Annotated in this window: 59 protein-coding genes (2 of these 59 cut by a window edge); 28 read left to right on the top strand and 31 right to left on the bottom strand. The window is 73.2% G+C overall.

The features are described from left to right. Together KDN32_RS15350 and KDN32_RS15345 are read right to left on the bottom strand one after the other, a co-directional pair. Positions 1-2,028: the 5' portion of a pyruvate carboxylase gene (locus tag KDN32_RS15350; RefSeq protein WP_211733098.1), read on the bottom strand. It extends 1,356 nt beyond the left edge of the window; only the first 2,028 of its 3,384 coding nucleotides appear in the window; its start codon is at positions 2,026-2,028; its stop codon lies off the left edge, out of view. A gap of 36 nt (positions 2,029-2,064) precedes the next feature. Then, a complete protein-coding gene (locus tag KDN32_RS15345; protein WP_211733097.1) occupies positions 2,065-2,997 on the bottom strand; it encodes an NAD-dependent epimerase/dehydratase family protein in 933 nt (310 codons plus the stop codon). Positions 2,998-3,125: 128 nt separating this feature from the next. Between KDN32_RS15345 and KDN32_RS15340 the strand changes: the two genes are divergently transcribed. Continuing rightward, the gene (locus KDN32_RS15340) at positions 3,126-3,821 is read left to right on the top strand and encodes a TetR/AcrR family transcriptional regulator (RefSeq protein WP_211733096.1); all 696 of its coding nucleotides are present in this window, start codon (positions 3,126-3,128) and stop codon (positions 3,819-3,821) included. Here KDN32_RS15340 and KDN32_RS15335 read toward each other — a convergent pair. Then, positions 3,818-4,792 carry an NAD(P)-dependent alcohol dehydrogenase gene (locus KDN32_RS15335; RefSeq protein ID WP_211733095.1) on the bottom strand — a complete coding sequence of 325 codons (975 nt, stop codon included), beginning with the start codon at positions 4,790-4,792 and terminating at the stop codon, positions 3,818-3,820. The two genes, KDN32_RS15340 and KDN32_RS15335, sit on opposite strands and share 4 nt — an antisense overlap. An 87-nt stretch (positions 4,793-4,879) precedes the next feature. On the opposite strand from KDN32_RS15335, the gene KDN32_RS15330 reads away from it, so the two are divergent. Then, positions 4,880-5,542, top strand: a complete 663-nt coding sequence (locus KDN32_RS15330) for a TetR/AcrR family transcriptional regulator C-terminal domain-containing protein (RefSeq protein WP_307854134.1) — start codon at positions 4,880-4,882, stop codon at positions 5,540-5,542. A 10-nt stretch (positions 5,543-5,552) separates the two neighbouring features. On the opposite strand, the gene KDN32_RS15325 is transcribed toward KDN32_RS15330, so the two are convergent. After that, on the bottom strand, positions 5,553-5,834 hold the full coding sequence (locus KDN32_RS15325; protein ID WP_211733094.1) for a hypothetical protein: 282 nt from the start codon (positions 5,832-5,834) through the stop codon (positions 5,553-5,555). Positions 5,835-5,980: 146 nt separating this feature from the next. Beyond that, positions 5,981-6,475, bottom strand: a complete 495-nt coding sequence (locus tag KDN32_RS15320) for an anthrone oxygenase family protein (RefSeq protein WP_211733093.1) — start codon at positions 6,473-6,475, stop codon at positions 5,981-5,983. An 80-nt stretch (positions 6,476-6,555) separates the two neighbouring features. On the opposite strand from KDN32_RS15320, the gene KDN32_RS23390 reads away from it, so the two are divergent. Further along, on the top strand, positions 6,556-7,515 hold the full coding sequence (locus KDN32_RS23390; protein ID WP_211733092.1) for an AraC family transcriptional regulator: 960 nt from the start codon (positions 6,556-6,558) through the stop codon (positions 7,513-7,515). Here the strand turns inward: KDN32_RS23390 and KDN32_RS15310 are convergent. Further along, complete coding sequence (locus tag KDN32_RS15310) at positions 7,503-9,005, bottom strand: hypothetical protein (protein ID WP_211733091.1); 1,503 nt, start codon at positions 9,003-9,005, stop codon at positions 7,503-7,505. The genes KDN32_RS23390 and KDN32_RS15310 overlap by 13 nt on opposite strands. A 180-nt stretch (positions 9,006-9,185) precedes the next feature. Between KDN32_RS15310 and KDN32_RS15305 the strand changes: the two genes are divergently transcribed. Beyond that, entirely contained in the window at positions 9,186-9,626 is a 441-nt protein-coding gene (locus tag KDN32_RS15305; RefSeq protein WP_211733090.1) for a hypothetical protein, read from the top strand. Between the two features lie 4 nt (positions 9,627-9,630). On the opposite strand, the gene KDN32_RS15300 is transcribed toward KDN32_RS15305, so the two are convergent. Next, the gene (locus tag KDN32_RS15300) at positions 9,631-9,843 is read right to left on the bottom strand and encodes a hypothetical protein (RefSeq protein WP_211733089.1); all 213 of its coding nucleotides are present in this window, start codon (positions 9,841-9,843) and stop codon (positions 9,631-9,633) included. An 86-nt stretch (positions 9,844-9,929) separates the two neighbouring features. On the opposite strand from KDN32_RS15300, the gene KDN32_RS15295 reads away from it, so the two are divergent. Next, positions 9,930-10,238: a hypothetical protein gene (locus tag KDN32_RS15295; RefSeq protein WP_211733088.1), complete on the top strand. Its 309-nt coding sequence runs from the start codon at positions 9,930-9,932 to the stop codon at positions 10,236-10,238. Between the two features lie 7 nt (positions 10,239-10,245). Here KDN32_RS15295 and KDN32_RS15290 read toward each other — a convergent pair whose 3' ends face one another. The 7 genes from KDN32_RS15290 to KDN32_RS15260 all read right to left on the bottom strand — a co-directional run bounded on the left by KDN32_RS15290 (position 10,246) and on the right by KDN32_RS15260 (position 20,724). Further along, complete coding sequence (locus KDN32_RS15290) at positions 10,246-11,934, bottom strand: FAD-binding dehydrogenase (protein ID WP_211733087.1); 1,689 nt, start codon at positions 11,932-11,934, stop codon at positions 10,246-10,248. Continuing rightward, the gene (locus KDN32_RS15285) at positions 11,931-12,557 is read right to left on the bottom strand and encodes a TetR/AcrR family transcriptional regulator (RefSeq protein WP_211733086.1); all 627 of its coding nucleotides are present in this window, start codon (positions 12,555-12,557) and stop codon (positions 11,931-11,933) included. Before KDN32_RS15285 ends, KDN32_RS15290 begins: the two co-directional genes overlap by 4 nt. A gap of 138 nt (positions 12,558-12,695) precedes the next feature. After that, positions 12,696-14,477, bottom strand: a complete 1,782-nt coding sequence (locus KDN32_RS15280) for an acetyl/propionyl/methylcrotonyl-CoA carboxylase subunit alpha (RefSeq protein ID WP_211733085.1) — start codon at positions 14,475-14,477, stop codon at positions 12,696-12,698. 67 nt (positions 14,478-14,544) lie between these two features. Continuing rightward, complete coding sequence (locus KDN32_RS15275; RefSeq protein WP_307854133.1) at positions 14,545-17,085, bottom strand: AMP-binding protein; 2,541 nt, start codon at positions 17,083-17,085, stop codon at positions 14,545-14,547. Continuing rightward, complete coding sequence (locus KDN32_RS15270; RefSeq protein ID WP_211733084.1) at positions 17,082-18,146, bottom strand: ABC transporter ATP-binding protein; 1,065 nt, start codon at positions 18,144-18,146, stop codon at positions 17,082-17,084. Before KDN32_RS15270 ends, KDN32_RS15275 begins: the two co-directional genes overlap by 4 nt. After that, a complete protein-coding gene (locus KDN32_RS15265; RefSeq protein ID WP_307854132.1) occupies positions 18,143-19,582 on the bottom strand; it encodes an ABC transporter permease in 1,440 nt (479 codons plus the stop codon). Before KDN32_RS15265 ends, KDN32_RS15270 begins: the two co-directional genes overlap by 4 nt. 98 nt (positions 19,583-19,680) lie before the next feature. Further along, entirely contained in the window at positions 19,681-20,724 is a 1,044-nt protein-coding gene (locus KDN32_RS15260; RefSeq protein ID WP_211733083.1) for an iron ABC transporter substrate-binding protein, read from the bottom strand. A 108-nt stretch (positions 20,725-20,832) separates the two neighbouring features. Between KDN32_RS15260 and KDN32_RS15255 the strand changes: the two genes are divergently transcribed. The 5 genes from KDN32_RS15255 (at position 20,833) to KDN32_RS15235 (ending at position 26,241) form a co-directional block, all read left to right on the top strand. Beyond that, a complete protein-coding gene (locus KDN32_RS15255) occupies positions 20,833-22,029 on the top strand; it encodes an acyl-CoA dehydrogenase family protein (RefSeq protein WP_211733082.1) in 1,197 nt (398 codons plus the stop codon). Positions 22,030-22,099: 70 nt separating this feature from the next. After that, a complete protein-coding gene (locus KDN32_RS15250) occupies positions 22,100-23,431 on the top strand; it encodes a sensor histidine kinase (RefSeq protein WP_211733081.1) in 1,332 nt (443 codons plus the stop codon). Further along, a complete protein-coding gene (locus KDN32_RS15245; RefSeq protein ID WP_211733080.1) occupies positions 23,428-24,096 on the top strand; it encodes a response regulator in 669 nt (222 codons plus the stop codon). The genes KDN32_RS15250 and KDN32_RS15245 overlap by 4 nt, the downstream gene beginning before the upstream one ends. 55 nt (positions 24,097-24,151) lie before the next feature. After that, positions 24,152-25,033: an ABC transporter ATP-binding protein gene (locus KDN32_RS15240; RefSeq protein WP_211733079.1), complete on the top strand. Its 882-nt coding sequence runs from the start codon at positions 24,152-24,154 to the stop codon at positions 25,031-25,033. Continuing rightward, complete coding sequence (locus tag KDN32_RS15235; RefSeq protein ID WP_211733078.1) at positions 25,030-26,241, top strand: ABC transporter permease; 1,212 nt, start codon at positions 25,030-25,032, stop codon at positions 26,239-26,241. Before KDN32_RS15240 ends, KDN32_RS15235 begins: the two co-directional genes overlap by 4 nt. 10 nt (positions 26,242-26,251) lie before the next feature. Here the strand turns inward: KDN32_RS15235 and KDN32_RS15230 are convergent, their stop codons facing one another. The 7 genes from KDN32_RS15230 to KDN32_RS15200 all read right to left on the bottom strand — a co-directional run bounded on the left by KDN32_RS15230 (position 26,252) and on the right by KDN32_RS15200 (position 32,650). Next, entirely contained in the window at positions 26,252-26,710 is a 459-nt protein-coding gene (locus tag KDN32_RS15230; protein ID WP_211733077.1) for a VTT domain-containing protein, read from the bottom strand. After that, complete coding sequence (locus KDN32_RS15225) at positions 26,710-27,351, bottom strand: CDP-alcohol phosphatidyltransferase family protein (RefSeq protein ID WP_307854131.1); 642 nt, start codon at positions 27,349-27,351, stop codon at positions 26,710-26,712. The genes KDN32_RS15230 and KDN32_RS15225 overlap by 1 nt, the downstream gene beginning before the upstream one ends. 10 nt (positions 27,352-27,361) lie before the next feature. Further along, entirely contained in the window at positions 27,362-27,988 is a 627-nt protein-coding gene (locus KDN32_RS15220) for a Maf family protein (RefSeq protein WP_307854130.1), read from the bottom strand. Continuing rightward, on the bottom strand, positions 27,985-29,676 hold the full coding sequence (locus KDN32_RS15215; protein WP_211733076.1) for a DUF885 domain-containing protein: 1,692 nt from the start codon (positions 29,674-29,676) through the stop codon (positions 27,985-27,987). The genes KDN32_RS15220 and KDN32_RS15215 overlap by 4 nt, the downstream gene beginning before the upstream one ends. Before the next feature lie 45 nt (positions 29,677-29,721). Beyond that, on the bottom strand, positions 29,722-30,726 hold the full coding sequence (locus KDN32_RS15210) for a type IV toxin-antitoxin system AbiEi family antitoxin domain-containing protein (protein WP_211733075.1): 1,005 nt from the start codon (positions 30,724-30,726) through the stop codon (positions 29,722-29,724). A 128-nt stretch (positions 30,727-30,854) separates the two neighbouring features. After that, a complete protein-coding gene (locus KDN32_RS15205) occupies positions 30,855-31,076 on the bottom strand; it encodes an acyl-CoA carboxylase subunit epsilon (protein WP_211733074.1) in 222 nt (73 codons plus the stop codon). Beyond that, the gene (locus tag KDN32_RS15200; protein ID WP_211733210.1) at positions 31,073-32,650 is read right to left on the bottom strand and encodes an acyl-CoA carboxylase subunit beta; all 1,578 of its coding nucleotides are present in this window, start codon (positions 32,648-32,650) and stop codon (positions 31,073-31,075) included. Before KDN32_RS15200 ends, KDN32_RS15205 begins: the two co-directional genes overlap by 4 nt. 102 nt (positions 32,651-32,752) lie before the next feature. On the opposite strand from KDN32_RS15200, the gene KDN32_RS15195 reads away from it, so the two are divergent. From KDN32_RS15195 to purE, 6 genes are all read left to right on the top strand, one after another. Continuing rightward, a complete protein-coding gene (locus KDN32_RS15195) occupies positions 32,753-33,535 on the top strand; it encodes a biotin--[acetyl-CoA-carboxylase] ligase (protein WP_211733073.1) in 783 nt (260 codons plus the stop codon). A gap of 15 nt (positions 33,536-33,550) precedes the next feature. Further along, complete coding sequence (locus KDN32_RS23385; RefSeq protein ID WP_211733072.1) at positions 33,551-34,054, top strand: PH domain-containing protein; 504 nt, start codon at positions 33,551-33,553, stop codon at positions 34,052-34,054. Then, positions 34,044-35,048 (top strand): adenylate/guanylate cyclase domain-containing protein, encoded by a 1,005-nt coding sequence (locus KDN32_RS15185; RefSeq protein ID WP_211733071.1) that lies wholly within the window; start codon positions 34,044-34,046, stop codon positions 35,046-35,048. The genes KDN32_RS23385 and KDN32_RS15185 overlap by 11 nt, the downstream gene beginning before the upstream one ends. A gap of 84 nt (positions 35,049-35,132) precedes the next feature. Continuing rightward, positions 35,133-35,450 (top strand): winged helix-turn-helix domain-containing protein, encoded by a 318-nt coding sequence (locus KDN32_RS15180; protein ID WP_211733070.1) that lies wholly within the window; start codon positions 35,133-35,135, stop codon positions 35,448-35,450. 16 nt (positions 35,451-35,466) lie between these two features. Continuing rightward, the gene (locus tag KDN32_RS15175) at positions 35,467-36,636 is read left to right on the top strand and encodes a 5-(carboxyamino)imidazole ribonucleotide synthase (protein ID WP_211733069.1); all 1,170 of its coding nucleotides are present in this window, start codon (positions 35,467-35,469) and stop codon (positions 36,634-36,636) included. 8 nt (positions 36,637-36,644) lie between these two features. Further along, positions 36,645-37,190 (top strand): 5-(carboxyamino)imidazole ribonucleotide mutase, encoded by a 546-nt coding sequence (purE, locus tag KDN32_RS15170; RefSeq protein ID WP_211733068.1) that lies wholly within the window; start codon positions 36,645-36,647, stop codon positions 37,188-37,190. Here purE and arfB read toward each other — a convergent pair. Next, entirely contained in the window at positions 37,187-37,615 is a 429-nt protein-coding gene (gene arfB, locus KDN32_RS15165; protein WP_211733067.1) for an alternative ribosome rescue aminoacyl-tRNA hydrolase ArfB, read from the bottom strand. The genes purE and arfB overlap by 4 nt on opposite strands. A 26-nt stretch (positions 37,616-37,641) precedes the next feature. On the opposite strand from arfB, the gene KDN32_RS15160 reads away from it, so the two are divergent. Then, positions 37,642-38,625, top strand: coding sequence for a Gfo/Idh/MocA family protein (locus tag KDN32_RS15160; protein ID WP_211733066.1), 984 nt, complete (start codon positions 37,642-37,644; stop codon positions 38,623-38,625). Here KDN32_RS15160 and KDN32_RS15155 read toward each other — a convergent pair. After that, positions 38,622-39,053, bottom strand: coding sequence for a CoA-binding protein (locus KDN32_RS15155; protein ID WP_211733065.1), 432 nt, complete (start codon positions 39,051-39,053; stop codon positions 38,622-38,624). The two genes, KDN32_RS15160 and KDN32_RS15155, sit on opposite strands and share 4 nt — an antisense overlap. A gap of 55 nt (positions 39,054-39,108) precedes the next feature. Between KDN32_RS15155 and KDN32_RS15150 the strand changes: the two genes are divergently transcribed. The 3 genes from KDN32_RS15150 (at position 39,109) to KDN32_RS15145 (ending at position 41,285) form a co-directional block, all read left to right on the top strand. Then, complete coding sequence (locus tag KDN32_RS15150; RefSeq protein ID WP_211733064.1) at positions 39,109-40,281, top strand: acyl-CoA dehydrogenase family protein; 1,173 nt, start codon at positions 39,109-39,111, stop codon at positions 40,279-40,281. Positions 40,282-40,375: 94 nt separating this feature from the next. Then, positions 40,376-40,510 carry a hypothetical protein gene (locus KDN32_RS22965; RefSeq protein WP_283093542.1) on the top strand — a complete coding sequence of 45 codons (135 nt, stop codon included), beginning with the start codon at positions 40,376-40,378 and terminating at the stop codon, positions 40,508-40,510. A 22-nt stretch (positions 40,511-40,532) separates the two neighbouring features. After that, positions 40,533-41,285 carry a dienelactone hydrolase family protein gene (locus tag KDN32_RS15145; protein WP_211733063.1) on the top strand — a complete coding sequence of 251 codons (753 nt, stop codon included), beginning with the start codon at positions 40,533-40,535 and terminating at the stop codon, positions 41,283-41,285. Between the two features lie 10 nt (positions 41,286-41,295). Here KDN32_RS15145 and KDN32_RS15140 read toward each other — a convergent pair whose 3' ends face one another. Next, positions 41,296-42,255: a calcium-binding protein gene (locus tag KDN32_RS15140; RefSeq protein WP_211733062.1), complete on the bottom strand. Its 960-nt coding sequence runs from the start codon at positions 42,253-42,255 to the stop codon at positions 41,296-41,298. A gap of 88 nt (positions 42,256-42,343) precedes the next feature. On the opposite strand from KDN32_RS15140, the gene KDN32_RS15135 reads away from it, so the two are divergent. Then, on the top strand, positions 42,344-43,186 hold the full coding sequence (locus KDN32_RS15135) for a DUF8832 domain-containing protein (RefSeq protein WP_211733061.1): 843 nt from the start codon (positions 42,344-42,346) through the stop codon (positions 43,184-43,186). On the opposite strand, the gene KDN32_RS15130 is transcribed toward KDN32_RS15135, so the two are convergent. The 7 genes from KDN32_RS15130 to KDN32_RS15100 all read right to left on the bottom strand — a co-directional run bounded on the left by KDN32_RS15130 (position 43,164) and on the right by KDN32_RS15100 (position 48,803). After that, a complete protein-coding gene (locus KDN32_RS15130) occupies positions 43,164-44,807 on the bottom strand; it encodes a copper resistance CopC/CopD family protein (RefSeq protein WP_211733060.1) in 1,644 nt (547 codons plus the stop codon). The genes KDN32_RS15135 and KDN32_RS15130 overlap by 23 nt on opposite strands. A 36-nt stretch (positions 44,808-44,843) precedes the next feature. Next, a complete protein-coding gene (locus tag KDN32_RS15125; RefSeq protein WP_211733059.1) occupies positions 44,844-45,008 on the bottom strand; it encodes a DUF8730 family Cys-rich protein in 165 nt (54 codons plus the stop codon). 50 nt (positions 45,009-45,058) lie between these two features. Further along, positions 45,059-45,874 (bottom strand): sulfite exporter TauE/SafE family protein, encoded by an 816-nt coding sequence (locus KDN32_RS15120; protein ID WP_211733058.1) that lies wholly within the window; start codon positions 45,872-45,874, stop codon positions 45,059-45,061. Then, positions 45,871-46,194: a rhodanese-like domain-containing protein gene (locus tag KDN32_RS15115; RefSeq protein WP_211733057.1), complete on the bottom strand. Its 324-nt coding sequence runs from the start codon at positions 46,192-46,194 to the stop codon at positions 45,871-45,873. Before KDN32_RS15115 ends, KDN32_RS15120 begins: the two co-directional genes overlap by 4 nt. Before the next feature lie 87 nt (positions 46,195-46,281). Beyond that, positions 46,282-46,686 carry a DUF1707 SHOCT-like domain-containing protein gene (locus KDN32_RS15110; protein ID WP_211733056.1) on the bottom strand — a complete coding sequence of 135 codons (405 nt, stop codon included), beginning with the start codon at positions 46,684-46,686 and terminating at the stop codon, positions 46,282-46,284. A 17-nt stretch (positions 46,687-46,703) separates the two neighbouring features. Beyond that, positions 46,704-47,378: a PadR family transcriptional regulator gene (locus KDN32_RS15105; RefSeq protein ID WP_211733055.1), complete on the bottom strand. Its 675-nt coding sequence runs from the start codon at positions 47,376-47,378 to the stop codon at positions 46,704-46,706. A gap of 198 nt (positions 47,379-47,576) precedes the next feature. After that, positions 47,577-48,803 carry an LCP family protein gene (locus KDN32_RS15100; protein ID WP_211733054.1) on the bottom strand — a complete coding sequence of 409 codons (1,227 nt, stop codon included), beginning with the start codon at positions 48,801-48,803 and terminating at the stop codon, positions 47,577-47,579. A gap of 25 nt (positions 48,804-48,828) precedes the next feature. Here KDN32_RS15100 and KDN32_RS15095 point away from each other — a divergent pair, with 25 nt between their 5' ends. The 7 genes from KDN32_RS15095 to KDN32_RS15065 all read left to right on the top strand — a co-directional run. After that, on the top strand, positions 48,829-49,326 hold the full coding sequence (locus KDN32_RS15095) for an acyl-CoA thioesterase (protein ID WP_307854129.1): 498 nt from the start codon (positions 48,829-48,831) through the stop codon (positions 49,324-49,326). After that, positions 49,323-49,934: a GNAT family N-acetyltransferase gene (locus KDN32_RS15090; RefSeq protein ID WP_211733052.1), complete on the top strand. Its 612-nt coding sequence runs from the start codon at positions 49,323-49,325 to the stop codon at positions 49,932-49,934. Before KDN32_RS15095 ends, KDN32_RS15090 begins: the two co-directional genes overlap by 4 nt. 100 nt (positions 49,935-50,034) lie before the next feature. Further along, positions 50,035-51,591 (top strand): LCP family protein, encoded by a 1,557-nt coding sequence (locus KDN32_RS15085; protein WP_211733051.1) that lies wholly within the window; start codon positions 50,035-50,037, stop codon positions 51,589-51,591. 31 nt (positions 51,592-51,622) lie between these two features. Then, positions 51,623-52,552, top strand: coding sequence for a glycosyltransferase family 2 protein (locus tag KDN32_RS15080; RefSeq protein ID WP_307854128.1), 930 nt, complete (start codon positions 51,623-51,625; stop codon positions 52,550-52,552). Further along, on the top strand, positions 52,549-53,460 hold the full coding sequence (locus KDN32_RS15075; protein ID WP_211733050.1) for a glycosyltransferase family 2 protein: 912 nt from the start codon (positions 52,549-52,551) through the stop codon (positions 53,458-53,460). The genes KDN32_RS15080 and KDN32_RS15075 overlap by 4 nt, the downstream gene beginning before the upstream one ends. A gap of 35 nt (positions 53,461-53,495) precedes the next feature. Next, the gene (gene glf, locus KDN32_RS15070) at positions 53,496-54,677 is read left to right on the top strand and encodes a UDP-galactopyranose mutase (RefSeq protein WP_211733049.1); all 1,182 of its coding nucleotides are present in this window, start codon (positions 53,496-53,498) and stop codon (positions 54,675-54,677) included. Beyond that, positions 54,674-55,555 carry the beginning of a glycosyltransferase gene (locus KDN32_RS15065; RefSeq protein WP_211733048.1) on the top strand. The gene runs 1,149 nt beyond the window's last position, so the window shows 882 of its 2,031 coding nt (coding positions 1-882); its start codon is at positions 54,674-54,676; its stop codon lies off the right edge, out of view. Before glf ends, KDN32_RS15065 begins: the two co-directional genes overlap by 4 nt.

Below are 55,555 nucleotides of genomic sequence, written 5' to 3'. Positions count from 1 at the left end.
CAGGTCACCGGTGTAGCAGAGCGCGACCTCGGCGACCGACGTGCCGGTCGCCCGGACGGCGTCGATGGCGGGCCGCATCTGCGACACGTCGTTGAGGGCGTCGAAGATCCGGAACACGTCGATCCCGGTCTCGGCGGCCTCCTCGACGAACGCCTCGGTGACCTCGGTCGGGTACGGCGTGTAGCCGACCGTGTTGCGCCCGCGCAGCAGCATCTGCAGGCCGATGTTGGGGATCGCCTCGCGCAGCGCGGCCAGCCGCTCCCACGGGTCCTCGTTGAGGAAGCGGAGCGCGACGTCGTAGGTCGCCCCGCCCCAGCACTCGACCGACCACAGCTGCGGCGTGGTGCGCGCGACGTGGTCGGCGACGGCGAGCAGGTCGCGGGTGCGGACGCGGGTCGCGAGCAGCGACTGGTGGGCGTCGCGGAAGGTGGTGTCGGTGACGGCGACGTCCTTCTGCGCGCGCAGCCGACGGGCGAACTCCTCAGGCCCGACCTCGCGCAGCAGCTGGCGGGTGCCGTCGGGGACGGGCTGCGACCGGTCGAGCCGCGCGAGCTTGGACTCCGGGGCGACGGTGACCGGCGCGGCACCGTGGGGCTGGTTGACCGTGACGTCGGCGAGGTACTCCAGGAGGCGCGTGGCGCGGTCGCCGCCGACCTGCGCCTTGAGCAGATGCGGGTGGTCCTCGATGAACGACGTGGTGACGCCGCCGGCGGCGAAGTCGGGGTCGGCGAGGACGGCCTGCAGGAAGCCGACGTTGGTGGAGACGCCGCGGATGCGGAACTCCAGCAGCGCCCGGCGCGCCTTCTGCACGGCGGCCTCGAAGGTCCGCCCGCGGCAGGTCAGCTTGGCGAGCATCGAGTCGAAGTGCGGGCTGACCTCGGCGCCGGTGTAGGTCGTGCCGCCGTCGAGGCGTACGCCCGGGCCGCCGGGGGAGCGGTACATCGTGATCCGGCCGGTGTCGGGACGGAACCCGTTGGCCGGGTCCTCAGTGGTGATCCGGCACTGCAGCGCGAACCCGCGGGGCGCGACCGAGTCCTGGGTGAGCTCGAGGTCGGCGAGGGTGGCGCCGGCGGCGATCCGCATCTGCGCCTGCACGAGGTCGACGCCGGTGACCTCCTCGGTCACCGTGTGCTCGACCTGGATGCGGGGGTTCATCTCGATGAAGACGTACTTCCCGGAGGGGTCGAGGAGGAACTCGACGGTACCGGCGTTCTTGTAGCCGATCTCGCGGGCGAAGCGCACCGCGTCGGCGCAGATCCGGTCCCGGAGGTCGGGGTCGAGGCTGGGGGCCGGGGCGATCTCGACGACCTTCTGGTGGCGCCGCTGCACCGAGCAGTCGCGCTCGTAGAGGTGGATCACGCCGTCGTCGGAGCCGGTCCCGTCGGAGAGGACCTGCACCTCGATGTGGCGCGGGTCGACGACGGCCTGCTCGATGAAGACGGTCGGGTCGCCGAAGGCGCCCTCGGCCTCGCGCATGCAGGTCTCGATCGCCTCGCGCAGGTCCGACCGGTCGTCCACCCGCCGCATGCCGCGACCGCCACCGCCGGCGACGGCCTTGACGAAGAGCGGCGCCTCGATCTGCTCCGCCGCCGCGAGGAGCTCCTCGACGTCGGTCGAGGGCGGGACGGACTCCAGCACCGGGACGCCGGCCGCCTTGGCGGCGGCGATCGCGCGGGCCTTGTTGCCGGTGAGGGTCAGCACCTCGGCGCTGGGGCCGATGAAGGTGATGCCGGCCGCGGCGCAGGCCTCGGCCAGCGCCGGGTTCTCCGAGAGGAAGCCGTAGCCGGGGTAGACCGCGTCGGCGCCGCAGTCCACCGCGACCTGCACGATCGCCTCGGGGTCGAGGTAGGCACGCACCGGGTGGCCGACCTCGCCGATCTGGTAGGCCTCCTCGGCCCGCATCCGGTGCTCGGAGCCCCGGTCCTCGTGGGGGAAGACGGCCACCGTGCGCGCACCGATCTCGCGCGCCGCACGGAAGGCCCGGACTGCGATCTCGCCACGGTTGGCGACGAGCACCTTGGAGAACATGGCCCGCAACCTACCGAGACACCGGTGTGAGGTGGGTTACTCGTCCGTACCGTGGCGCCACCAGGCGACCGTCGCCGCGAGCCCGTCCCCGAGGGGCGTCGGTGCGAGGCCGAGGCGCTCCTCGCTGCGGCTGGAGTCGAGCACGAACGGCGCGGAGAACATGTAGGACGTCTCCGCGAGCTCCCGCATGTCGCGCGAGACGAGGCCCATGGCGGAGAAGACCCCGGCCGGCACCGCGGACACCTTCGGGACGGGTACGCCGCCGGCGGCCGCGACCATCTCGACGAGCCGGCGCTGCGTGACGGCAGGAGCGGTGGGCGCGTGCAGGAAGGAGTTCCACAGGTCCTCGCGGGAGGCGGCGCGGACCATCGCCGCGGCGAGGTCGGGGACGTAGGTGAAGGAGTGCGGCTGGTCCAGGCTGCCGACCACGCGCATCGTGCGACCGGCGAGGACGGTGGGGACCATCCGCTCGCCGGCGTGGGCGTTGCGGACCAGGGGCCCGTAGAAGTCGGAGGCGGCCACGCTCACGGTCGGCGTCGCGGACGCCTCGCGCTGGGCGAGCAGCTCGGTGCGGACGCCGAGCTTGCCGGTCGACGCGGCGCGGGGGAGGTCCTCGGTCATCGGCCGGTCGACCGGACCGTAGGAGTAGAGGCTCTCCGGGAAGACGACCACGGCGCCGGCGCGCCCGGCCGCCTCGAGGACGACCCGCTCGGCGAGCGGGAGCTCGGCGCGCCAGGTGCGGGCGTCGTAGCGCGAGCCGTGGATGCAGTGGTGGACCGCGACCGCGCCGGCGAACGCCTCGTCGAGGTGGTCGGGACGGGAGACGTCGACCCGCCGGCGCTCGACGAGCGGGTGCTCCGGGCCGGAGCCCGATCGGGTCAGCAGGCGGACCTGCTCGCCGGTCCCGGCGAGCTGGAGGGCGACGGTGGAGCCGACCGGACCGGCTCCGGTGACGACGTGGACGGACATGGGTTCTCCTCGGGATCGAAAGCGAGAGCACTGCTCTCGGTTCGTCCATGGTGCACCGGTGCGCGACAGAAAACAAGAGCACTGCTCTCTTCAGATAACAGTGCTCGCACTCGTGGCACACTGGTCCCATGTCGGACACCTCGCCCCGCGCCCGGGCCCGCGAGCAGACGATGCGCGACATCGTCCGCATCGGACGTTCCCACCTCGCCACCGACGGCGCCGCCGCGCTCTCGCTGCGGGCGGTGGCGCGCGACCTCGGCGTGGTGTCGTCCGCGGTCTACCGCTACGTCGCGAGCCGCGACGACCTGCTCACCCTGCTCGTCGTCGACGGCTACGACGAGCTCGGCGACGCGGTCGACGCGGCGGAGGCGACGGTGTCCCGGGCCGACCATGCCGGACGGATGCGGGCGATCGGGCGCGCGGTCCGCGCGTGGGCGCTCGCCGAGCCCGCGACGTACGCCCTGCTCTTCGGCAGCCCGGTGCCCGGCTACGAGGCGCCGGCCGAGCGGACCACTGAGCCCGGCACGCGGGTGGTCCGACGGCTGGTCGAGGTGTGGGAGGACGCGTGGGTGGCCGGCGAGGCGTCCGTGCCGGAGGTCGGGGTCGCTCCGCGTCGGCTCGCGCGCGACCTCGCCCGGATCCGGAAGGACCTGTCCCTCACTGCGCCCGACGAGCTGGTCGCCCGGGGGATGCTCGCGTGGGCGGCGCTCTTCGGGTGCGTGAGCTTCGAGGTGTTCGGGCAGTACGGCGCGAACACGTTCACCGATCCCAAGGACGTCTTCGAGCACCACCTCGACGTGCTGGTGGCGACCGTCGGCCTCTAGGCGAGGGTCACGACCACCTTGCCCCTGGCGCGCCCAGCGCCGACGTGGTCGATCGCCTCGGCCGCGCGCTCGAGGGGGAAGGTCCGGTCGACCACCGGTCGGACGGTCGAGGTCGCCACCACCTCGTCGAGCGCGGCGAGGTCGGTCCCGAGCTCGCGGGACACGTGCATGACGAGGTGCTGGCGCACGAACGGGTCGAGCGCGGCCGCGAGCGCCGAGCGGTGGAACCCGGCGGTGAGCCGGCCGCCGGTCTCGGTGCCGACGCAGACGAGCGTGCCGCGCTCGGCCAGGACCCCGCGCAGCTCGCGGCGCGGCCGGTTGCTGGCGATGTCGAGGACCAGGTCGTGGGCCCGACCGCCCGCGTCGAGCGGGTCGTGACCGCGGACCAGCACGTGGTGGGCGCCGTTGTGGCGCGCGAAGTCCTCGGCGCCGGGCCCGCACACCGCCGTGACCTCGGCGCCCGCGGCCGCGGCGAGCTGGACGGCGAGGTGGCCCACGCCGCCGGACGACCCGACCACGAGGACCCGGGTCCCCTCCGCGACGTCGACGTGGCGCAGCGCCTGGAACGCGGTCAGGCCCGACACGGGGACGGCGGCCGCCTCCTCGGTGGAGAGCGCGCTCGGCGGACGAGCCACGCGCTCGGTGCTGGTGACGAGCAGCTCGGCGAGGCTGCCGTCGGCCGTGCCGTGGACGGGGTCGCCGACCGACCAGCCGGTCGTGCCGCTGCCGACCGCCTCGACCACCCCCGCGAAGTCCCGACCCGGGGTGCGCCACCGCGGCCGGGGCGCCCGGAGACCGAAGCCGGGGCGCGCGAGCAGCGGCGTACCGGTCATCACGTGCCAGGTCCCGCGGTCCACCGCGGCGGCGTGGACGCGCACCAGCAGCTCGCCCTCGCCGGGGGTCGGGGCGGGGGCGTCGACGAGCCGGAGGCGGTCGGTGCCGCCGTACCGGGCGTGGGTGATGGCCTTCACGGAGTCTCCCTTACGCTGTAAGTCTGATCGTCGGGAGGATAGCCTTACGGCGTAAGATCAGGCAACCGCTGACCGATCGGAGTCCTCGTGCCCGCCAGCTCGTCCGCCCGTCCCGCCCTCTCGCGCGACCGCGTGGTGGCCCTGGCGGTCGCGCTCGCCGACGCCGACGGCGTGGCGGCGCTGTCGATGCGCGCGCTGGCGCGCGGCCTCGGCGTCGAGGCGATGTCGCTCTACCACCACGTCGACGGCAAGGAGGGGCTGCTCGACGCGATGGTCGACGCGGTCTTCGCCGAGGTGCACGCCCCGCGCGTCGGGGGTGACTGGCGCACCGAGCTCCGGGCCCGCTCGCTGACCGGGCGCGAGGTGCTGCGGCGTCACCGGTGGGCGGTCGGGTTGATGGACTCGCGCCGCACGCCGGGGCCCGCGACGATCGCGCACCACGACGCGGTGCTGGGCTGCTTGATGGCCGACGGGTTCGACCTCGCGGCCACCGGGACCGCGGTCGCGCTCCTCGATGCGCACCTCTACGGGTTCGTGCTGCAGGAGATCGCGCTGCCGTTCGAGACCGAGGACGAGCTCGCCGCCGTCGGGGCCGAGATCCTCGGCGACGAGGTGCGCGAGGCCTTCCCGCACTTCACGGCGTTCGCCGAGGGGCAGGCCCTCCAACCCGGCTACTCCTTCGGGCGGGAGTTCGAGCCGACGCTCGACCTCACCCTCGACGCCGTGGCCCGCCTGCGCGGAGTCGTCTGACCACCCGGTCCTAGCGGGCGCGGACCACGAACTCGAGCCGCACGGGCAGCTCGCCGCGCACGTCGAGCTCGTGCTCGGCGAAGCGTCGCGCCGCGACGGGACCGAGGAACACCCGCGGGCCCTCGTCCGGGCCGACGACCACCTCGTCGGCCTCCGGGCGCGTGGCGCGTCGTACGCCGAAGCCGGGGCGGTCGCGGTGCTGGCGGATCTGGAGTCCGAGTCCGGCGGGCGTGTGGGGGAGGCGCTGCAGGTCGACGAGGGCGTCATGGGCCCTGCGGGTGAGGGTGAGCATGGGTGGCTCGCTCCTTCCGGTCGTGGACCTCCACCGTGTGCCGGACTGGCAGGAGGTGCAACCGGGGGTCACGCTCACGGCGTGACCAAGCGTTGTCGCTTCGTTGCGGGGCTGTGACCTGCGGCGCGCTGCCGCAACCGGTGCCGTCAGCCCGACGTCCGCAGGCCGGCCGCGGCGAGGCAGGCGACCGCGCCGGCCGAGGTGACGCAGCGAGCGATGTTGAGCAGGACCCATCGCGACTCGAAGTCGGCACGCACGGACGCCAGGTCGGGGATGGCGTCGACCGCGCCGGCGGCCGCGAGGGCGTCGTTGAGCGGGACGTTGCCCGCCGCGGTGATCGCCACCGTGCCGATCGCCAGAGCGGTGGCGGCGACGGCCCAGCCGCGGGCCGGGCTGCCTCCCACGACAGCCGTGGTGCCCGCGAGGAGCGGTGCGGCGACGAACGTCGTCAGGAAGACCGGGTTCACGATCGCGACGTTGACGTGCTGCATCGTGCTCACGAAGGTGCGGTCGTCGACCCGGGCGAGCCCGGGCATCACGCCCGTCGCCCAGGTGAAGTACGTGCCGGCCTGGAGGGCGGCGACAACGGCAGCCAGCACGAGCACGGGACCGCGGGCGGTGGAGGCCAGATCGGTCGTCATGGGCCCAGTCCATCGCCCACGCTCGAGATCTTCCATGGCTGAACCAGCCCGATACATGCGCGAGCGTCTAGGATGGGGGCGTGGACGGCCTCTCGGCACTGCTCGACGGTCCTCGCGCGCGCCGGGCGTTCCTCCTCCGGATCCTGCTGGGCCCGCCCTGGTCGGTGCGGCTCGAGGACGAGGCGCCGCTGTCGGTGACCGCGGTGGTGCGCGGCCACCTCTGGGTCCGCCCCGACGGCGAGGAGCCGGTCCGGCTGGAGGCGGGCGACGTCGTGGTGTGGGTGGGCGGTGAGCACTGGACGATGGCCGACGAGCCGGACACGCCCGACCAGGTCGTGATCCACCCCGGTCAGGTGTGCACCACGGTCGACGGCCACGTCGTGGTCGAGGAGATGGGCCGCGGCGTGCGCAGCTGGGGCAACAGCAAGGTGGGCGAGACCGTGCTCCTGACCGGGGTCTACCAGCTCGAGGGGGAGGTCACCCGCCGTCTGGTCCGCGCGCTTCCCCGGACGCTCGTGCTCCGCGCCGACGACCTCGACACGCCGCTGGTATCCCTCCTCGGCGAGGAGGTGGTCCGCGACGAGCCGGGCCAGGAGGCGGTCCTCGACCGGCTCCTCGACCTGCTGCTCATCACCCTGCTGCGGACCTGGTTCGGTCGCTCCGACTCCGGGAGGCCCGGGTGGTACGCCGCGCAGGCGGACGCCGTCGTCGGCAGCGCGCTGCGACTGATGCAGCACCATCCCGAGCACCCGTGGACGGTGGCCGAGCTCGCTGCCAGGACCGGGGTCTCCCGTGCGTCCTTCGCCCGGAGGTTCACCGACCTGGTCGGTGAGCCGCCGATGACGTTCCTGACGGACTGGCGGATCTCCCTGGCCGCCGACCTGCTCCTTGAGCCCGACGCGACGCTCGCCTCGGTCGCGCGGCGGGTCGGCTACGCCACCCCGTTCGCGCTCAGCGCGGCCTTCAAGCGCGAGCGCGGCACCAGTCCGCGGGACCACCGGCGGGCGGGCGACCGGCCGCGCATGACTCAGGTCCAGTAGAGCTCGACGCCGTCGTCGATGGCGTCGGCCATGGCTTGGGCTTGTGCGGTGGTGAGGGGGGTGGTGCCGCGGTGGTCGACGAGGAGGGCCTGGCCGTGGGGGGTGTGCCAGAGGTGGCGGCCGGGTCCGACGAGGCGGGTGGTGATGCCGGAGTGGGTCTTGGTGCGGTGGTGGCTGCGGCGTAGGGGGCCGCAGTTGTGGGTGCCGGTCTGGCCGGGCGGTCCGGTGTCGTCGTATGGCTGTGCGTGGTCGTAGTCGACGCCGTCGCGAGTGGCTGAGCGGGGGGAGTAGGGGTAGCAGTCGCCGCCGGTCTGGGTCCAGGCGTGGTCCTTGATGTCCTCGGGGTGCTCGTAGGCGTCGACTCGGCGTCGCATCTGGAGGTCGAGGACGGGGGTGATGGTGAGGTCGGTGGTGCCGAGGACCTCGGCGAGCTGGCGGGCGTCGAGGGGGCCGATGCCCTCGACGCGGGCGACGCCGGTGCCCGTGCGGGTCAGCAGCTTCCGCAGCGTGTCATCGGTGATGTGGACGAACAGGCGGGCCTTGGGGCGCAGGGAGGCGAGCTGGCGGGTCGACATGCCGGCGAGGTGGCCGAGCAGGGTGTGGAGGTGGTCGGGTGCCCAGGCGGGACGTGAGTCCTCGGGGTCCTCGGACTCGTCCTCGACCGGCTCGGTGTCGTCGGCTGGCTCGGTGTGGGCGAGCAGGAGCTGGAGGAGGTCGGCGGGGCGGGCGAGCCAGCCGAGGGCCAGGGAGCGGAGCTCGTCGTGGTTGTGGTCTGCGCCCATCGCGTGGTCGGGGCTGGTGGCGAGGATGTCGGCGACGCGGTCGAGCATGGCGTCGATGGTCGCGGCGTCGCCGAGGGTGATGCGGGCGATGAGGTGGCGGTAGCCGTGCTCGTCGGAGCGCGAGAGCCGGACGTAGCGTTCGTGGCGGATGCGGTCCTGTTCGGCGTGGTGGGTGTCGGGGTCGGCCTCGATGGTCTTGGCGCGGGCGATCTCCAGGACGGTCGACGGGGCGTGGCCGGCGATGGCCTTGGCTACGGCGGAGTCGACGACGCCGACCTGCTCGGACAGCAGGGCACGGCACAGGACGGCGACCTTGCGTGCGACCCAGGGTTCGCAGTCACCGGCCTCGACGACCGCCCAGGTGAGCGGGAGGCGATGGTGCAGGTCGAGCCCGTCGGCGATCAGTGCGCGGGTGGTGGCGGGGTGGGTCTGGCGGGCGAACGCGAGCTCGGCGATGGCGTGCTCGCGCACGGGAGGGGTGCCGTCTCCGCCGGGGGTGACCATCGGATCCCGCCGAGGGTCGCGCTCTCCGTCCTCAGCGGGACGCGGTTCGCCGTGGACGACCGCCCACTGGACCGCGACCCGGATCTCCTCGACCTCGCCCAGGCGCCGGGTGCGCAGCGCGGTCGATGCCAGCCCCAACAGCTGCTGCTCGGTCGCCTCGTCGGCCGCTGACGGCGGCTGAGGAGTCGAAGGGGGCTGGGCCATACCGCAGTCTATCGAACAGGTGTTCGATCAACAAGGCCCGTCCCCCATCTTGTGGAAGCGTCGTCCGCTCCCTGTCGTGAGCGCGGGGGGTTGGGTCATGCTCGGCCCGTGCGCACACGACTACTGGACGCCCCGTGGTGGGTCCTGGCCCTCACCACAGGCGTCCCCTTCGGCACGTTCATGGCCGTCTTCAACATCGTGGTCGACGACGATCCGCTCCAGCGGGGGATCTTCGCTGCCGCGGTCGGGGGCGCCTTCTTCGGGACCTTCATGGGGTTGTTCCTGATGCGGGTCAACCGACGGACCCGGGTGGCGGTGGGCGACGTGGCGCCAGATCGACGAGTGGCGGTGCTCCGGTCCGCCGCGAAGGGGCCGGTGCCGGAGGATCCGGCGGAGCGGGCTGCCGCGGCCCGCCTGGTGGCCCACCAGCTGGAGGAGACCCGACGCAACCGCTGGTGGACCCTGGGCGTGACGGCGGCCTTCCTCCTTCTCGGCGGCTGGCTCGCTGTCACCTCTTCGCCGTGGTGGTGGTGCTGGGTGGCGATGTGGTGTGCATTGCTCGGCTGGTCGCTCGTGCTGCCGGCACGCCTGCATGGACGGCTCGCCGAGCTCCAGGCGTGACCTCCTACTCGCTGCGGTAGGCGCGCCAGGCCGTCCGCGCGAAGCCGACGACACAGATCATGAAGCCGAACAGCCCGAGGGTCCCGGTCGCGACCCTCCAGGCGGGCGCATCGGTGAGGACGACGGAGAGCACAAGACCCGTCAGCGCCACCGCCACGCTGACCCAGAACAGCCAGTCGTGCGACCAGTCCTCGTCGATCCACCGGTTCTCGGCCATGGCTGAACGATGCCGGAGCCGCGCCGGAGCCACCACCCCTCTCAGAGGCGAGGCTCGCAACACGCAGTGCGTGCGATGCTGCCGGCATGGAGCGGGGGATCGACAGGTTGTGGGACCACCTGGTCGACGTGCTGCGCACCATCGGGGACGTCTCCGACCGGGCGCCGCACGGCCTGGTGGTGAGCGTCGAGCGAGAAGGCGAGGCGGACCAGGTCGTCGAGATCGACATGACGCGGCGCGAGTGGGATGACATGACCGCGATCGGCGGCTGGCACCTGGACTCAGGAGCGCAGCACGTCCGTGAGCTCGTGCTGCGGCAGCCGCGCGAGCTCCGCTACCTCAGCTACGCCAACTACGAGCTGACCCCGGCCACCACGTGGTGGCAACGGCGCTGAGGAGTCCTCAGCGCGCCAGCGCCCGCCCGACCGCCCGCCCGGAGAAGATGCAGCCGCCGAGGAAGGTGCCCTCGAGCGCGTTGTAGCCGTGGACGCCGCCGCCACCGAAGCCGGCGACCTCGCCCGCGGCGTACAGCCCCGGGACCGGCGAGCCGTCGGCGGCCAGGCAGCGGCCGTCGAGGTCGGTCTCGAGACCGCCGAGCGTCTTGCGGGACAGGATGTTGAGGCGTACGGCGATGAGCGGGCCGTGAGCGGGGTCGAGGATGCGGTGCGGCCTGGCGACGCGGATCAGCTTGTCGGTGCGGCTGCGACGGGCGTTGTGGATCGCCATCACCTGCACGTCCTTGCTGAAGTCGTTGGCCACCTCGCGGTCGCGCGCGACGATCTCGCGCTCGAGCGCTTCGGCGTCGAGCTTCGGCCCGCGGGCGAGCTCGTTCATCCCGGTGACCAGCTCGTCGAGGGTGTCGGCGACGACGAAGTCGACCCCGTGCTCCTTGAACGCCTCGACCGGTCCGGGGGCGCCCTTCGCGAGACGGCTCTGCGCGAGGAACTTCAGGTCCTTGCCGGTGATGTCGGGGTTCTGCTCGGAGCCCGACAGGGCGAACTCCTTCTCGATGATCGACTGGGTCAGCACGAACCACGAGTAGTCGTGGCCGGCGGCCAGGATCTGCTTCATCGCGCCGATCGAGTCCGCGCCGGGCACGCCCGACATCCCCTCGAGCCGCTTGCCGGTCGCGTCGAACCACATCGACGAGGGGCCGGGCAGGATCCGGATCGCGTGGTCGGGCCAGACCGGGTCCCAGTTGTGGATGCCCTCGACGTACGCCCACATCCGGTCCTTGTTGACCATCGTCGCGCCGGCGTCGACCGCGATGCCCTGCATCCGTCCGTCGACGTGGGCGGGCACGCCGGAGATCAGGTGGTCGGGTGCGGGGCCGACGCGGTCGGTGGGCCAGTTGCGGCGCATCAGCTCGTGGTTGTGGCCGATGCCGCCGGAGGTCACGACGACGGCTGACGCGCGCAGCTCGAAGTCGCCGGTGACGTCGCGGTTGGACCGCACGCCGCGCCCGGCGTCGTCGTCGGCGAGCACCGCACCGCGTACGCCGACGACCGCACCGTCCTCGACGACGAGCTCGTCCGCGCGGTGCCGGAACGCGAAGCGCACGAGCCCCGCCTCCTCGGCCCGCTGGACCGGCTCGGCGAAGATCCGCACCACCTCGGGGCCGGTGCCCCACGTCAGGTGGAAGCGGGGGACCGAGTTGCCGTGGCCCAGCGCCCGGCCGTCGCCGCGCTCGGCCCAGCCGACGAACGGAAGCGAGCGCAGGCCGAGGGCGCGCAGGTAGTCGCGCTTCTCCTCGTGCGCGAACCGGACGTACGCCTCGGCCCAGCGTCGCGGCCAGTGGTCCTCGCCGCGACCGGGACCGTCCGTGCCGTCGCCGAGCCGGTCGAACTGCGCCGAGCCCTGCCAGTCCTGCCAGGCCAGCTCGGGGGAGTCGGTGATCCCCATCCTGCGCTGCTCGGGGCTGTCGACGAAGAACAGCCCGCCGAGCGACCACCACGCCTGGCCGCCGAGGTTGGCGCGGTTCTCCTGGTCGAGCACCAGCACCCGCCGGCCGGCGAGCGCCAGCTCGTGGGTGGCGACCAGCCCGGCGAGGCCGGCGCCGACGACGATCGCGTCGGGGGTGAAGTCCTTCATGACTGCTCCTGCTCGTAGCGGCTGACGATCATCTCGGCGAGCAGGCGCAGCGCCCGCTCGACGGTGCGGCCCGGTGGCGCCGCGGGGTCGGGGTCGAGGGCCGAGAACGCCAGCCCGTCGAGGACGTTGACGACGATGCTCAGCACGGCGGCGAGGTCGTCGGGCGGGAGGTGGCCGCGCCACAGGTCGCCGGCGACGGCGAGCATCTGCTCCTGCAGCGACTCCCGCGCCGGCAGCAGCGCGGCGCGCAGGCCCGCGTCCGCACGGGCGGCCACGAGGAGCTCGCGCCAGGTCTGGTTGGCGGGGGAGAGCACGGCCCGGCGCAAGTGGGCGAGGACGTCCGCGACGGCGTCGACGGTCGTCACGTCCGACCCGACGCTCGCGCGGAACTCCTCGACGTTGCGCCGCGCGACGTGCTCGGCGGTGGCCACCAGCAGCGCCTGCCGCGTGGGGAAGTGCCGGAACAGTGCGCCCTGGCTGACCCCGGCCCGCGCGCAGGCGGCCGCGGTGGACGTCGCGGCGTACCCGGTCTCGGCCAGGCAGGCCGCGGTCGCGTCGAGCAGGGCGGTGGTGGTCGCCTCACGGCGCTCGGCCTGCGTACGGCGGGCGGGGGTGGCGGTCACCTGCCCAGTGTCACATAGAAAGCGAGTGCTCGCTATCTAAGTATGCGACGGATACGACAGGAGCGGTGCCCCAGCCACATTTCCGGGCGACGGAATGTGGGTGGGACACCGCTCGTGAGGGCGGAGGGGCGCGGTACGTCAGTCCTTCAGCTCGCAGATGACGGCGCCGTTGGTGACGGTGGCGCCGACCTCGGCCTGGAGGCCGGTGACGGTGCCGGCCTTGTGGGCCTTGAGGGGCTGCTCCATCTTCATCGCCTCCATGACCACGATGGTGTCGCCCTCGGCGACCTCCTGGCCCTCGGTGACGACGACCTTGACGATGGTGCCCTGCATGGGGGAGGTGACGGAGTCGCCCGAGGCTGCGGCGCCGGCCTTCTTCGCCGAGCGCTTGCCGGCCTTCTTGGCACCACCAGCAGCGCCGCCGCCGACCGAGAGCCCGCCGAGCCCGGCGGGGAGGACGACCTCGAGGCGACGGCCGCCGACCTCGACGGTGACCTTCTGGCGCTCGCCCGGCTCGTCGGCCTCGGCGACGTCGCCGGAGTAGGGCTCGATCTGGTTGTCGAACTCGGTCTCGATCCACTGGGTGTAGACGGTGAACTCGCCCTCGCCCGACGGCGTGGAGGCACCGACGTAGGCCGGGTCGGAGACCACGGCGCGGTGGAACGGGATGACGGTCGGCATGCCGTCGACGACGAACTCGTCGAGGGCGCGGCGCGAGCGCTCGAGGGCCTGGGTGCGGGTGGTGCCGGTGACGATCAGCTTGGCGATGAGGGAGTCGAACGAGCCGGGGACGGTCTCGCCGTTCTCGTAGCCGCCATCCAGTCGAACACCGGGACCGGACGGCGGGGACCAGGCCGACAGGGTGCCGGGGGCGGGCATGAAGTTGCGGCCGCCGTCCTCGGCGTTGATGCGGAACTCGATGGAGTGGCCGCGGATCTCGGGGTCGTCGTAGCCGAGCTCCTCGCCGGCGGCGATGCGGAACATCTCGCGCACCAGGTCGATGCCGGTGACCTCCTCGGAGACGCAGTGCTCGACCTGGAGGCGGGTGTTGACCTCGAGGAACGAGATCGTGCCGTCCTGGGCGACGAGGAACTCGCACGTGCCGGCGCCGTAGTAGCCGGCCTCCTTGAGGATCCGCTTGGAGGAGGCGTAGAGCTCGTCGAGCTGCTCCTGGGAGAGGAACGGCGCGGGGGCCTCCTCGACGAGCTTCTGGTTGCGGCGCTGGAGCGAGCAGTCGCGGGTGGAGACGACGACGACGTTGCCGTGCTGGTCGGCCAGGCACTGGGTCTCGACGTGGCGGGGCTTGTCGAGGAACTTCTCGACGAGGCACTCGCCGCGACCGAACGCGGTCACCGCCTCGCGCACGGCGGACTCGTAGGCGTCGGGGATCTCCTCGAGCGTGCGGGCGACCTTGAGGCCGCGGCCGCCACCACCGAAGACCGCCTTGATCGCGACCGGCAGGCCGTTGGCCTTCGCGAACTCGACGACCTCGTCGGCGTCGGCGACCGGGTCCTTGGTGCCCGGCGCGAGCGGCGCGTTGGCGCGGTCGGCGATGTGCTTGGCCTTGGCCTTGTCGCCCAGCGCCTCGATCGCGGCGGGCGGCGGGCCGATCCAGATCAGCCCGGCGTCCATGACGGCCTGGGCGAAGTCGGCGTTCTCGGCGAGGAAGCCGTAGCCCGGGTGGACCGAGTCGGCACCGGACTTCTCGGCGATCGCGATGATCTTGGCGATGTCGAGGTACGAGTCGGCCGGGGTCGCCCCGCCGAGGGAGTGGGCCTCGTCCGCGAGCCGCACGAACAGTGCGTCACGGTCGGGGTCGGCGTAGACCGCGACGGAGCCGATGCCGGCGTCCTTGCAGGCGCGGATGACGCGCACGGCGATCTCGCCGCGGTTGGCGATCAGGACCTTCTTCAAGCTCACGCGGGACTCCTGGCGGTGACACGGGATGGGGCGGCCGGGCGGCCGGGCTGGCGTACCGCTGGGCAGGCTACCGCGAGCCGAGCACGGCCCGACCGACAGCATGGTGCAACGGACGTACGACGCGTCCGTAGGCGATGCCGACGGCCAGCGAGGCGCCCAGCGCGAGCCACTGGTGGCCGGCGTCCTCGAGGGCGGGGTAGACCTGCCAGTGGGTGAGGTAGACGAACAGGCTGGCGCCGGCCAGCACGCCCGCGGCGTGCGCCACCCGGCCGGGGACAGGCACGTGCGGCAGCCACAGCATGACCAGGAACCCGCCGAGCACGATCGCCTCGCGGTGCGGCTGGCCGAAGAAGCCGACGGTCAGCGCGGTCGCGAGCGCGGAGACGAGCAGGCGGCGCCGGGTGGTGTCGGCGCGGGCCCCGGCCCAGCCGAGCGCGAAGAAGAAGCCGACCACGAGCGTGGTGTAGCGCTCGGTGTGACCGGCGCGCAGCCCGACCTCGGCGAAGCGGGCGACCGCCGTGACGGCGAGCACGGCGAGGGCGAAGCGGAACGGCTCGCGCCGCTCGAGCCGGTGCAGGGCCGGTACGCAGGTCAGCACCAGCGCCGCCACCGTGAGCCAGACCAGTGACTCGAGGAACCACAGCTGCCACTGGTCGTCCCACTCCGAGGAGTTGACCAGCTCGCGGACGAAGAAGGTGGTGGCGAGGGAGTAGCTGCCGAGCACCACCGCGACCGTCCCGACCCACAGCACCGACGGCACCACGAGCTGCGACAGCCCGGCCAGTCCGTGGCGCAGGCGGGTGCGCGGGCCGCCGGCGGCGGAGAGCTGGAAGCGGGCGAAGTTGTAGCCGGCGAGGGCCAGCAGGAGGTGGGCGCCGCCCTCGAGCGCGACCAGGTCGACGTGGCTGGCGACGACGAAGAGGATCGCCAGCGCGCGCAGGGCGACCGTCGTGTCCAGCCGGACCCAGCGGCGGCGCCGCCCGGGAGCGGCGGTCACGACCGCCTCGTCGGCGAGCCGCTGGAGCTCGCCGATGGTGCGGGTGTGCCAGCCCGCGGGCACGCCGTCGGGGAAGTGGTCGGCGAGGCGGGTGGCGAGCTCGACGTAGGACAGCGAGTCGCCGCCGAGGGAGACGAAGGAGTCGCCGTCGCGGGCGTCGGGCCGGCCGAGCACCCGCGCCAGGTCGGACCGTACGTCGCCGGGCGAGGTGGTCGCCCCCGCAGCGTCGTCGGCCTCGACGCTCGTGGCGAGACCCAGCAGCGCGACCCGGTCGACCTTGCCGCTCGTGGTCAGCGGGTCCTCGGCGAGCAGGTGCGCCACCACGGCGTGGGCCGGGACGCCGCACTGGTCGGTGACGAGGGTCCGGGCGGCGTCGCGGTGCCGGCCGTGGCGCAGGAAGACGTGGACCGCGCGGTCGGTGGCGACCACGCGGGCATGCCGGTCGACCTCCGCGGCGAGGTGGCGCTCGACCGCGTCGAGGTCGATCCGCAGGCCGAACACCTTGCCGTAGCGGTTGCGGCGACCGACCACCTCGAACAGGCCGTCCGCCTCCCGCGCGAGGTCGCCGGTGCGCAGCTCCTCGACCTCGCGGCCGCGCGCGAGGTCGGCGGGCGCGTGGGCGTAGCCGAGCATCACGTTGGGGCCGGAGTAGCACAGCTCGCCGACGCCGGGACGCTCGTCGACGTCCTCGTCGATCCACAGCCGGCCACCGGGCACCGCGACGCCGATCGCGCCGGGGTGGTCCTCGGCGAGGTGGGGCGGCAGCCACGCCATCCGCGCCGTCGCCTCGGTCGCGCCGTACATGACGACGAGGTCCCAGCCGCGCTCGCGACCCGTGCGGCTCCAGCGGCGTACGGCATCGGGCTCGAGCCGCCCGCCGGCCTGGGTCACCTGGCGCAGGGTGGGGAGGTCGCGGTCGGCGAAGCCGCTCGCCGCGAGCAGGTCGAAGGTGTGCGGGACGCCCGCGAGGCTGGTGGCGCCGGTCCCGGCGACGAGGTCCCAGAAGCACTCGTCGACCACGCTGAGGTCGGTCAGCACCACGCTCGCGCCGGCGACGAGGTGGGAGTGCAGGACGGAGAGGCCGTAGCAGTAGTGCAGCGGGAGCGCGGTGATCGCGCGGTCGTCGGCACGCAGGCCGAGGTAGTCGGCGATCGCGGCGGCGTTGCTGGCCACGTTGTCGCGCGAGAGCCGCACCAGCTTGGGGGAGCCGGTGGTGCCGGACGTGCTGAGCAGCAGCGCGAGGTCGGGGTGGAGGTCGTGTGCGCTGGCCGGTCGCAGCACGCGGTCGTCCTCGCCGGCGATGCAGACGACGTCGGGGTCGTACGCCGCGACGACCGCGTCGCGCTGGGCCGGACGCCCGTCGGGCACCACGAGCGCGACGTGGCCGTGCTGGAGCGCGGCGAGGTAGGCCACGACCGAGTCGAGGCAGTTGGCGCCCTCGACCAGCACGAGGCGTCGCGCGGGGCCCCACGAGCGGGCGCGCTCGGCGACCAAGCGGGCCAGCTCGGCGTGGCTGAGGGTGCGGCCGTCCGCCACGACCGCCGGGGCGTCCCCGGCGAGGGCGTGGTCGAGCACGGGCCGCAGCGACGGCCGGGTGGGGGTGAGGGTCACGGCACGGGTCGGTAGGCGCGGACCAGCCCGGTCACGCGGAGGTGGACGGTGTCGCCCGGCACCGGGTGGCGTACGCCCGCCATGCGCGCCAGCACCGAGGTGCCGTCGTCGAGGCGGACCTGGACCGCGCAGTCGTGGCCGTAGTAGCTGAGCTCCTCGACGGTGCCGCGCACGCCCTCGGGGTGGGCCAGGTCGACGTAGATCTGCTCGGGACGGATCATCAGCGAGACCGGTCCGCTGCCGGGCTCGGTGAGGACCACCTCGCCGAGCGCGCAGGACGCGCGGGTCTGCGTCGCGGTGCCGGGCAGCACCACCGCGCGGCCGACGAACTCCGCGACCTGCGGGTCGGTCGGGGAGAGGTAGACCTCGCTCGGGCTCGCCGACTGCACCAGCCGGCCGGCGCGCATCACCGCGACCTGGTCGGCGAGCGAGAGCGCCTCGTTCTGGTCGTGGGTGACGAGCAGGGCGGTGGTGTTGCTCGCCGCGAGCGCGCGGCGCACGGCGAGCGAGGTGGTGCCGCGCAGGCTCGCGTCGAGGGAGGAGAACGGCTCGTCGAGCAGCACCACCGCCGGTCGCGGGGCGAGCGAGCGGGCGAGCGCGACGCGCTGCTGCTGACCGCCCGAGAGCTCGTCGGGGCGGCGGTGCCGGAAGTCGGCGGGGAGCTCGACGAGGTCGAGCATCTCGGCCACGCGGTCGTCGCGCTCGCGACCGCGCTCCTCGCGGGGCAGGCCGAAGGCGATGTTGGCGGCCACGTCGAGGTGCGGGAACAGCGCGCCCTCCTGCGGGACGTAGCCCACCCGGCGGACCTGCGGCGGCATCGGCTTGACCCCGTCGCCCGCGACCACGGTGTCGCCGAACGCGATGGTGCCGGCGTCGGGCAGCAGGAAGCCCGCGATCAGCCGCAGCAGGGTGGTCTTGCCGCAGCCGGACGGGCCGAGGACGGTCGTGAACGAGCCGTGCGGCACGTGCAGCGACACCTCGTCGACGGCGCGGGTCGACGTACGCCCCGGGCCGCCGGCCGCGAAGGTCTTGGTGACGCCGGTGATCGACAGGGAGCTCATGGGGTGGCCTCCTGGAGGGAGAGTCGCTCCTGCCGCATGAGCAGCACCGTCGCGGGGATCGAGACGAGCACGAGCAGGAGGGCGTAGGGGGCGGCGGCTCCGTAGCGGAGCTCGGAGGACGCCGACCAGAACTCGGTGGCCAGCGTCCGGGTGCCGATGGGGGAGAGCATCAGCGTGGCGGTCAGCTCGGTGGAGATGGCAAGGAAGACCAGCGCGGCGCCGGCGCCGAGGCTGGGCGCGATGAGCGGGAGGGTGACCCGGCGGGCGGTCGCGAGCGGGCCGGTGCCGAGGCTGTGCGCGACGTCGTCGAGCACGGCGGGCGCCTGCTCGAGCCCGGCGCGGACGGTGACGACGGCGCGCGGCAGGAACAGGATGACGTAGGCCGCGACGAGCAGTCCGGCGGTCTGGTAGACCGGCGGCACCAGGCGCAGCGACGCGACCACCAGGGCCAGGCCGACGACGATGCCGGGCAGGGCGTTGGCGACGTAGGTGCTGCGCTCGACCAGGGTGGAGAGCCGCCCGCGGTGGCGCACCGCCAGCCACACGACCGGCACGGCGGCCACGGTCGCGGCGAGCGCGCCGGCCAGGGCGAGGACGACCGTCGCGACGAGGGCCTCGGTCAGGTCGGCGAGCGGGAACTCGGTCGAGGTGCCGACGACCAGCCAGCGCACCAGCGAGTACGCCGGGACGCCGACGGCGAGCACGACCACGCCCGCCAGGGTCGCCAGCAGCGGCCAGCGCCAGGCCCCGAGCGACAGGGGCACGCTGGTCCGGGCGGCGCCGCGGCCGATCCGGGCGTAGCGCCGGTCGCCGCGCAGCCGCAGCTCGGCCACCAGCAGGACCAGGCACAGCAGCACCAGCACGCCGGCCATCGCGGTCGCGGCGGCGCCGTTGAAGGTCGAGCCGTACTGGTCGTAGATCGCGGTGGTGAAGGTCGGGAAGCGGAGCAGCGACAGCGCGCCGAACTCGGCGAGCAGGTGGAGACCGACGAGCAGCGCGCCGCCGAGCAGGGCCGGACGCAGCTGGGGCAGCACGACGGTCGCCAGGGTGCGGACCCGGGAGTGCCCGAGCGACCACGCCGACTCCTCCAGCGCGGGGTCGAGGCGGCGCAGCATCGCGACGACGGGGAGGTAGACCAGCGGGTAGTAGGACAGCGTCACGACGAGGAAGGCGCCGCCGAAGCCGTGGACGCTGCGGTCGAGCGACACCCAGGCGTAGCCGTTGACGAACGCCGGCACCGCGAGCGGCGCGACCAGCAACCCGTGCCAGGCGCGCCGGCCGGGCAGGTCGGTGCGCTCGACCAGGACGGCCAGCGCCACGCCGAGCACCGCGGTCGCGGTCATGCACGCCGCGGCCAGGGTGAGCGTGTTGCGCAGGAGCTCGCCGATGCGCGGGCGGGCGAGCAGGTGCCAGAGGTCGACGGGACCGATCACCACGACGTAGGTCGCGACGTAGCCCAGCGGGACGAGCGCGAGCAGCGCGACGACCGCCCCCGCTGCGAGCAGCAGGGGCGGTGTGCGGCGCTCGGTGGCGCTCAGAGCAGTCCGGCCTCGGTCATCAGGTCGGTGACCTGCGGGCCGTTGAGGCTGGCCACGTCGACCTGCGGCGGCTCGAGCTCGTCGAACGGCTTCACGTCGGGGCTGAGGCTCGCGTCGGGGTTGAGCGGGTACTCCAGGGCGTACGACTCGCCCATCGCCTGCTGCGCCTCGGTGCCGGTGAGCCAGGTGACGAACTGCTCGGCCGCGTCCTGGTGCTCGCTGGAGGCGAGGATGCCGGCGCCGGAGACGCTGACGAACGCGCCGGGGTCCTGGTCGCCGAAGAAGTAGAGCTGCGAGCTGTCGGAGTCCGAGCCGTTCTCGGCGCGGTCGCGGTACCAGTAGTAGCTGTAGGCGATGCCGGCGTCGACCTCGCCGGAGTCGACCGACTGCATGACGACGAGGTTGTTCTGCACGATCACGCCGTTCTCCTTCAGCCCGGCCAGCCAGTCGGCGGTGGCCTGCTCGCCCTCGAGCTCGAGGACCGCGGACACGATCGCCTGGAAGTCGGCGCCGGTGGGGGAGAAGGAGACGCGGCCCTTCCACTCGGGCTTGGCGAAGTCCATGATCGAGGCCGGCATGTCGGTCTCGGTCATCGAGTCGGTGTTGTACATCGCGACCGTCGAGCGGGCCAGGAACCCGGTCCACGTGCGGTCGGCGGGGACGTACTGGTCGGGGATCGTCGCGGTGGCCGACTCGGGCAGCTCGGCGAAGAGGCCGGCGTTGTCGACGATGCTCATGGCCGGCGAGTTCTCGGTGAGGAAGACGTCGGCGGGGGAGTCCTTGCCCTCCTCGACGATCTGGTTGGCCATCTCGAGGTCCTTGCCGTTGCGCAGCTCGACGTCGAGGCCGGTCTCCTCCTCGAACAGCGGCACCAGCTCGTCGAGCAGCTGCTCGTGCTGGGCGTTGTAGACGACGACGTCGGGGGAGCCGAACACGCCGCAGCCGGTCAGGGTGGAGGCGGTCAGGGTGACCGCGGCCAGGGAGACGGCGGCGCGGCGCAGCGATCGGCGCGGGGAAGTCTGCACGGGGGTGGTCCTCACTTTGCTTAGGCTCACCTAACTCTAGCGGCGGGGCGACCGGCTCGCGGAATCGGCTTCGTCACATCGGGGGTTAGCGATCGCTAACCCCCAGCGGCTAGTGTGACGCGCATGACCTTCGAGCTGTCCCCCGAGCACGAGCAGTTCCGCCGCAGCGTCCGCGACTTCGCCGAGGCCGAGATCGCGTCGCACGCCGCGCAGTGGGACCGCGAGCACCACTTCCCGACCGACGTCGTCCAGAAGATGGGCGCCCTCGGCCTGATGGGGCTCACCGCCCCGGAGGAGTTCGGCGGGTCCGGGATGGCCGGCGAGGACGGCGGCTTCACGTCGCTGTGCCTGGCGATCGAGGAGATCGGCCGCGTCGACCAGTCCATGGGCATCACGCTCGAGGCCGCGGTCGGGCTCGGCATCAACCCGATCCTCACCTACGGCACCGACGAGCAGAAGAAGACCTGGCTGCCCGACCTGGTCGCCGGCGACAAGCTCGCCGGCTTCGGCCTCACCGAGCCCGGCGCCGGCTCCGACGCGGGCGCGACGCGCACGAAGGCCGTCCTCGCCGACGGCGAGTGGGTGGTCAACGGCGCCAAGCAGTTCATCACCAACTCCGGCTCCTCGATCACCTCGCTGGTCACCGTGACCGCACGCACCGGCGAGCGGGCCGACGGCCGCCCGGAGATCTCGACGATCATCGTGCCCTCCGGCACGCCCGGCTTCACCGCCGAGAAGGCCTACGACAAGCTCGGCTGGCACGCCTCCGACACCCACCCGCTGTCCTTCTCGGACGCACGGGTCCCGGAGTCGAACCTGCTCGGCGAGCGCGGCCGCGGCTACGCCCAGTTCCTCGCCACCCTCGACGACGGCCGCGTCGCGATCGCCGCCCTCGCGGTCGGCTGCATCCAGGCCTGCCTCGACCTGTCGCTGCAGTACGCCGGTGAGCGCCAGACCTTCGGCGGCCCGATCGGGCGCAAGCAGGGCCTCGCCTTCCAGGTCTCCGACCTGCAGGTCATGCTCGACGCGTCGCGCCTGCTGACCTACAAGGCCGCCGCCATGAAGGACGCCATGGACGCCGGCAAGGACGTCTCGATGGCCGCCTTCAAGCAGGCTGCCGCCGTCGCCAAGCTCTACACCACCGAGTCGGCCGTCACCGCGACCCGCATCGCGACGCAGGTCTTCGGCGGCTACGGCTTCATGGAGGAGTACCCGGTCGTGCGGTTCTACCGCGACGCCAAGGTGCTCGAGATCGGCGAGGGCACCTCGGAGGTCCAGCGGATGCTCATCGCGCGGGGGCTCGGCCTGCCGGTGGAGTGAGGCCTGCGCCCCACCGATCTCCCCCTCCCGACGGATCCCGGCGGGGCGCGGGCGTCGTACCCTCGCCCGCATGCCACCCGTGAGCCAGCGCCTGCTCGACTGGTTCGGCGTCGACGACCCCTGGGAGCGCCCGCGCCCGCCGGTCGGTCGTCCGGACGTGGTGCTCGCCCTCACGGTGGAGGCCGTGAGCGTGCTCGCGCTCGAGCTGGTGCGCAGCTCGGGCGGCTTCGAGCACACCGACGCCCCGGTCTGGGCGCAGTGGCTGGCCGTCTCCAGCGGTGCAGCGCTGCTCCTGGGACGCCGTCGCTGGCCGCTGACGGTGGCCCTCCTGGCGGCCGCCCACATGTTCGTCGCGGGCGTGACCATGCCCGAGGTCATGGGCCAGCTCTCGCTGCAGATCGTCTACTTCGTCGCCCTGCTGTCCGGGGTGGCGTACGCCCGGGACCGGCGGGCGATGGTCGTGGTGGTCGGCACCATCGTGCTGTTCATGTTCGCGTGGATCGGTTGGCAGTTCGCGCTCGGGTCGTCGATCCAGGAGTGGCTCGACGACGAGGACATGAGCGGCCGGACGGGCGTGTTCGCACCGATCCCGGCGGCGATCGCCATCACGCTGCTGATCAACGTCATCTACTTCGGCGGCGCGATCGCCGGGGGCGGCGTCTCGTGGCGGGCCGCCCGCCAGCGCCACCGGCTCGAGGAGCAGGCGAGCACCATCGCCGCCCAGGCGGGCCGGCTGCGCGAGCAGGCCGTCGTCGACGAGCGGCTCCGGATCGCGCGCGAGCTGCACGACGTGGTCGCCCACGGTGTCTCGGCCATGGGCATCCAGGCGGGGGCCGCGCGGCGCGTGCTCGAGCGCGACCCCGACGCCGCGCGCACCGCCCTGGCCAACGTCGAGGACGCCTCGCGCGACGCGGTGACCCAGATGCGGCTGCTGCTCGGCACGCTGCGCGAGGGCGTCGGCGACCACGACGCCACCGCGGAGGACGCCGCCCGTGCCCCCGGGGCCACCGTCGCGGACCTCCCGGCGCTCGTCGACGAGGTGTCCGGGGAGGGGCTCACGGTCACCCTCGACGTCGTGCCGGGGTGCGACGTCGCCGCCGAGCGGGTGCCGCGGGGCATCGGGCTCGCGGTCTACCGCACCGTGCAGGAGGCTCTGGCCAACGTGCGGCGACACTCCAGCGCCGACGCCGTGTCGGTCGTCGTCCGCGTCGACGAGGCGGCGTCCTACGTGGAGGTCGAGGTCGTCGACAACGGTCGCGCGCGCCACGGCACGTCCGGCAGCGGCCTGGGCCAGCTCGGCATCCGCGAGCGCGCCGCGACCCACGGCGGCCACGTCGAGATCGGACCGCGGGTGACCGGCGGCTACCGCGTCCGCGTGCGCTACCCGCTGGAGGACCGGTGACCGAGCCGCTGAGGGTCCTCCTCGTCGACGACCACGCGATGGTGCGCTCGGGCTTCGCCATGGTGCTGTCGGTCGAGGACGACATCGAGGTGGTCGGCGAGGCGGCCGACGGGCTCCAGGCCCTCGAGCGGGCCCGCGAGACGCGGCCCGACGTGGTCCTCATGGACGTCCAGATGCCGCGGATGGACGGCATCGAGGCGACCGGCCACCTGGTCGCCGAGGACCTCGGGCACGTCGTCATCGTCACCACCTTCGACCGCGACGACTACCTCTTCGCCGCCCTCGAGGCCGGCGCCAGCGGGTTCCTGCTGAAGAACGCCGGCCCCGAGCAGCTGCTCGACGCCGTACGCGCCGCCGGGCGCGGCCACGCGCTGCTCGCCCCCGAGGTGACCCGTCGCGTCATCGGCAAGATGGCCGGCGGGCGCGACGGCACCGCCGACCGCCCCGAGCCGTCGGAGCTCTCCCGCCTGACCGCCCGGGAGCGCGAGGTGCTCGTCCTGCTGGGCCGCGGGCTGTCCAACGGCGAGGTGGCGGCCGAGCTCGTGCTCGGCGAGGCGACGGTCAAGACCCACGTGTCGAACGTCCTGGCCAAGCTGCACCTGCGCGACCGGGTGCAGGCGGTCGTGTTCGCCTACGAGGCCGGTCTCATCCACCCGACGGACTGAGGGTTCCGTCGCGCGGGGGATCCCGCGGGCGACGTGGGCGCCTAGCGTCGTGGTCATGTTGGAGATCAGGGAGCTCACCCGGCGGTTCGGCGACGCCACCGCCGTCGACCACGTGTCCTTCGAGGTGCCGGCCGGGCAGATGACCGGCTTCGTCGGCGCCAACGGTGCGGGCAAGACCACGACCATGCGGATGGTCATGGGCGTGCTCGGCATCGACGAGGGCGAGGTGCTGTGGCAGGGCCGGCCGATCACCCGGCTGGACCGCCGCTCGTTCGGCTACATGCCCGAGGAGCGCGGCCTCTACCCCAAGCAGCCGATCCTCGACCAGCTCGTCTACGTCGCCCAGCTCAAGGGGATGGAGCGCGTCGCGGCGCGCTCGGCCGTCACCGAGCTGCTGGAGCGCTTCGGGCTGGGCGAGAGGACCAAGGACCACCTGGAGAAGCTGTCGCTGGGCAACCAGCAGCGGGTGCAGATCATCGCGTCCGTGCTGCCGCGCCCCGCCGCACTGGTGCTCGACGAGCCGTTCTCGGGCCTCGACCCGGTGGCCGTCGACTCGATGGTCGACCTGCTGCGCGAGTACACCCGCGACGGCGTGCCCGTGCTCTTCTCCAGCCACCAGCTCGACCTCGTCGAGCGCCTGTGCGACCGCCTGGTCGTGCTGGCCAACGGACGCCGGGTCGCCGCCGGCACGGTCTCGGAGCTGCGCGACGCGGGGGTGCCGCGCTTCCGGCTCGTGCTCGGCGGCGACGCCGGTTGGGTCCGCGACCACACCGGCCTCGACGTCCTCGACCTCGACGGGAGCACCGCGCTGGTCGAGGTCACCGACGAGGGCGCCGAGCAGCACCTGATCACCGAGGCGACCCGACGCGGCGCCGTCCACGAGTTCGTCCGGGTCCGCCCGGCGCTCAGCGAGATCTACCGGGAGGCCACCGCATGAGCACGGCACAGCAGGACACCCAGCCCCGACGCGACGCCACCGGTGGCGAGCCGGCCTGGCTGCTCGTCACCAAGCGCGAGGTCGTCTCGCGCATCACCGACAAGTCGTTCGTCATCGGCACCGTGCTGATGGTCGCGATGATCGTCGGCGTCCTGGGGTTCACCGCCTGGCAGGACGGTCGCACCAACGAGGTCACGCTCGCGGTGACCCCCGACGCCGTCGCGATGGGCGAGGCCGTCGTGGACCTCGGTCCCGACGTCGACGACGACGTCGAGGTCACCCTCGTCGACGTCGACGACACCGCCGCTGCGGAGGCGCTGCTCACCGACGGCGAGGCGGACGCCTGGCTCCACCCGGTCGACGGCGGGTGGGAGCTGACCACCGAGTCGAGCGAGGACAGCTCCCTCACCGACGTGGTGACCGCCGTGGTGCGCCAGCAGGTGCTGGCCGACAACGCGGCCGGGACCGGCGTGACCCTCCAGCAGCTCGAGGCCGGCAGCACCGTGAGCACGGACTTCCTGCGCGGCGACGCGGAGAAGGCGGCGGTCGCCGAGGTGGTCGGGTTCGTGTTCGTCTTCCTGTTCTACTTCGCCGCCCTCGTCTTCGGCATGCAGCTGGCCAACTCGGTGATCGAGGAGAAGCAGAGCCGGATCGTCGAGATCATCGCCGCCGCGATCCCGCTGCGCCAGCTGCTCGCCGGCAAGGTCCTCGGCAACACCGCGCTCGCGCTCATCCAGGTCCTGGTCTACGCCGCGGTCGGGCTGATCGGCATGTCGTTCACGTCCTACAAGTCCTACGTGCCCGACCTCTCCGGTCCCGCGGCCTGGTTCATCGCGTTCTTCGTCGCCGGGTTCGTCGCGCTGGCCTGCCTGTGGGCGGTCGCCGGATCGCTGGCCTCGCGCACCGAGGACCTGCAGGCCACGTCGACGCCGCTGACCATGCTGATGCTGGTGATGTTCTTCGGCGGGCTCTCGCTCGACGGTCGTGCCCAGGTCGTCGCGTCGTACGTCCCCCCGGTGTCCGCGGTGGTGATGCCCAAGCGGATCCTCGCCGGCGGCGTCGAGTGGTGGGAGCCGCTGCTCGCGCTCGGTCTGCTGGCCGTCTTCGCCGGGGTCACGGTGTGGGCGGGCGAGCGGCTCTACCGCCGGGCGCTGCTCCAGACCGGCGGCCGGGTCAGCCTGCGCCAGGCCTGGTCCGCCGCGGAGTGAGCCGGGGGACTCACCAGAGGTTCAGGAGCGACGAGGTCCCGGCCACCACGGCCCAGAAGCGCAGGCCACGGCCGAGCAGGCCGGTGATGAGGAAGATCCAGAAGTTCACCCGCAGCGTCCCGGCGAGGACCGCGGTGACGGCGTAGGGCGGGAAGCCCGTCGCCGCCGAGAACAGCAGCAGGCCGGCCGTGAACCACGGCCGGCCTTCTGCGCGTGCGTGCCACGTGTCCAGCGACGCCTTGGCCTTCGGCTTCTGCAGCTGGCGATGCACCCAGGGGGCGCGGTCGACGTGCATGCCGCCCCAGTACCAGAGGATCTTGCCGAGCATCTGCCCGACCGTCGCCGCGACGATCAGGCCCCAGAAGTGGGTGGGCGCCTGGGTGATCGCGCCGCCGAGGAAGATCTCGATGTTGATCAGCGGGACGAGTGCGGAGGCGATCGAGACGCCCAGCACGCTCCAGAAGAGCATCAGGCCGGGGAGCCCGGGACCGGGATGCCGATGCGGACCAGGCGGTGCAGCGAGACGCACTTCAGCACCAGCAGCGCCGAGGCGATGACCAGCCCGACCCACATCCACCCGGTGACCAGCAGCAGCACCGCGAAGAGCGCGCTGTTGACCGCCTTGGCGGGCTTGGACCAGTTCCACAGCCAGGTCGGCCGGTCGACCACGAAGAAGTAGTTGGGGCTGCGGACCGGCCAGGCCAGGAACGCGATCGATAGGAAGCAGTCGACCACCATGAACTCGGCTAGGTAGACGAAGATCGCGGGGGAGAGGTCCGGCTGCAGCCAGGCGAGGCCGACGTAGAAGGCCGCCGCGTTGAGCCGGTCGCACATGATGTCGAGCACGGCGCCGATGCGGGTCTCGCAGTCGCGCACGCGCGCGTAGAACCCGTCCAGCATGTCGCCGACCCAGTAGACCGCGAGCGCGGCGACGAGCAGGGTGAGGCTCTGCTGGTGGGCCGCGACGGCGGCCAGCACGACGGAGGCGACGGTGCGGACCGCGGTGATGACGGTGGCACCGGTCAGCAGCCGCTCCTCGCGGACGCCGTACCGGTCGTCGGGGTCGGTGACAGGCTGCGCCTGCACCGTGCCAAGAAGCCCGCTCCCCACGCCCCGGATGCTATCGGGTGGGGCTCGTCGACCCGCGCCACAGGTCGGGCCAGGCGTGGCCCAGCTCCAGCACCAGCTCGCGCAGCAGGGGAAGGCTGACCCCGACGACGTTGGTGTGGTCACCCTCGATGCCCGTGACGAACGCGGCCCCGAGCCCGTCGATGGTGAAGGCGCCGGCGACCTGCAGCGGCTCGCCGGTGGCGACGTAGGCGTCGATCTCCTCGTCGGTGACGTCGGCGAAGCGGACGACGGTGGACCCGGTGGCCGCGGCGACGCGGCCGCTGGCCGCCTCGCGCAGGCAGTGGCCGGTGTGGAGCACGCCCGCCCGGCCCCGCATGGCGCGCCAGCGCGCCCGGGCCTCGTCGGGCTCGTGCGGCTTGCCGAGCGCCTCGCCGTCGAGCTCGAGCACCGAGTCGCAGCCCAGCACCAGGGCGTCGGTCGGCACGTCGGGCAGCCCCGCGACCGCCGCGCACTTCAGCTCGGCGAGCTGGAGCGCGAGCTCGGCGGGCGGCAGGTCGTCGACCTGGGACTCGTCGACCCCGCTGACGATGACGGTCGGGTCGATCCCCGACGCCTGCAGCGTGGCGAGCCGGGCGGGGGAGGCGGACGCGAGGACCAGCGGCACCCGCGCCGTCACAGCCGCTCCAGCGCGGTCCGCAGCGGGTCGAGGCCGAGCGAGCCGAGGTCGAGCGCGGCGCGGTGGAACGCCTTGAGGTCGAAGTCGTCGCCCTGGCGGGCCTGGACCTCGGCGCGCGCGTCGAGCCAGATCCGCTCGCCGACCTTGTAGGACGGCGCCTGGCCGGGGAGGCCGAGGTAGCGCTTGACCTCGAACTGGATGACCTCGTCGTCCATCCGGCAGTGCAGCCGCATGAACTCCAGGCCCAGGTCGGGCGTCCAGGTCTCGCCGGGGTGGAACGCGGTGCCGCCCGCGCCGAGCCGGTTGTCCTCGGGGATGGTGAGCTCGAGGTGCATGCCGATGTCGACGATCACGCGCGCGGCGCGCAGCGACTGGCCGTCGAGCATGCCGAGCAGGTCGGCCGGGTCGTCGAGGAAGCCGAGCTCCTCCATCAGCCGCTCGGCGTAGAGCGCCCAGCCCTCGCCGTGGCCGCTGCACCAGCACATCAGCCGCTGCCAGCGGTTGAGGGTGTCGCTGCGGTAGGCCGTCTGCGCGACCTGGAGGTGGTGGCCGGGCACGCCCTCGTGGAAGACGGTCGTGACCTCGCGCCACGGGTGGAAGTCCTCGATGCCGTCGGGCACCGACCACCACATCCGGCCCGGCCGCTCGAAGTCCTCGGAGGGGCCGGTGTAGTAGATGCCGCCGTCGTTGGTGGGCGCGAGCATGCACTCGATCCGGCGCACCGGCTCGGGGATGTCGAAGTGGACGCCGGCCATCTCCTCGAGGGTCCGGTCGGCGAGCTGCTGCATCCACTGCCGGAACTCCTCGCGGCCGTGCACCGTGCGCGCCGGGTCGGCGTCGAGGTGCGCGACCGCCGCGTCGACGTCGGCTCCCGGGAGGATCCGGTCGGCGGTGGCGTGCATGAGGTCCGACAGCCGCTGCAGCTCGGTCCAGCCCCAGGCGTAGGTCTCGTCGAGGTCGACCTCGGCGCCGAGGAAGTACCGGCTGGCCAGGGTGTAGACGTCGCGCCCGACCCCCTCCTTCTCCGCGCCCTGCGGCTCGAGCTCGTCGCTGAGGAACAGCCCGAACGACGCCGTGGCTGCGCTCGCCGCACCCGCCGCCGCGCGCATCGCGCTGTCGTCGGCGAGGCCGAGGCGGTCGACCAGCCCGAGGTAGAAGTCGCCGGCGTCGCCGACCTGGCCGGTCCAGCGACGCACCTGCTCGGCCACCTCGGCGTACTGCCGGGCCGCGACGACGTTGCCCTTGCGAGCCTCGTCGGACAGCGTGACACGCAGGCCCTCGAGCGCGGCCGGGACGGCCTCGAGCCGCGCACGGATCGCGGCGACCGCCTCGTCGCCCTCGGTCGGCATCAGGTCGAAGACGCCGCGGACCTCGTGGAGCGGGCTCCACAGGACCGACATCCGCGACCGGTTGACCCCGGCCTCCTCCAGCTCGATCTCGAGCCGGGTGCGCTCGAGGAACGCGTCCCTCGCCGCCGCCTCCCGGTCGTCGACCGGGGTGGCGGCCTCGACCGCCGCCACCGCGCGACGGGCCAGCTCGAGGCGGGCGTCGAAGCCGGCGGGGGAGTAGTCGGTCATCTCGTGCTCGTGGCCGGCGACCCCGATCGAGGTCGCGGTCAGCGGGTCGAGGGCGCAGTAGTCCTCGACGAAGGCGTCACAGAGGGCATCGATGGTCCGGGTCTGGGTCACGTGGGCGACCCTATGCCCGGCGGGCGACAGTGGAGCAGGAAGCCGCTAGGTCGGGCCCGGCGCTCCACCGTCGCCGAGCGCGCAGCCCGATCCGCACGGTCGAGGCGCGGTTGCCCACCCCCGCCGTCGGAGCACCTGCGCGACGATCGCGGCCAGGCGGCACGGCTCGAGGACCTGTGCCCAGCCGGGACGCAGGGTGAGGTGGTCGTCGACGGAGGCGTCGAGGTCGCGCTGCAGGTCGGACCACCGGTCCACGGCGTCCCGGTGGCCGAAGGCACCGTCGAGCTCGACGAGGACGCGCTCGGGTGCGTACCGGACGTCGCGGTGCACGATGCCCGACGCGGTGTCCTGCCGCAGCTGGCGCTCACCGACCGGCAGGCCGTGGGCCCGCTCGACGTCGCGCAGGTAGCGCTGCTCCAGCACGGACCTGACGCCCGACGCCACGTCCGCCAGGACCTCACCGAGGAACGCGCGCCGCGGCAGGCGGGGCAGCCGGCCGACGGTCTGCGCCAGCCGTTCGGCCGTCGTCAGTCCTTGGTGGACCGCGTCGGAGAGCAGGGCGATCGCGCCGGCCGGGTCCCGGTCGGCAGCGGTCTTGAGGAGGGCGAACTCGACGGCCACGCGCGGCGGCCGGCGGTTCGGCTGCAGCCACTGCTCGAGCTCCGCCACCCGCTCGACCACGACGCCCGCGGGCGGGCGGATCCGTCGGTCGCGACCCACGACGAGCCGGATCGGTTCTGTCACTGTGCCGCCGGCCGACCGGTCACGGGTCATGCCGTGCGCGTCGAGTGCCGACTCCCGGTGGAGCGCGGCCGGCGCACACGCGAGCACGGCCGCCCAGCGGCGCTGGGCGCGGGTGGGGCGTGCGCCGTGGTCGACGTAGACCCCGGGGTGGACGACGACCAGCTCGCGGCGCGCGACCAGGCGGCGTACGTCCGCGCGGGACGCGCCGAGGTCGATGAGCTGCGACCGGGAGACCACGCCGACCTGCGCCCGGAGCAGGCGGGCGAGGCCAACGTGGTCGAGGGTGCTCGTCGAGCGCTTCGGCATCCCCCGACGATCGCCCGGCAGCGCCCGGGGCGCCACGGGGTGGGGCGGATCTGTGGACGGGCCTGGCAACGGTGGAGCACGCGGCCGCTAGGTCGGGCCCGGCGCTCCACCGTCGGCGCGCTCGTACGTCAGTGCGGCAGGCCGCTGGCGCGCCACGCGCCCACACCCGGGCGGTGGGTCTGGCGCACGCCGCGCGAGGGGAGGTTCCACGTCGGGCGGGGCTTGCGCGGCGGCTCGCCGCCAGCTGACCCGAGCGCCGAGAAGACCGCGACCAGGGCCGCGACCTCCTCGGTGGTGGCGTCGGGGTTGACCACCTTCAAGAGGGGTCGTTGTGCCTGCTCGCCGCTCACAGCGGGATGTTCCCGTGCTTCTTGGGCGGGAGGCTCTCGCGCTTGGTGCGCAGCATCCGCAGTGCCCGGACGATCTCGACGCGGGTCTCGTGGGGTGCGACGACGGCGTCGACGTAGCCGCGCTCGGCCGCGATGTAGGGGTTGGCGAGGGTGGTCTCGTACTCCTCGATCAGTTCCGCGCGCTTCGCCTCGACGTCGCCGCCGGCGTCCGCGACCTTCTTGAGGGTCTTGCGGTGCAGGATGTTGGCCGCGCCCTGGGCGCCCATGACCGCGATCTGGGCGGTGGGCCAGGCGATGTTGATGTCGGCGCCGAGGTGCTTGGAGCCCATCACGTCGTAGGCGCCGCCGTAGGCCTTGCGGGTGATCGTGGTGACGAGCGGGACCGTGGCCTCGGCGTAGGCGTAGATCAGCTTCGCGCCGCGGCGGATGATGCCGTCCCACTCCTGGTCGGTGCCGGGCAGGAAGCCCGGGACGTCGACGAAGGTGAGCACCGGGAGGTTGAAGGCGTCGCAGAACCGGACGAACCGGGCGGCCTTCTCGGACGCGTCGATGTCGAGGGTGCCAGCGAACTGCATCGGCTGGTTGGCCACGACGCCCACCGACTGGCCCTCGACCCGGCCGAAGCCGATCAGGATGTTGGGCGCGAACAGCTCCTGGACCTCGAGGAACTCCTCGTCGTCGAGCACGGCGGTGATCACGTCGTGCATGTCGTAGGGCTGGTTCGGCGAGTCCGGGATGAGCGTGTCGAGGGTGCGGTCGAGGTCGGTGACCTCCATGTCCGGCGCCTCGTCGTAGGTCGGGGCCGGATCGAGGTTGTTCTGCGGGAGGTAGGACAGCATCGACTTCACGTACTCGATGGCGTCCTCCTCGTCGGAGGCCATGTAGTGGGCGTTGCCGGACTTGGTGTTGTGGGTCCGGGCGCCGCCGAGGTCCTCCATCGTGACGTCCTCGCCGGTGACGGTCTTGATCACGTCGGGGCCGGTGATGAACATCGCCGAGGTCTGGTCGACCATCACGGTGAAGTCGGTGACGGCGGGGGAGTAGACGTGGCCGCCCGCGCAGTTGCCCATGATCAGGCTGATCTGCGGGATCACGCCCGAGGCGTGGACGTTGCGGCGGAAGATCTCGCCGTAGAGGCCGAGGGAGACCACGCCCTCCTGGATGCGGGCGCCGGCGCCCTCGTTGATGCCGATGATCGGGCAGCCGGTCTTGATCGCGAGGTCCATGACCTTGGTGATCTTCTCGCCGTAGACCTCGCCCAGCGAGCCGCCGAACACGGTGAAGTCCTGGCTGAACACGCACACGGTGCGGCCGTTGACCTCGCCGTAGCCGGTGACCACGCCGTCGCCGTAGGGGCGGTTCTTCTCCAGCCCGAACGCGGTGGAGCGGTGGCGGGCGAGCTCGTCGAGCTCGACGAAGGTGCCCTCGTCGAAGAGCATCTCGATCCGCTCGCGGGCGGTGCGCCGGCCCTTCGCGTGCTGCTTCTCGATCGCCTTGTCGGACCCCGCGTGCACCGCCTCGTCGAGACGGCGCTCGAGGTCGGCCAGCTTGCCGGCCGTCGTGCGGATGTCGATGCCTGTGTCCTGCGAGGGGACGTCGGTGCCCTCACCCGGCTGTGCGCTCACGCCGTGGCCTCCTGGTCGGTCGAAACGGATCCGTCCGGCAATCTAGTGCCCATGACCGCCGCGCCCCCACCTCGCCCTCCCCTCGACACCGACCGGATCGCCGTCCCGGCGGGCTGGCGCGTGGAGGTCGAGGAGGCCACGCCCTCGACCAACGCCGCCCTCGCCGCACGGGCCCGCGCGGGCGAGGCGCCCGGTCTGGTGCTCGTGACCGAGCACCAGACCGCCGGGCGCGGCCGCCTCGACCGGGTGTGGGAGACGCCACCGCGCTCCTCCCTGACCTTCTCGGTGCTGCTGCGCCCCGACCTGCCGGCGGACGCGTGGCCGTGGCTGCCGCTGCTCACCGGGTACGCCGTCCAGGCCGCGCTCGCCGACCGGCTGCCCGACATCGGCCTCAAGTGGCCCAACGACGTGCTGGTCGACGGTCGCAAGGTGGCCGGGATCCTGGTCGAGCGGGTCGAGACCGCGGACGGGCCGGTCGCCGTCGTCGGGGTCGGGATCAACGTCGACCAGACCCTCGACGAGCTGCCGGTCGCCCTGGCGACCTCGGTGTCGCTGGAGACGGGGGAGCCGGTCGAGCGCACCGGCCTGCTCGGCCAGGTCCTCGGGTCGCTGCACGGGCTGATGGGGCTGCTCGACGACACCGACGCGCTGCGCGGGGCGTACGCCGACGTGTGCGTGACCGTCGGCCGCACGGTCGACGTGCACCTGCCGGGCGGGGACGTACGCCGCGGCGAGGCCCTCGACGTGGACGCCTCGGGCGCGCTGGTCGTCGGGACCGACGACGGCACCTTCACCGTCGCCGCCGGCGATGTCGTGCACGTGCGCCCCGCGTAGTGACATGATCGGCGCGTGGCGTTCCCCAGCAAGCTCCTCAACGAGGGCGAGCACGTCGTCGTCTCGACCCGCACCCACCCCAAGGCGCTGATCCTGCCCGGTCTGGTCGTCGTGCTGGCGCTCGCGCTCGCACTGTTCCTCACCGGGGTGACCGACAGCTCCGCGGTGCGCTGGATCGGCTGGGTGGTGCTCCTCGTCGCGCTGGTGTGGTTCCTCGTCGCGCCGTTCCTGCGCTGGCTGACCACGACCTACACGTTCACCAACCGCCGCTTCATCAAGCGCTCCGGCTTCATCGCCAAGGAGGGCCGCACGATCCCGCTCAACCGGATCAGCGGCGTTGACTTCGAGATCGGCGTGATCGACCGGATCTTCGGCTGCGGCACCCTCGTCGTCTCCGACGCGAGCACCGACGGCAGCGTCGAGCTCAGCGACATCCCGCAGGTGGAGCAGGTCCAGCTCAAGGTGTCCGACGAGCTGCACCGGCTCTCCGGTGGTGACCGCCGCGACGATGGCTCCTGACCGCGCCGCGCGCGGCTCGTCCGGTCGCGCGCCCGGAGAACGGCTCGACGACGCGATCCTGCGCGCCGCGCCTGAGTTCAACGCCCTCGAGGTGGCCGCCGAGACCGGCCTGACCGTCGAGCAGACCCGCCGGTTGTGGCGTGCGCTCGGCTTCCCCGAGTTCGTGGGGGAGAAGGCCTACACGGCGGCCGACGTCGAGGCCGTGGCGACGCTCATGGGCTTCGTGGACGCCGGAGCGGTCGACTTCGACATGGCCGTCAACCTGACCCGCGGCGTCGGGCAGACGATGGCCCGGCTCGCCGACTGGGAGGTCTCCACGCTGGTCAGCCGGGTCGAGGAGCTCGAGTCGGGCGAGGAGGCGACCGGGTCGCGGATCGGGTCGGCGATGCGCCTGATCAACGAGGTCAACCCGCCCTTCGAGCGGCTCCTGGTCTACGCCTGGCGCCGCCACCTCGCGGCCGCCGTCGGCCGGATCGAGGCGATGGGCGCCAAGGACGAGGACCTGCACACGATCGACGTCTCGGTCGGCTTCGCCGACCTGGTCTCGTTCACCGCGCTGTCCAACACCCTCGACCGCGACGAGATCGGCGACCTCGTGGAGGTCTTCGAGAGCCGCTGCCAGGACGTGGTGGCGCGTTTCGGCGGCCGGATCATCAAGAGCCTCGGCGACTCGGTCCTGTTCGTCACCAACACCGCCGAGGAGGCGGTCGGGGTCGCGGAGGGGATCATCAACGTGATCGGCCGCGACGCGAAGATGCCCGACGTACGCCTCGGGCTGGCGAGCGGTCCGGTGATCCAGCGCCTCGGCGACATCTTCGGCCCCCCGGTCAACCTGGCCGCCCGGCTCACCCAGGTCGCGCGGCGCAACCGCCTGATCGTCGACCAGAACACCGCCGACCTGCTGCCCCCCGAGGAGTGGGAGCACCGCCGGCTGCCGGCCCGCCCGGTGCGGGGCTTCGGCCTCGTCGAGCCGGTGGCGGTCCGGCGCCGCTGAGCGGCCGGTACTGGACCAGACCAGTTCTCCACAATTCGTCCATACGGGCCTCCGCCGGGTCCGCCCGTCCCTACGGTCGGGCCCGTGTTGGCTGTGCAGGACGTCCGCCTCGACCCCAAGACCGGCCAGGTGTGGCGCGGTGACGACGAGATCAGGCTCGCGCGCAAGGAGCTCCAGCTCCTGCACGCCCTGATGGCGCGCCCCGGTGACATCGTCACGCGCGGCGAGCTGATGTCGGAGGTCTGGCAGACCTCGTTCTACACCAGCTCCAAGACCATCGACGTGCACCTGGGGTGGCTGCGCCGCAAGCTCGGCGACGACCCGCGCAACCCCACGCTGATCACCACCCACCGGGGCCGTGGGCTCCGCTTCGAGACCGACGCGGCCACCGCCGGAGCCTGACCCTAGACTCCCTCGCGTGTCCTCGACCGGCTCGCACCGTGCCCCCACGCTCGCCGTCATCGGAGGTGGGCAGCTCGCCCGGATGATGGCCCAGCCGGCGATCGGCCTGGGCCTGCCGCTGCGCCTGCTGGCCGAGGCCGAGGGGGTCTCGGCCGCCCAGGTGATCCCCGACCAGCTCGTCGGCGACTACACCGACCTGCCCACGCTGCGCCGGGTCACCGAGGGCGCGGCCGTGGTGACCTTCGACCACGAGCACGTCCCGACCGACCACCTCCACGCCCTCGAGGCCGACGGCGTCGCCGTGCGCCCGGGGCCGGACGCGCTGGTCCACGCCCAGGACAAGGCGGTCATGCGCCGCCGCCTCGCCGCGCTCGACGTCCCGTGCCCGCGCAACGCGGTGGTCACGACCACCGCCGAGGTCGAGGCGTTCGGGCTGCCGTGCGTGCTCAAGACCACCCGCGGCGGGTACGACGGCAAGGGCGTGTGGGTCGTCCGCGCGCTCGACGAGGCGCAGGTCGCCTTCGACGCCGCAGCGGCCGCCGGGGTGGAGGTCCTCGCCGAGGAGCTGGTCGACTTCCGCCGCGAGCTGTCCGCGCTCGTCGCCCGCTCCCCGAGCGGGCAGGCCGCGGCGTACCCGGTCGTGGCGTCCACGCAGCTCGACGGCATCTGCCACGAGGTGGTCGCGCCGGCCCCCGACCTCGACCCGGCGCTCGCCGGGCAGGCGCAGGAGATCGCGCTGCGGATCGCCGGCGCGCTGGACGTCACCGGCATCCTCGCCGTCGAGCTCTTCGAGACCACCGACGGCCGGATCCTGGTCAACGAGCTGGCCATGCGACCGCACAACACCGGCCACTGGACGCAGGACGGCGCGGTGACGTCGCAGTTCGAGAACCACCTCCGCGCGGTGATGGACCTGCCGCTGGGCTCGCCTGCGCCGCGCGCCGCCTGGACCGTGATGGTCAACATCCTGGGCGGCCCCACCGACGCCGGGCACCTCTACGACGGGCTCCCGCACGCGATGGCCCGCGACCCCCGGCTCCGGGTGCACCTCTACGGCAAGGACCTGCGGCCGGGCCGCAAGGTCGGTCACGTCAACGCCTACGGCGACGACCTCGAGGACTGCCTCGAGCGCGCCCGGCACGCCGCCGCGTGGTTCCGCGGCGACCTCGGCAACGAGAGCGAGTGAGGACAGCGATGGACGGGCAGGGGCAGGGACAGCAGGCCGGCGCACGGGTCGGCATCGTGATGGGGTCGGACTCCGACTGGCCCGTCATGCAGGCCGCGGGGGAGGTGCTCACCGAGCTCGGCGTCGCCTGGGAGGCCGACGTCGTGTCGGCGCACCGGATGCCGACCGAGATGGTGGCGTGGGGCCAGCAGGCCCACACCCGGGGGCTGTCGGTCGTCATCGCCGGCGCGGGCGGAGCCGCCCACCTGCCGGGGATGCTCGCGTCGGTGACGCCGCTCCCGGTGATCGGCGTGCCGGTGCCGCTCAAGTACCTCGACGGCATGGACTCGCTGCTCTCGATCGTGCAGATGCCGGGCGGCATCCCGGTCGCGACCGTGGCGATCGGCAACGCGAAGAACGCCGGCATCCTGGCCGCGCGGATCCTCGGCACCAGCGACCCGGAGCTGCAGCAGCGCCTCGTCGACTACCAGGCCACGCTCGCCGAGACCGCCCACGCCAAGGGCGAGGTGGTGCGGCAGGCCGCCGCCGGCCACACCCGGCGCGTCGGCTTCTAGTCGCGCACCCGGCCGCGCAGCGACTTGGTCTGCGCGCGCTCCTTCTTGGCCTTGAGCCGTCGCTCCTTGGCGCCGCGGCTCGGGCGGGTGGGTCGCCGCGGCGGCGGGGGAGGCGCCAGCGCCTCGCGCAGCAGCGCGGCGAGCCGCTCGCGCGCCGCGACCCGGTTGCGGTGCTGGGAGCGGTGCTCCGAGGCGGCGATGGAGACCGTGCCCGACGGCCACCGCCGCAGTGCACGCCGGCGCTGGGTGTCGGTCAGGACGGTCGAGGACGCGACGTCGTAGTCCAGCTCGACGCGCGAGTCGGTGGTGTTGACCGACTGACCACCGGGGCCGGGGGAGCGGGAGAACCGCTCGACCAGCTCGGCGGCAGGCACGACCAGGCCCTCGGGGAGGCCGGGGCCGGCCGGGACGTGGAGGTCGCGCACGCACCCAGTATCCCTAGGCTGGGGCCATGACCGTGCGCTGGGGAATCGCCGCCACCGGCCGGATGGCCGCCGTCTTCGCCGAGGACCTCGCCCTCGTGCCGGACGCCGAGATCGCCTTCGTGGGCAGCCGCGACGCGGACCGCGCGCGCGAGTTCGCCGCCCGCGCGGGTGCCGCCGGCTCCGGGACCTACGCCGACCTGCTCGCCGCCGACCTCGACGTGCTCTACGTCGCCACGCCCCACCCGCAGCACCACGCGATCGCCCTCGCCGCGATCGAGCGCGGCACCCCGCTGCTGGTGGAGAAGGCGTTCACCGCCACGCTCGCCGGGGCCGAGGAGGTCGTCGCCGCCGCGCGAGCGGCGGGCGTGTTCTGCATGGAGGCGATGTGGACCCGGTTCCAGCCCGCCGTCGCGGCCGCGCGCGACCTCGTCGCCGCGGGAGAGATCGGCGACCCGGTCCTGGTCCAGGCCGACTTCGGCGCGCACCGTGCGTACGACCCGTCGAGCCGGCTCTTCGACCTCGCGCTCGGCGGCGGGTCGGTCCTCGACCTCGGCGTCTACCCGATCTCGCTCGCCCAGCACCTCCTCGGCCGGCCGGACCGGGTCGTGGCCACCGGCACCCGCTTCCCCAACGGCGCCGACGCCTCCGCCGCGATCCACCTCGCCCACGACGACGGCCGGGCCGCCGCGCTCACCAGCTCGCTCGCGGCGGCGACGCCGGGAGCCGCGGTCGTGGTCGGCACCGAGGGCTCGATCGAGCTGTGCCCGCCCTTCCACCACCCCGAGCGCCTCGTCGTCCGCCGCGGGGACGAGGAGCCGCGCGTGCTCGAGCACCCGGCCACCGGGCGCGGCTACACGCACCAGGCCGAGGAGGTGCACCGCTGCCTGGCCGCCGGCCTCACCGAGAGCCCGGTGATGCCGCTGTCGGACACCCTCGACGTGATGTGGGTGCTGGGGGAGTGCCTCACCCAGCTCGGGGTCCCGATGGCCGAGGCGGCCGTGGAGATCTAGGCGCCTCGCTTGCGCCACTCGATCGCCGGGCAGGTGTCCATCACCATCGGCACGCCGGCGGCCACGGTGCGCGCGAACGCGTCCTCGTCGACCACGCCGAGCTGGAACCACACCCCGCCCGCACCGATCGCGACCGCCTCGTCGGCGAACTGCCCGGCCGCCTCTGAGCGGCGGAACACGTCGACGACGTCGACCGGGAACGGGATGTCGGCCAGCGTGGCGTAGCCCTGCTCGCCGAGGACCGGGGGCGTCGCCGGGTCGGCGAACGACGGGTGCACCGGCACGACCTTCTTGCCGCGCTGCTGGAGCAGGGAGGCGATCGAGTACGCGGTGCGCGACGGGTCGCCGGACAGGCCGACGACGGCCCAGGTCTGCTGCTCGTCGAGCATCCGGTCGACGGTGGCTGGGTCCTGCCATGACGTGGCCATGACCACACGGTAGACGCCTCCTCGTAGAAGCATGGACGTCCTAGAATCTGTCGTCATGAGCGAGTTCCCCCTCTACGCCCTCTCCGAGGAGCACCAGGCGGTCCGCGAGGCCGTCCGCGCGCTCTGCGACGCCAAGATCGCGCCGTTCGCGGCCGCCGTCGACGAGGAGGCGCGCTACCCCCACGAGGCGGCCGAGGCGCTGCTCGCCTCGGACTTCCACGCCCCCCACGTGCCCGAGCAGTACGGCGGCGCCGGTGCCGACGCGCTCGCCACCGTGCTGGTCATCGAGGAGGTCGCCCGCGCGTGCGTGTCGTCCTCGCTGATCCCCGCGGTCAACAAGCTGGGCTCGCTGCCGGTGCAGATCTCGGGCTCCGAGGAGTTCAAGCAGCACTACCTCTCCAAGCTCGCCAAGGGCGAGGGCGGCTTCTCCTACTGCCTGTCCGAGCCGGACGCCGGCTCCGACGCGGGCGGCATGAAGACCCGCGCGGTGCGCGACGGCGACGAGTGGGTGCTCGACGGCGTCAAGCGCTGGATCACCAACGCCGGCGAGTCGGAGTTCTACACCGTCATGGCGGTCACCGACCCCGAGAAGAAGACCCGCGGCGGCATCTCCGCGTTCGTGGTCGAGAAGTCCGACGAGGGCGTCTCCTTCGGCGCCCCGGAGAAGAAGCTCGGGATCAAGGGCTCGCCGACCCGCGAGGTCTACCTCGACAACGTCCGCATCCCCGCCAGCCGGATGATCGGCGAGGAGGGCTCCGGCTTCGCGACCGCGATGAAGACCCTCGACCACACCCGCGTCACCATCGCCGCGCAGGCCGTCGGCGTCGCCCAGGGGGCGCTCGACTACGCGCTCGACTACGCGAAGGAGCGCCAGCAGTTCGGGAAGTCGATCAGCGACTTCCAGGGCATGCAGTTCATGCTCGCCGACATGGGCATGAAGGTCGAGGCCGCCCGCCAGATGACCTACGCCGCCGCCGGCCGCTCCGAGCGTGGCGACGACGACCTCACCTTCTTCGGCGCCGCGGCCAAGTGCTTCGCCTCCGACGTCGCGATGGAGGTCACCGTCAACGCCGTGCAGGTCCTCGGCGGCTACGGCTTCACCCGCGACTACCCGGTCGAGCGGATGATGCGCGACGCCAAGATCACCCAGATCTACGAGGGCACCAACCAGGTCCAGCGGATCGTGATGGCGCGCCAGCTGCTCGCCGGGGTCCAGTCGCAGCTCTGACCCCCGTCGTCGCAGCGGGCGGGCACACGCCACTGGGGGTGTGCCCGCCCGCTGCGCGTGCCGGGCACACTCGCCGGGACGGAAGGCGGACCCCATGTTCGACGATCTCGACGCCACCCTCGCGCTGGTGCTGGGCGTGCAGCTCGGCCTCGCGGCGCTGCTCTACCTCCTCGCGCGACTCGAGCCGCTGGCACCGGAGCGCAACGACGCCGACACCCCGGCGCGCTAGGCGCCGGCGCTAGCCTCGGTCCGTGCCGACCACCACGCTGACCCTGCCCGACGGCGACGCCGAGGCGTACGTCGCTCCCGCCCCCGGCGGCGAGCCCGCCCCGGGTGTCCTGCTCGTCATCGACGCGATCGGGCTGCGCCCGCGGATCGAGGAGATGGCCGACCGGATCGCGTCGTGGGGCTACACCGTCCTCGCGCCCAACGTCTTCTTCCGCGAGGGGTCGGCCGCCGAGACGTCACCCACGCGCGACCTGCGCGAGCCGGGCGCGCGCGAGGAGTTCATGGGCGAGGCGATGGGCCGCGTCCAGCGGCTCACCACCGACCTCCTGTCGCGCGACCTGCCGGCCTACCTCGCCGCGCTCCGCGACCTCCCCGAGGTGGCGGGCGACGAGGTGGGCGTGACCGGCTACTGCATGGGCGCCCGCATCGCGATCCGCGCGTCCGGGCTCGACCCCGCCGTCGTCGCGGTCGGCGGCTGGCACGGCGGCGGCCTGGTCACCGACGAGCCCGACAGCCCGCACCGCGCGCTCGCCACCGCCCGCGCGTCCTACGCCTTCGGTCACGCCTCGGACGACCGCTCGATGCCGCCCGAGGCGGTCGAGGCGCTCGGCGCCGCGCTCGACGAGGCCGGGCTCCCGGCGGTCAACGAGGTGTTCCCGGGGCCCCACGGCTACTCGATGTCCGACACCTCGATGTACGACGAGGAGTCCGCGGAGCGACACTTCGCCAGCCTGCGGACCCTGCTCGACGCGACACTCCGGCCCGCGTCCGCCTGACGCCGGACGCTCAGAGCTCGCAGCCGCGCTCGACCTCGGCGACGCACCGGTCGCGGCCCTTCGCACCGTCGACCTGGTCGCGGCCACCGCCGCCCTCGAGGCGGTCGGCACCCGAGCCACCCGCGATGCGGTCGTTGCCGCCGTTGCCCCGCACCGTGTCGCCGCGGGAGCCGCTGTCGAGGACGTCGGCACCGCGCCCGCCCTCGATCACGTCGTGGCCGTCGCGGCCGTCGATCTTGTCCCGGCCGCCGTTGCCCAGCAGCCGGTCGTCACCCACGCCCCCGCGGATGCGGTCGTCGCCGGCGCCGGCCTCCGCGTCGACGCGCTGCTCGGCGCACTCGAAGTCGAAGATGTCCCACGTCGCGTCCGAGTAGTAGCTCGTGAGCTCGTCGTCGCCCGGCCCGCCCCGCAACCGGGCGTCGCACGCCAGGACGAAGAGCCCGTTGTCGCCCCCGTCGCCGTTGAGGTCGACCTCGGGCGCGAGGAGGGAGGCGTGCTCGCCGCCGGTGACGGTCGCGACGAGCGCGCGGTCGACCTCCAGGGCCTGCTCCCGGAGGTCGAGGGCGAGGAAGCCGCCCGCCTGTGCGGCGACGAGGGTGTCCGTGCCGTCGCCGAGGTCGATGGCGCTCCCGGCGGCCAGTGAGTCGGTGGTGAGCGCCACCAGGTCGTTGCCGGCGCCGGCGTCGATGTCCCGGACCGCGGCCGGCTCGGTGGTCCCGCCGATCACGGCTCCGTCGGAGGAGACGCAGATCTGGTCGTTGCCCCCGAGCGCCCGGACCGTGGTGGCGGTCCCGACCACGATGACGTCGTCGCCCTCGGTGCCGGTCACGGTGGGACCGGTGCCGACCACCGTGGCGTACTCGCCGCTGCACACGGATGTGGGCGCGGCCGCCGGCAGGGCCTGCGCGGCGGGCGCCAGCAGGGCGAGGCCGAGCAGCGAGGTGGCGGTCAGGACGGACGTGCGGCGCATGGATCCCCCGGAAGCTCGTGGACGGTCGACACGTAGACGCCGTGGGTCGGCGGAAAGTTGCCTCGGTGTCGCCGCCTAGGCTGACGAGGTGACCAGGTCGACCGCACGGGGCGTCCGCGCCGTGGCGGCGCTGCTGGTCGCAGGCGTCGTGGCCGGCTGCTCCGCCGACGACTCGCGCGTCGAGCCCGGTCACGAGCACGTCGGCGCCGGTCTGGTGTCGATGGCGGTGGGCGACGGCACCAGCCCGACCGAGGTCGGGTACTCGCTCGACGGCGTCCAGGTCCGGGAGAGCGCGTCCGGTGCGCGGGAGCTGCGGTTCCGCATCGACTACGAGGGAGCGCCGGTCACCGACTTCCTCGAGGAGCAGACCAAGCGGCTGCACCTCTACGTCGTCGACGACCGGCTCGAGGTGTTCCGCCACCTCCACCCCACGATGGCCGACGACGGCACCTGGTCGGTCCCGCTCGACGTGCCCGACGCGGGGGCCTACCGCGTCGTCGCCGAGCTCGTCGCGGTCGACGACGGCGGCAACGGCGACCACGTGGTCCTCGGAAAGGAGGTGTCGCTCCCGCCGGGCGACCCTGGCGACACCGTCGCCGGCGACGACGTCGTGCGGGTCACCGTGGGGCAGGCGCCCGCGGTCGGCCCCGACGGCCGGCTCACCCTGCTGGTCCGGGACGCCGCCGGCCGCGCGGTCACCCTCGGCACCTGGCTCGACGCCTACGGGCACGTCACCGGCTTCGACACCGCGACCGGTGCGATCGCCCACCTGCACCCGCTGGACGCGCCGGAGGTCACGGAGGACGGCACCGCGCTGACCTTCCACACCGACATCGAGCAGCCCGGCGACTACCGGCTCTTCGTCCAGGTGCGGGTCGACGGCTTCCTGCACACCGTGCCGGTCGACCTCAGCGTGCGACCGCCAGCCTGACCGTCGCCCGCTCCTGCTCACGGTCGCTCGTGGCGAGGCCGACCTGCACCTCCCAGGCGCCCGGCGCTGCCACCACGACCTGGGCCCGCCACGTGCCGGACCCGACCGTCTGCACGGTGACGTCCTCGGTCTGTCCTCCCGGTCCGGCGAGGCGGACGAGGGGAGGCGCGGGCAGGTCGACGGGGTCTCCCGCGTCGTCCTGCACCTGCACCAGCAGGGTGTTCGCGCCCGGTCGCTGCGGCGACATGACGGCCAGCACCCGGAGGTCGCCGACCCCGGCCGTGGACGCGCCCGTGGTGCCGGAGGCAGCGGTCAGCGGTTCCGGCCGAGGCGGCTGGTTGACCAGGACGCCCGTGGTGGCGAGCAGCGCCACGAGGACGACCGCCTCGATGCGGACCGTACGGGTCAGCAGCGCCGCCGCCCGCTCGCGGTCGGCGAACCCCGCGGCGGCGCGCACGGTCGGCAGCGTGCGCCAGCGGTTCCAGCCGCCCATCGCGGCCACCAGCAGGGCCAGCCCCACCTTGACCAGCAGGAGGCGCCCGTAGGTGGTGGAGAACAGGGCGTCCCAGGAGCCGACGACCCGCCAGCCCAGGAACGACCCCGTGGCCGCCACCAGCAGGAGGAGGCCGCCGGCGAGGGTCGAGAAGCGGGCGAGCGTGGTGGCCGCGAGCTGCTCGCGGCCCGCGAGGGCGCGCACCGCCAGGGCGAGCCCCACGAGGCCGCCCAGCCACGTGGCGCCGGCGACGAGGTGGAGGACGTCCGAGGCGACGAGCAGCGGCCAGGGGGCGTACGCCCGGGTGTGGCCGACCAGCGCCGGACCGGCCAGGGCGAGCAACGCCCCGCCGGTGAGCAGGCGGACGGCTCGGGCGTCCGGCGGAGCGTCACCCGACGCCCGCACCACGACGGCCAGCCCGACGACCACGAGCACGGCGCACGACACCTCGTTGAGGACCAGCGCGGGGGAGAAGGACGTGAGCAGCCCGTCGAGCTCGCGGCCCTGGGCGTAGACCGAGGCCACCGGCACCAGGAGGACCGCGGCGGCACCGGCGACGAGCGCGGCGCCGGACATCAGCCGGCGCAGCCGCCGCCGCACGTCGGTGCCGGACCACGAGGTCGGCAGGACGCGCGAGGTGAACAGCGCGAGGCCCGCGGCCACCAGCAGTCCGACGTAGGTCGCGGCGGTCAGCGCGTCACGCACCGCCGTGACGGCGCGCGAGCTGCTCTCGGGGGCGGGCGGCTCGACGAGTGACGCGCTGGGCGCCCCGATCGAGAACGTGAGCGCGCCGGACAGCGGGTGGCCGTCGCCGGACAGGGCGTTCCACGCCACGACGTAGGTCCCGTCGGCGAGGTCGTCGGCGCCCGGCAGCGCGACCGTGACCTGGCGGTCGTCGGCCTCGGCGGAGGACTCGACCTGCTCGCCGTCGGCGTCGTAGACCCGGATCGGCTGGGAGGTGAGGCGGACCGGCTCGTTGAAGGTCAGGACCACCGTCTCCGGTGCGGTGGCGACCACCGCGCCCTCGTCGGGGTCGGAGTCGACCAGGGACGCGTGCGCGGATGCGGGCGGCGCCGCCCCGACCAGGAGGGCCAGGGCGGCGATCGCCGCACCCAGGAAGGCCCTCATGCGGCCCATCGTCCCAGACGGACGCGGGCCGTCGGGTCAGCGGCCGAGCAGCCTGCTCAGGAAGCCGCCGGTGCGGGGCTCGTCGGCGTGGCCCGTGCACCACTGGCCCGCGGGCACCATCGCCTTGACCTGGGCGACGTGCTGGCCGCACCCGGCCCAGGTGGTCTTGCCGCAGGTCTTGCAGGTGGTGGGTCGGCACATGGTCGTGTCTCCTTCTGGTGGACGTGTGGGTGGATCGGTGGGTCGGGGAGTCAGGCGAGGGCGGGCACGGCGACGACCGTGGTGCACGCGGCGACGGCGAGGACGAGCACGGTGAAGGCTGTCGAGAGCACCCGGGTGTCGGTCCGGGCGGCGACGCGGCCACCGAGCAGCGAGCCGGCGATCGCGGCCGCTGTCAGCGCGACGACGAGGCTCCAGTCCGGCTGCACGCCGGACCCCAGGCGGGTCGCGAGCGCGGCGACGCTCGTGACCGCGATGACGACCAGCGAGGTCCCGGCGGCGAGGTCCATCGAGATGCCGAGGGCGAGCACGAGCGCCGGCACCACGAGGAAGCCGCCGCCGACGCCGAGGAAGCCGGTGAGCAGGCCGACGACGGTCGCGGTGACGAGCACCTTGAGCGCGCGGGGGCACTGGCAGGCGAAGGTGGGGCTGAAGCTGATGATCGGCTCGTCGCTCAGCACGCGGGCGTCGGCGCGTGGCTGCGTCCGCGCGCGCCACTGCCGCAGCGCCATCAGCGTGCCGACCACCACCATGAGCAGGGAGAAGGCCAGCATCAGGACCGGCTCGGGCACGCGCGTCGAGGCGTGGCCGCCGAGCACGGCTCCGCCGATCGCGACCGTGCCGAACGCGAGGCCGCGCGCGGGGAGGGATGCGCCACGGCGTGCCGCGGCGACGGCGCCGACGGCCGAGGTCACGCCGACGACCACGAGCGAGCCCGTGGTCGCGTGCGACGGGCTCTCGCCGAGCGCGAGGAGCACCGGGACGGCCAGGATCGACCCGCCGCCGCCGAGGGCGCCGAGACTGAGGCCGATCAGCACGCCGGCCACCAGGGCGAGGGCCAGGGTCACGGGGTGGTCCCGGTCCGGACCTCGCGGCCGGAGGTGATCCAGCCGCGGGTCCCGCCCGCGACCGAGACGGCGTCGAAGCCCATCGCGACGAGCAGGTCGGTCATCGCCCGGCTGCGGTTGCCCGAGGCGCAGATGACGTGCACCCGGCGGCCGGGGTCGAGCTCGCCGGCGCGGGCAGCGAGCCGACCCATCGGCACGAGGAGGGCGCCCGGGACGTGGCCCTCGACGTACTCGGCCGGCTCGCGCACGTCGACGGTCGTGCCGTCCTCGCGCTCGGCGGCGAAGGTCTCGACCGAGATCTCCGGGGTGGCGTCCGACATCGTGTTCCTCTCGTCCGTCGTGGTGTCACCTATACCCTAGGGGGTATCCACGTGGAACGCAAAGGAACGCGGGAACCGGGCTGCCGCCTACCAGCCGGACGACCTGCGCGGCCGGCGGTAGTCGCCGTGGGCGGCGTGGGCGTGCGACGCCTGCTGTCCGCAGCCGCCGCGGCGCAGGAGGAACCACAGCGGGAAGACCAGCAGCCAGAAGGGCACGTCGGTGACGGCGCTCAGCACGATCAGCACGGCGAGCACCGGCAGCAGCGGGAACCGGCGGCGGCGCTGGCTGCGGGGCTGCGGGGTGCGGGCCTGGGGCTGCGGCGCGACCGGACGGGGCAGGTCGCCGAACAGCACTGCGAGGTCGGCGCGGGTGCGGGCGGTCCAGATCGCGTCGAGCCGCTCGTCGTACTCCTCGTGGTCGAGGCGACCCTCGGCGTAGTGGGTGGCGAGATCGGCCATGGCGCGCTCGCGGTCGCCGTCGGAGACCCGCACGCGGGGGTCGTCCGGGTTCATCGCTCGCTGTCCCGGCCGTCGGCGAGGATGCCGTAGAGCCGGCGCCGGGTGTCGACGAGCACGTCGAGCGCGGCGCGGCGCTGCTGCTCGGAGCCCTGGGTGGCGAGCTGCCACACGGCGCTCAGCACCTGCGGGATCTCGCTCTTGATGTCGGCCTGCCCCGACGAGCGGTCGGAGCCCTGGTCGGTGGGCGGCACCTCGGCGCGGGCGAAGGGCGCCCACACCGCCGCGAGCTCGTCGGCGTGGGACTCGGCCCAGTCGGCGCCGGAGTCGGTGAGCCGGATCGTGCGGCGGCCGCGCTCGTCGTCGGACTCCACGAGCGCCTCGTCCTGCAGCTGCTGGATGGTCGGGTAGACCGAGCCGGGGGAGGGCCGCCACTCGCCGTTGCTCAGCTCGGCGATCTCCTGGATCACCTGGTAGCCGTTGATCGGCTCGTCGGCGACCCGGGCGCGGTGCAGCACGTCGATGATCGCGGTGCGGACGTCGCCGCGCCGTACGCGGGGCGTGCGCTGCTGCGGGCGCTGCGGGGTGGTGGCGAGGCCGAGCATCTCGGCCAGCCAGGGCGGCGGCCCGCCGGCGCGGCGGCCGCGGGCACCTCCCCAGGCGGCGCCCCAGTCGCGGTCGCGGTCGTCGTTGCCGGGCCAGTCGGCGCCGGGCCAGTGGTGTCCCATGTCGTGCTCCTCGGGGTGCGTGCTGACAGTCAGGTCGCGATGTGTCGAAGACTGTCGGTGACCTATCGCGATATATCGCGAGCGTACGCCGACGCCGATGGTCGTTTCAAGGGCGCCGGCGAAATCACGCAAGCGGTGCGTGAGGGGGGTTCCGGGACCTCGGAATCCCCCTCACGCACCGCTCGAGGCGGGGGTACGTCAGCTGGTGACGCGCCCCGTGGGCGTGCAGGCCTTCTTCGGCACGGTCTCGTCGTTGATGATCGCGTCGAAGAGCGCGGGAGCCCGGTCGGGGTCGGCGATGATCCGGTTCGGGTCGCTGGGCGCGTTGAGGTTGGGCATCGTGCAGGTCTGGCTCTCGCCGGTCATCGCGAGCGCGAACCGACCGAGGTCGAGCGGGCCCATGCCGTCGTCGATGCGGATCGACTCGGAGGCCGCCTTGTTGAGCTTCCAGTAGCGCACCGGGTTGACGAACGTCCACGGCGTCGTGGCCTCGCTGCCGAGCGCGCTGATCACCTCGCGCTGGCGGGCCACCCGGTCGAGGTCGCTCAGCGCGGTGACGTGCCGCGAGCGCGAGTAGGCGAGGGCGGTGATGCCGTCGACCTCCTGGCAGCCCTTCTTGATGTCCAGGCGGGCGGCGGGGTCGACCATGTCCTGCTTCGGGCATACCTCGACGCCGCCGAAGGCGTCGACGGTGTTGATCACGCTGCCGAACCCGAGCTCGACGTAGTGGTCGATGTGGATGCCGGTGAGCTTCTCGACGCTGGCGACGAGGAGCGGCGCGCCGTCGATCGCGAAGGCGGCGTTGATCATCTGGGTGCCGTGACCCGGCACCTCGGTGAGCGTGTCGCGGGGGATGGACATCATCGTGCGACCACCCGAGCCGGTGTGCAGCACGATGATCGTGTCGGTGTTGGTGCCGCCGCGCTCGCCGGTCTGGAGGATCTTGCGCTGCTCGGCGCTCAGGTCGTCGGCCTTGTCGGACCCGACGATGAGGTAGTTGGTGCCGGGCTGGTCGGCCGGCCGGTCGCCGCTGGGCTCGGCGTCGACCCGGTCGATCTTGCCGTAGAACCAGAGCGGGACGCCGACGAGGTAGACGAGCACGAGCAGGAGCAGCAGCGGGACGAGCCGGAGCCCGAGGCGCGGGCGGAAGCGGCGCCGCCTGCGGGGTGCCGCCGCTGCCGGCGTGGGCTGCGGGCGCGTCGGCGGGCGACCCCCGCCGTTGCCGCTGGTGCCGCCGCTGCCGCCGCCACGGGCCTCGCGCCGCGCGGCGGGCATCACGCGGGTCTCGTCGGCCCGCCCGCCACCGCGGGCGGGCATCTGCTGGGTGGCGTCGGACGGTGGGGTGGAGGAGCCGCTCCCGTAGAGCCAGTCGTACTCGGGGGTCCCTTCCTCGGGCACCCCGGAGCCCTTCGGACGATCTGCCATGAGGAGGGACGCTACCGTGCTCGTCGTGACAGACGCCCGTCCCACGTCGTACAGCCGGGTCAGCCTGGGGATCATCGCCTCGTCCACGGAGTCCAACCTGCTGGGCAACGTCCACGGTGGCGACATCATGAAGCTCGCCGACTCCACGGCGGGTGCCGTCGCCTACCGCCACAGCGGCGGGCCGGCCGTGACGGCCGCGATGGACGAGATGACCTTCCTGGCGCCCGTGCACGTCGGCGACATCATCAAGACCTACTCCCAGGTCAACTGGGCCGGCACGTCGTCGATGGAGATCGGCGTGCGCGTGGAGGCCCAGCCGTGGGGTGACGCCTCCGACGAGCCCGTGCACGTGGCCAGCGCCTACTTCGTGTTCGTGGCGATCGACCCCGACGGGCACCCGCGACCGGTCCCGCGCCTGGCGACCGAGACGCCCGACGACGTACGCCGCGAGCGCGAGGCCGAGATCCGTCGTGCGCACCGGCTCGCCCGCAAGGCCGAGATCGACCGCGGGCGCGAGGGGTGAGCGACCCGCGCCACGTCCGCACCGCCCGGCTGTGGCTCGACGAGCCGGTCGCCGACGACGCCGCCGACCTCTTCGCGATCCACGCCGACCCGGCGTCGTGGCGGCACTTCCCGTCCGGCCTGGTCACGGACCCCGCGGCCGGCACCACGATGGTCGGCGCGAGCGTCCGGCGCTTCGACCGCGACGGGCTGGCCTACTGGTCGGTGCGCGACGAGGCCGGGGGGCCGGTCGTGGGCCGGGGCGGCTGCGCGGTCCCCGACGAGGCGCTCGACGCCGACGCCACCGGCCGCAGCTGGTGGAACCTCTACTACCGCTTCGACCAGCGCGTCCTCGGGCGCGGCTACGCCACCGAGATGGGGGAGGCGGCGCTCGACGCGGCGCGCGCGGTCGCGCCGGGGCGGCCGGTCCTGGCCTACCTCGTGGAGCACAACGTCGCCTCGCGCCGCACCGCCGAGCGGCTCGGGATGCGGCTGGTGTGGCGCGGCCCGGACGCGGGCAACCCCGACCCGGACGTCGTGCGCCTGGTGTTCCTGGACCGCGACCCCGACGAGGTGCTGGTCGCCGCCCTGGCCGCCGAGGGGATGCCCGCCGCGCACCTCGTGGTGTGACGTCGCCCGACCCGGGAGTCCCGGCGCGTCGCGACCGGGTGGGGCGGGTGTGACTGGTGATACTGGTCGGGCTGACTTCCCCCAGCAGAGAGGCCCCCCGATGCCGCCCGTCCCGCCCTCCGGGTCGCTCCAGCCGCGGTTCACCACGCTGGACCGTGCCCAGCGCGTGCGGTTCCGCCGCGCGGTGACCCTCGTCCTGATGACCTTCGTGCTGCCCGGCTCGGCGCAGCTGGTCTCGGGCAACCGGCGGGTGGGGCTGATCGCGCTGCGGACCTGGGTCGGCCTGCTGCTGCTCGGCCTCGGCACCCTCGCCGCCTCGTACGTCTGGCACGGCGTGGCCTTCTGGGCCGGCACCACCACCTGGCTGCTGCAGGTCGTGCGCCTCGGCCTGATGGCGCTGGCGATCGGTTGGGCCTACCTCTTCATCGACGCCTGGCGCCTCGGCCAGCCGCTCACCCTCCAGCGCCAGCACCGCCTGGCGATCGTCGGCGTCAACGGCTTCCTCTGCTTCAGCGTCGCCGGGGCCCTGCTCTTCGGCGCCCACGTCGTCGGCGTCCAGCGCGACTTCATGATCTCGATGTTCGGCAACGGCGACGCCGTCGGCGCCCACCACGGCCGCTACAACGTGCTGCTGATGGGCGGCGACTCGGGCGCCGGCCGCTGGGGGCTGCGCCCTGACTCGATGACGGTCGCCAGCATCGATGCCGAGACCGGCAAGACGGTGCTGATCTCGCTGCCGCGCAACATGCAGAACTTCCCCTTCCCGGAGGGCTCGGCGATGGCCGGGCAGTTCCCGGACGGGTTCAACGAGGAGGGGCAGTACCTCAACGGCCTCGCCACGTGGGCGCTCGACCACCCCGACGTGTTCGAGGGGTCGAAGAACCCCGGCATCGACGCCACCATCGAGGGCGTCGAGGGCATCACCGGCCTGAAGATGAACTACTGGGCGATGGTCAACCTGCAGGGCTTCCGCGAGCTCGTCGACGCCGTCGGCGGGGTCGAGCTCAACGTCCGCCAGCGGATCCCCGTCGGCCTGCCCACCGACTCCTTCTTCCGCTACATCGAGCCCGGCACGCGCACCCTCGACGGCATGGACACGCTGTGGTTCGCCCGGGCCCGCCACGACTCCGACGACTACTCGCGCATGGCCCGCCAGAAGTGCGTGATGAACGCGATGCTCGACCAGGTCAGCCCGCAGACCGCCGTCACGAACTTCCAGAAGATCGCCAAGGCGAGCTCGGCGATGGTCTCCACCGACATCCCGCGCGGCGAGGTCGACCGGTTCGTCGACCTCGCGCTGAAGGCCAAGGGTCAGAAGATCGCGACGCTGTCGCTGGTCCCGCCGATGATCAACACCGCCCACCCCGACATCGCGCTGGTCCAGCAGAAGGTCGCCGACGCCATCGCGAGGGCCGAGGGACGCACGCCGGAGAAGACGGTCGAGGCCGCGCCCGAGACCGACACCGCGGCAGACACCGGGGCGGAGGAGCCGGCGCAGCCGGCGAAGGACACCGGCTCCGCGCCGCCCGCCGCTCCTGCGACGCCGCAGGCGCCCCAGACCCCGCAGGCCCCCCAGCCGGTCACCGGCGGTTCGGTCGGCTCGCTCTCCGAGGGCTACGCCGCCAACGAGTCGGAGGACCTCGGCGCGGTTTGCTGAGCGTGCTCGTCGCGGCCCTAGGGTGTACGCCGTGACCACCGGACCCGTGCCCCGCATCGTCGCGGTCGTGGTCACCTTCAACCGGCTCGGGCTGCTCGAGACGCTCGTCGCCCGGCTCGGCGAGATCGACGGCCTCGCCGAGGTCCTGGTGGTCGACAACGCCTCCAGCGACGGCACGGGGGAGTGGCTGGCCGGCCGGTCCGTGACCGGTGAGACGCCGCTGCAGGGACGCACGCTGTCCACCAACCGGGGCGGCGCCGGCGGCTTCCACGACGGGCTCGCCTGGGCGATCGACCGCGAGGCCGACCTGGTCTGGCTGATGGACGACGACGGCCTGCCCGACGTCGACTGCCTCGAGCGGCTGCTCGTGGAGGCCGACAACCTGGACTTCTGGGGACCGCTCGTGGTCGACGAGGCCGACCCGGGCCGGCTGGTGTTCCCGATCCGGCTCCCCGGCGGGACCCGGGTCGTCCACGCGGTCGACGACGTGCGCCGAGCGGCGCGCGGCGACCGTATCGACGGCATCGTCATCCCGTTCAACGGCGTGCTGGTCACCCGGCAGCTCGTCGACCGGATCGGGCTGCCGCGCGAGGAGTTCTTCATCTGGGGCGACGACCACGAGTACCGGCTGCGCGCCGAGGAGGCGGGCGCGCGGGTCGCGACGGTCGTCACCGCCACCGTGCGCCACCCCAGCGTCGGCAACCTCGGCACGCCGATGATGTTCGGGCGCACCACCTACAACGACTCGCCCAGCGACCTCAAGCACTACTGCATGGCCCGCAACAACCTGGTCAACCTGCGCGACTACCGCGGACCGCTGCACGCGCTGGCCTTCGTGGTGAAGACCGCGTGGTTCTACACGTTCACCCGTCCGAGCCTGTCGCGCCTGCGGCTCAGCGTGCGCGCGATGCGGGCCGGCATCGCCGGCGACTTCGACGGCCACCGGAGGTACCTCGCGTGACGGCCCACGAGACGGTCGCGGTGGTCGTCGTGACCCACAACCGGGCCGACCTGCTGGTCCGCCTGCTCGACGGCCTCGCGGCCCAGACCCGCCGGCCCGACCGCGTGGTGGTCGTCGACAACGTCAGCACCGACCACACCGCCGACGTGCTCGCCGCACGCGACGACCTGCCGCTGCAGGTCATCACCACCGACGAGAACCTCGGTGGCGCGGGCGGCTTCCACCTCGGCACGCGGGCGGCGTACGACGGGGGGTGGGACCGCATCTGGCTCGTCGACGACGACGTGGTCCCCGCGCCCGACTGCCTCGCCACCCTGATGGCCGTCGACGAGGACTGCCTGACCTCCGTCCGCGAGGACCTCACGGGTGCGCTGGTGGAGAAGGCCGCGGTCGACTTCGACCTGCGCAACCCGCTCGCGATCAAGCCCAAGCGGGCGGCCGTCGACACCGTCTATCCCGACCGCGCCTCGATGCCCGAGCGAGTCGAGGTGCAGAACGTCGCGTTCGAGGGCTTCATGGCCCGCCGCTCGGTGGTCACCGAGATCGGCTTCCCCGACCCGTCGTTCTTCATCTTCTACGACGACGCCGAGTACGCCGTCCGCGCCCGCCGCGCCGGCCGGCGGATCTGGGCGGTGCGCGACGCGGTGCTCGTGCGCCAGCTCGACTTCAACCAGCAGCACGACCTGTCGGGGTGGAAGGGCTTCTACATGTACCGCAACCTCTTCGTGGTGCACCTGCGCCACGGGGAGAACGCCCTCGTCCGGCTCAAGCCGTGGCTGATCACCGTCGCGGTGGTGCTGCTCAGCCCGGTGCGCGGCGGCCGCGCCGAGGCCCGCAACGTGATCCGCGCCATGGCCTCCGCGCGCGGCATGCGGCGCCTCGCCGATGAGGCCCGACCGCCTCGGTAGACTCGCACAGCCCCTCACCCACAGGAGTGAATCCCTTGTCCCACCCCGACATCGTCATCGTCGGCTCCGGCCTCTTCGGCCTCACGGTCGCCGAGCGCTGCGCCGAGGAGCTCGGACTCCGCGTGCTCGTCCTCGAGCGCCGGCACCACCTCGGCGGCAACGCGTACTCCGAGCGCGACCCCGAGACGGGGGTCGAGGTGCACAAGTACGGCGCCCACCTCTTCCACACCTCCAACGAGCGGGTCTGGGAGTACGCGAACCGGTTCACCTCCTTCACCGACTACCGCCACAAGGTGTTCGGGAAGTACCAGGGGCAGGTCTACTCGCTGCCGCTCAACCTCGCGCTCATCAACCAGTTCTTCGGCAAGTCCCACACGCCCGACGAGGCGCGGGCGCTGATCGCCGAGCAGGCCTCCGAGTTCGACACGGCCGCCGCGACCAACCTCGAGGAGAAGGCGATCAGCCTGATCGGCCGCCCGCTCTACGAGGCGTTCATCAAGGGCTACACCGCCAAGCAGTGGCAGACCGACCCCACCGAGCTGAGCGCGGACATCATCACCCGCCTCCCGGTCCGCTACACCTTCCAGAACGGCTGGTTCAGCGACACCTACGAGGGGCTCCCGGTCGACGGCTACACCGCGTGGCTGACCCGGATGGCCGACCACCCCAACATCGAGGTCCGCCTCGAGACCGACTTCTTCGACGTCGCCGACGAGTTCAAGGGCACGGTCCCGATCGTCTACACCGGACCCGTCGACGAGTACTTCGGCAACTCGGAGGGCCGCCTGTCCTGGCGAACCGTCGACCTCGAGGAGAGCGTCGTCGACACCGACGACTTCCAGGGCACGGGCGTGGTCAACTACAACGACCAGGAGGTGCCCTACACCCGGATCATCGAGTTCAAGCACTTCCACCCCGAGCGCGAGAAGACCCACCTGCCCGGCAAGAGCGTCATCGTCCACGAGTACAGCCGCTTCGCCGAGGAGGGCGACGAGCCCTACTACCCGGTCAACACCGCCGAGGACCGCGCCAAGCTGCTGAAGTACCGCGAGCTGGCCCAGGCCGAGCCGATGGTCCTCTTCGGCGGTCGCCTCGGCACCTACCAGTACCTCGACATGCACATGGCCATCGGCGCTGCGCTGTCGATGTTCGACAACAAGCTCAAGCCGCACTTCACCGAGGGCGCCGAGCTGAAGAGCGGAGGCATCGACGCATGAGCACCACCCAGACCGGGGCCGGGACCGTGACCCGCCTGCTCCAGCGGCAGATCCTGCCGATCGACCGCGACACCGACGTCTTCCCCCTCTACGTCGACCTCGAGGACGCCAAGCTCGACACCGACCGCGACGCGGTCGGCGGCGACAAGGCGGCCAAGGACCTCAACAACGCGGCGATCCGCCAGTCGACCTCGACCGGCAAGAAGCTCCACCCCGACCAGATCCGCTCGCGCACCGCCCTGCGCCTCGAGCCGCAGCAGCTGCTGTCCTTCGGCTCCTACTTCAACGCCTTCCCGGCGTCCTACTGGCGCCGCCACACGATCGTCGACGAGGTCGAGCTGACCGTCCGGGTCTCGGGCGCCGGCGCGAGCGTCACGGTCTACAAGTCGATGGCACGCGGTCACTCCCAGCGCGTCGACGCAGCGACCGTCGAGGGCGACTCCGGCGAGTTCACCTTCTCCCTGACGCTGAAGCCCTTCGTCGACGGCGGGTGGTACTGGTACGACGTCGTCGCCGGCGACGAGGGCGCGACCGTCGAGGGAGCGGAGTGGACCGCGCAGGTCCCCGCCGACCGCGCCGAGCACGGCACCGTCGACGTCTGCATCACCACGATGCTCCCCGACATGAGCGCCCAGCTGCTGACCCAGCTCGGTGACGCCGAGGAGCTCGCGCCCTACCTCGACACCGTGATGGTGATGGACCAGGGCAAGGACAAGGTCACCGGGAGCGAGTACTTCCCGGCAGCGAAGGCCGGTCTGGGCGACAAGCTGCGGGTCATCGTGCAGGGCAACCTCGGCGGCTCCGGCGGCTACGCCCGCGGCCAGCTCGAGAGCGTCCGCAAGGGCACCGCGACCTACGCGATGATGATGGACGACGAC

It is taken from the genome of Nocardioides palaemonis, from assembly GCF_018275325.1.
Taxonomy (GTDB): Bacteria; Actinomycetota; Actinomycetes; order Propionibacteriales; family Nocardioidaceae; genus Nocardioides; species Nocardioides palaemonis.
Note: the sequence above shows the minus strand (reverse complement) of the source record. Positions and strands in the feature narration are given on the sequence as shown.

Bases quoted from the DNA above. Each gene is read 5' to 3' on its own strand.
- KDN32_RS15345 (WP_211733097.1), bottom strand. From the start codon at position 2,997: ATGTCCGTCCACGTCGTCACCGGAGCCGGTCCGGTCGGCTCCACCGTC.
- KDN32_RS15340 (WP_211733096.1), top strand. From the start codon at position 3,126: ATGTCGGACACCTCGCCCCGCGCCCGGGCCCGCGAGCAGACGATGCGC.
- KDN32_RS15325 (WP_211733094.1), bottom strand. From the start codon at position 5,834: ATGCTCACCCTCACCCGCAGGGCCCATGACGCCCTCGTCGACCTGCAG.
- KDN32_RS15320 (WP_211733093.1), bottom strand. From the start codon at position 6,475: ATGACGACCGATCTGGCCTCCACCGCCCGCGGTCCCGTGCTCGTGCTG.
- KDN32_RS15310 (WP_211733091.1), bottom strand. From the start codon at position 9,005: ATGGCCCAGCCCCCTTCGACTCCTCAGCCGCCGTCAGCGGCCGACGAG.
- KDN32_RS15305 (WP_211733090.1), top strand. From the start codon at position 9,186: ATGGCCGTCTTCAACATCGTGGTCGACGACGATCCGCTCCAGCGGGGG.
- KDN32_RS15300 (WP_211733089.1), bottom strand. From the start codon at position 9,843: ATGGCCGAGAACCGGTGGATCGACGAGGACTGGTCGCACGACTGGCTG.
- KDN32_RS15295 (WP_211733088.1), top strand. From the start codon at position 9,930: ATGGAGCGGGGGATCGACAGGTTGTGGGACCACCTGGTCGACGTGCTG.
- KDN32_RS15290 (WP_211733087.1), bottom strand. From the start codon at position 11,934: ATGAAGGACTTCACCCCCGACGCGATCGTCGTCGGCGCCGGCCTCGCC.
- KDN32_RS15270 (WP_211733084.1), bottom strand. From the start codon at position 18,146: ATGAGCTCCCTGTCGATCACCGGCGTCACCAAGACCTTCGCGGCCGGC.
- KDN32_RS15255 (WP_211733082.1), top strand. From the start codon at position 20,833: ATGACCTTCGAGCTGTCCCCCGAGCACGAGCAGTTCCGCCGCAGCGTC.
- KDN32_RS15250 (WP_211733081.1), top strand. From the start codon at position 22,100: ATGCCACCCGTGAGCCAGCGCCTGCTCGACTGGTTCGGCGTCGACGAC.
- KDN32_RS15240 (WP_211733079.1), top strand. From the start codon at position 24,152: ATGTTGGAGATCAGGGAGCTCACCCGGCGGTTCGGCGACGCCACCGCC.
- KDN32_RS15235 (WP_211733078.1), top strand. From the start codon at position 25,030: ATGAGCACGGCACAGCAGGACACCCAGCCCCGACGCGACGCCACCGGT.
- KDN32_RS15230 (WP_211733077.1), bottom strand. From the start codon at position 26,710: ATGCTCTTCTGGAGCGTGCTGGGCGTCTCGATCGCCTCCGCACTCGTC.
- KDN32_RS15210 (WP_211733075.1), bottom strand. From the start codon at position 30,726: ATGCCGAAGCGCTCGACGAGCACCCTCGACCACGTTGGCCTCGCCCGC.
- KDN32_RS15195 (WP_211733073.1), top strand. From the start codon at position 32,753: ATGACCGCCGCGCCCCCACCTCGCCCTCCCCTCGACACCGACCGGATC.
- KDN32_RS15185 (WP_211733071.1), top strand. From the start codon at position 34,044: ATGGCTCCTGACCGCGCCGCGCGCGGCTCGTCCGGTCGCGCGCCCGGA.
- purE (WP_211733068.1), top strand. From the start codon at position 36,645: ATGGACGGGCAGGGGCAGGGACAGCAGGCCGGCGCACGGGTCGGCATC.
- KDN32_RS15160 (WP_211733066.1), top strand. From the start codon at position 37,642: ATGACCGTGCGCTGGGGAATCGCCGCCACCGGCCGGATGGCCGCCGTC.
- KDN32_RS15155 (WP_211733065.1), bottom strand. From the start codon at position 39,053: ATGGCCACGTCATGGCAGGACCCAGCCACCGTCGACCGGATGCTCGAC.
- KDN32_RS15150 (WP_211733064.1), top strand. From the start codon at position 39,109: ATGAGCGAGTTCCCCCTCTACGCCCTCTCCGAGGAGCACCAGGCGGTC.
- KDN32_RS22965 (WP_283093542.1), top strand. From the start codon at position 40,376: ATGTTCGACGATCTCGACGCCACCCTCGCGCTGGTGCTGGGCGTGCAG.
- KDN32_RS15140 (WP_211733062.1), bottom strand. From the start codon at position 42,255: ATGCGCCGCACGTCCGTCCTGACCGCCACCTCGCTGCTCGGCCTCGCC.
- KDN32_RS15130 (WP_211733060.1), bottom strand. From the start codon at position 44,807: ATGAGGGCCTTCCTGGGTGCGGCGATCGCCGCCCTGGCCCTCCTGGTC.
- KDN32_RS15125 (WP_211733059.1), bottom strand. From the start codon at position 45,008: ATGTGCCGACCCACCACCTGCAAGACCTGCGGCAAGACCACCTGGGCC.
- KDN32_RS15115 (WP_211733057.1), bottom strand. From the start codon at position 46,194: ATGTCGGACGCCACCCCGGAGATCTCGGTCGAGACCTTCGCCGCCGAG.
- KDN32_RS15105 (WP_211733055.1), bottom strand. From the start codon at position 47,378: ATGGGACACCACTGGCCCGGCGCCGACTGGCCCGGCAACGACGACCGC.
- KDN32_RS15100 (WP_211733054.1), bottom strand. From the start codon at position 48,803: ATGGCAGATCGTCCGAAGGGCTCCGGGGTGCCCGAGGAAGGGACCCCC.
- KDN32_RS15085 (WP_211733051.1), top strand. From the start codon at position 50,035: ATGCCGCCCGTCCCGCCCTCCGGGTCGCTCCAGCCGCGGTTCACCACG.